General features: G+C 59.0%; 54 protein-coding genes and 1 pseudogene (2 of these 55 cut by a window edge). 41 read left to right on the top strand and 14 right to left on the bottom strand.

Annotated elements, in window-relative coordinates; all coding sequences use genetic code 11:
- The 8 genes in view from K290_RS0119890 to K290_RS0119855 are tightly spaced (at most 54 nt apart) and all read right to left on the bottom strand, a layout consistent with a single transcriptional unit that may run on beyond the window.
- A protein-coding gene (locus K290_RS0119890) for a haloacid dehalogenase type II (RefSeq protein ID WP_004129810.1) crosses the window boundary here: on the bottom strand, positions 1–391 show its 5' portion. The gene continues 320 nt to the left of window position 1, outside the view; the window shows 391 of its 711 coding nt (coding positions 1–391); it begins with the start codon at positions 389–391; its stop codon lies beyond the left edge, outside the window.
- Positions 388–717 (bottom strand): putative quinol monooxygenase, encoded by a 330-nt coding sequence (locus tag K290_RS0119885; RefSeq protein WP_028753516.1) that lies wholly within the window; start codon positions 715–717, stop codon positions 388–390. The genes K290_RS0119890 and K290_RS0119885 overlap by 4 nt, the downstream gene beginning before the upstream one ends.
- A complete protein-coding gene (locus K290_RS0119880; RefSeq protein ID WP_028753515.1) occupies positions 714–1,829 on the bottom strand; it encodes an isocitrate/isopropylmalate dehydrogenase family protein in 1,116 nt (371 codons plus the stop codon). The genes K290_RS0119885 and K290_RS0119880 overlap by 4 nt, the downstream gene beginning before the upstream one ends.
- A 12-nt stretch (positions 1,830–1,841) precedes the next feature.
- Positions 1,842–2,552: a GntR family transcriptional regulator gene (locus K290_RS0119875; protein ID WP_004129802.1), complete on the bottom strand. Its 711-nt coding sequence runs from the start codon at positions 2,550–2,552 to the stop codon at positions 1,842–1,844.
- 28 nt (positions 2,553–2,580) lie between these two features.
- Positions 2,581–3,441: an NAD-dependent epimerase/dehydratase family protein gene (locus tag K290_RS0119870; protein WP_004129798.1), complete on the bottom strand. Its 861-nt coding sequence runs from the start codon at positions 3,439–3,441 to the stop codon at positions 2,581–2,583.
- Positions 3,442–3,470: 29 nt separating this feature from the next.
- On the bottom strand, positions 3,471–4,448 hold the full coding sequence (locus K290_RS0119865) for an ABC transporter permease (RefSeq protein WP_004129795.1): 978 nt from the start codon (positions 4,446–4,448) through the stop codon (positions 3,471–3,473).
- On the bottom strand, positions 4,438–6,021 hold the full coding sequence (locus tag K290_RS0119860) for a sugar ABC transporter ATP-binding protein (protein WP_013984663.1): 1,584 nt from the start codon (positions 6,019–6,021) through the stop codon (positions 4,438–4,440). Before K290_RS0119860 ends, K290_RS0119865 begins: the two co-directional genes overlap by 11 nt.
- 54 nt (positions 6,022–6,075) lie before the next feature.
- Positions 6,076–7,206, bottom strand: a complete 1,131-nt coding sequence (locus K290_RS0119855) for a substrate-binding domain-containing protein (protein ID WP_028753514.1) — start codon at positions 7,204–7,206, stop codon at positions 6,076–6,078.
- 444 nt (positions 7,207–7,650) lie between these two features.
- Between K290_RS0119855 and tkt the strand changes: the two genes are divergently transcribed.
- Genes tkt through derI form a run of 5 tightly spaced genes read left to right on the top strand, consistent with a single transcriptional unit; the run spans position 7,651 to position 13,016 of the window.
- On the top strand, positions 7,651–9,660 hold the full coding sequence (gene tkt / locus K290_RS0119850; protein WP_051264138.1) for a transketolase: 2,010 nt from the start codon (positions 7,651–7,653) through the stop codon (positions 9,658–9,660).
- Positions 9,657–10,679 carry a class 1 fructose-bisphosphatase gene (locus tag K290_RS37380; protein WP_028753512.1) on the top strand — a complete coding sequence of 341 codons (1,023 nt, stop codon included), beginning with the start codon at positions 9,657–9,659 and terminating at the stop codon, positions 10,677–10,679. Before tkt ends, K290_RS37380 begins: the two co-directional genes overlap by 4 nt.
- 6 nt (positions 10,680–10,685) lie before the next feature.
- A complete protein-coding gene (fba, locus tag K290_RS37375) occupies positions 10,686–11,735 on the top strand; it encodes a class II fructose-bisphosphate aldolase (protein ID WP_004129785.1) in 1,050 nt (349 codons plus the stop codon).
- Between the two features lie 42 nt (positions 11,736–11,777).
- Positions 11,778–12,548 carry a triose-phosphate isomerase gene (locus tag K290_RS0119835; RefSeq protein WP_028753511.1) on the top strand — a complete coding sequence of 257 codons (771 nt, stop codon included), beginning with the start codon at positions 11,778–11,780 and terminating at the stop codon, positions 12,546–12,548.
- Positions 12,549–12,560: 12 nt separating this feature from the next.
- Entirely contained in the window at positions 12,561–13,016 is a 456-nt protein-coding gene (derI, locus tag K290_RS0119830) for a D-erythrulose-4-phosphate isomerase (RefSeq protein ID WP_013984669.1), read from the top strand.
- Positions 13,017–13,232: 216 nt separating this feature from the next.
- On the opposite strand, the gene K290_RS0119825 is transcribed toward derI, so the two are convergent.
- Together K290_RS0119825 and K290_RS0119820 are read right to left on the bottom strand one after the other, a co-directional pair.
- Positions 13,233–13,934 (bottom strand): FadR/GntR family transcriptional regulator, encoded by a 702-nt coding sequence (locus K290_RS0119825; protein ID WP_004129783.1) that lies wholly within the window; start codon positions 13,932–13,934, stop codon positions 13,233–13,235.
- Between the two features lie 100 nt (positions 13,935–14,034).
- Entirely contained in the window at positions 14,035–14,829 is a 795-nt protein-coding gene (locus K290_RS0119820; protein WP_004129782.1) for an SDR family NAD(P)-dependent oxidoreductase, read from the bottom strand.
- A gap of 151 nt (positions 14,830–14,980) precedes the next feature.
- On the opposite strand from K290_RS0119820, the gene K290_RS0119815 reads away from it, so the two are divergent.
- The 12 genes from K290_RS0119815 to K290_RS0119755 all read left to right on the top strand — a co-directional run bounded on the left by K290_RS0119815 (position 14,981) and on the right by K290_RS0119755 (position 28,020).
- The gene (locus K290_RS0119815) at positions 14,981–16,333 is read left to right on the top strand and encodes a four-carbon acid sugar kinase family protein (RefSeq protein ID WP_028753510.1); all 1,353 of its coding nucleotides are present in this window, start codon (positions 14,981–14,983) and stop codon (positions 16,331–16,333) included.
- A gap of 10 nt (positions 16,334–16,343) precedes the next feature.
- Complete coding sequence (locus tag K290_RS0119810) at positions 16,344–17,231, top strand: beta-keto acid cleavage family enzyme (protein WP_028753509.1); 888 nt, start codon at positions 16,344–16,346, stop codon at positions 17,229–17,231.
- Positions 17,232–17,300: 69 nt separating this feature from the next.
- Positions 17,301–18,833, top strand: coding sequence for a sugar ABC transporter ATP-binding protein (locus K290_RS0119805; RefSeq protein ID WP_037135825.1), 1,533 nt, complete (start codon positions 17,301–17,303; stop codon positions 18,831–18,833).
- A gap of 38 nt (positions 18,834–18,871) precedes the next feature.
- Complete coding sequence (locus tag K290_RS0119800) at positions 18,872–19,834, top strand: ABC transporter permease (protein WP_004129777.1); 963 nt, start codon at positions 18,872–18,874, stop codon at positions 19,832–19,834.
- 95 nt (positions 19,835–19,929) lie between these two features.
- Entirely contained in the window at positions 19,930–20,928 is a 999-nt protein-coding gene (locus K290_RS0119795) for a substrate-binding domain-containing protein (RefSeq protein WP_051264136.1), read from the top strand.
- Positions 20,929–20,992: 64 nt separating this feature from the next.
- Entirely contained in the window at positions 20,993–22,027 is a 1,035-nt protein-coding gene (locus K290_RS0119790) for an aldo/keto reductase (protein WP_013984674.1), read from the top strand.
- A 5-nt stretch (positions 22,028–22,032) separates the two neighbouring features.
- The gene (gene oiaX, locus K290_RS0119785; protein ID WP_028753506.1) at positions 22,033–23,316 is read left to right on the top strand and encodes a 3-oxo-isoapionate-4-phosphate decarboxylase OiaX; all 1,284 of its coding nucleotides are present in this window, start codon (positions 22,033–22,035) and stop codon (positions 23,314–23,316) included.
- A gap of 3 nt (positions 23,317–23,319) precedes the next feature.
- A complete protein-coding gene (locus K290_RS0119780; protein ID WP_013984676.1) occupies positions 23,320–24,300 on the top strand; it encodes an aldo/keto reductase in 981 nt (326 codons plus the stop codon).
- Positions 24,301–24,421: 121 nt separating this feature from the next.
- Positions 24,422–25,378: an L-threonylcarbamoyladenylate synthase gene (locus tag K290_RS0119775; RefSeq protein WP_013984677.1), complete on the top strand. Its 957-nt coding sequence runs from the start codon at positions 24,422–24,424 to the stop codon at positions 25,376–25,378.
- A 257-nt stretch (positions 25,379–25,635) separates the two neighbouring features.
- Positions 25,636–26,679 (top strand): aldo/keto reductase, encoded by a 1,044-nt coding sequence (locus tag K290_RS0119765; protein WP_013984678.1) that lies wholly within the window; start codon positions 25,636–25,638, stop codon positions 26,677–26,679.
- The gene (locus tag K290_RS0119760) at positions 26,676–27,182 is read left to right on the top strand and encodes a hypothetical protein (protein ID WP_234705240.1); all 507 of its coding nucleotides are present in this window, start codon (positions 26,676–26,678) and stop codon (positions 27,180–27,182) included. The genes K290_RS0119765 and K290_RS0119760 overlap by 4 nt, the downstream gene beginning before the upstream one ends.
- Positions 27,154–28,020 (top strand): N-acyl homoserine lactonase family protein, encoded by an 867-nt coding sequence (locus tag K290_RS0119755; RefSeq protein ID WP_028003125.1) that lies wholly within the window; start codon positions 27,154–27,156, stop codon positions 28,018–28,020. Before K290_RS0119760 ends, K290_RS0119755 begins: the two co-directional genes overlap by 29 nt.
- 105 nt (positions 28,021–28,125) lie before the next feature.
- Here the strand turns inward: K290_RS0119755 and K290_RS37370 are convergent.
- Positions 28,126–28,290: pseudogene (locus K290_RS37370) on the bottom strand (Re/Si-specific NAD(P)(+) transhydrogenase subunit alpha); the annotation flags it as partial.
- 223 nt (positions 28,291–28,513) lie between these two features.
- On the opposite strand from K290_RS37370, the gene K290_RS0119745 reads away from it, so the two are divergent.
- Positions 28,514–29,287, top strand: a complete 774-nt coding sequence (locus K290_RS0119745; RefSeq protein WP_013984680.1) for a DeoR/GlpR family DNA-binding transcription regulator — start codon at positions 28,514–28,516, stop codon at positions 29,285–29,287.
- Positions 29,288–29,399: 112 nt separating this feature from the next.
- Here K290_RS0119745 and K290_RS0119740 read toward each other — a convergent pair whose 3' ends face one another.
- Together K290_RS0119740 and K290_RS0119735 are read right to left on the bottom strand one after the other, a co-directional pair.
- Positions 29,400–30,101, bottom strand: a complete 702-nt coding sequence (locus K290_RS0119740; RefSeq protein ID WP_028003124.1) for a RibD family protein — start codon at positions 30,099–30,101, stop codon at positions 29,400–29,402.
- A gap of 31 nt (positions 30,102–30,132) precedes the next feature.
- Positions 30,133–30,984, bottom strand: a complete 852-nt coding sequence (locus K290_RS0119735; RefSeq protein WP_028003123.1) for an SDR family NAD(P)-dependent oxidoreductase — start codon at positions 30,982–30,984, stop codon at positions 30,133–30,135.
- 449 nt (positions 30,985–31,433) lie between these two features.
- Here K290_RS0119735 and K290_RS0119730 point away from each other — a divergent pair, with 449 nt between their 5' ends.
- The 22 genes from K290_RS0119730 (at position 31,434) to K290_RS0119625 (ending at position 54,243) form a co-directional block, all read left to right on the top strand.
- Positions 31,434–32,216 carry an SDR family NAD(P)-dependent oxidoreductase gene (locus tag K290_RS0119730; RefSeq protein WP_028753504.1) on the top strand — a complete coding sequence of 261 codons (783 nt, stop codon included), beginning with the start codon at positions 31,434–31,436 and terminating at the stop codon, positions 32,214–32,216.
- 11 nt (positions 32,217–32,227) lie between these two features.
- Positions 32,228–32,971: an SDR family oxidoreductase gene (locus K290_RS0119725; protein ID WP_028753503.1), complete on the top strand. Its 744-nt coding sequence runs from the start codon at positions 32,228–32,230 to the stop codon at positions 32,969–32,971.
- A gap of 349 nt (positions 32,972–33,320) precedes the next feature.
- A complete protein-coding gene (locus K290_RS0119720) occupies positions 33,321–34,226 on the top strand; it encodes a LysR family transcriptional regulator (protein WP_028753502.1) in 906 nt (301 codons plus the stop codon).
- A 245-nt stretch (positions 34,227–34,471) separates the two neighbouring features.
- Entirely contained in the window at positions 34,472–36,028 is a 1,557-nt protein-coding gene (locus tag K290_RS0119715) for an aminoacyl-histidine dipeptidase (protein ID WP_245276591.1), read from the top strand.
- 9 nt (positions 36,029–36,037) lie between these two features.
- The gene (locus tag K290_RS0119710; RefSeq protein ID WP_028753500.1) at positions 36,038–36,505 is read left to right on the top strand and encodes a cupin domain-containing protein; all 468 of its coding nucleotides are present in this window, start codon (positions 36,038–36,040) and stop codon (positions 36,503–36,505) included.
- Entirely contained in the window at positions 36,505–36,909 is a 405-nt protein-coding gene (locus K290_RS0119705) for a cupin domain-containing protein (protein WP_028753499.1), read from the top strand. Before K290_RS0119710 ends, K290_RS0119705 begins: the two co-directional genes overlap by 1 nt.
- A gap of 92 nt (positions 36,910–37,001) precedes the next feature.
- Positions 37,002–38,072 carry a sugar ABC transporter substrate-binding protein gene (locus K290_RS0119700; RefSeq protein WP_028753498.1) on the top strand — a complete coding sequence of 357 codons (1,071 nt, stop codon included), beginning with the start codon at positions 37,002–37,004 and terminating at the stop codon, positions 38,070–38,072.
- A 59-nt stretch (positions 38,073–38,131) separates the two neighbouring features.
- Positions 38,132–39,667 (top strand): sugar ABC transporter ATP-binding protein, encoded by a 1,536-nt coding sequence (locus K290_RS0119695; protein WP_028753497.1) that lies wholly within the window; start codon positions 38,132–38,134, stop codon positions 39,665–39,667.
- Complete coding sequence (locus tag K290_RS0119690) at positions 39,660–40,634, top strand: ABC transporter permease (RefSeq protein ID WP_028753496.1); 975 nt, start codon at positions 39,660–39,662, stop codon at positions 40,632–40,634. The genes K290_RS0119695 and K290_RS0119690 overlap by 8 nt, the downstream gene beginning before the upstream one ends.
- Positions 40,635–40,644: 10 nt before the next feature.
- Positions 40,645–41,349 carry an L-ribulose-5-phosphate 4-epimerase AraD gene (gene araD / locus K290_RS0119685; RefSeq protein ID WP_028753495.1) on the top strand — a complete coding sequence of 235 codons (705 nt, stop codon included), beginning with the start codon at positions 40,645–40,647 and terminating at the stop codon, positions 41,347–41,349.
- A 7-nt stretch (positions 41,350–41,356) separates the two neighbouring features.
- Entirely contained in the window at positions 41,357–42,973 is a 1,617-nt protein-coding gene (locus K290_RS0119680) for a ribulokinase (RefSeq protein ID WP_028753494.1), read from the top strand.
- 43 nt (positions 42,974–43,016) lie between these two features.
- On the top strand, positions 43,017–43,934 hold the full coding sequence (locus K290_RS0119675) for a LysR substrate-binding domain-containing protein (protein ID WP_013984691.1): 918 nt from the start codon (positions 43,017–43,019) through the stop codon (positions 43,932–43,934).
- A 423-nt stretch (positions 43,935–44,357) separates the two neighbouring features.
- A complete protein-coding gene (locus K290_RS0119670; RefSeq protein ID WP_015341888.1) occupies positions 44,358–45,041 on the top strand; it encodes a GntR family transcriptional regulator in 684 nt (227 codons plus the stop codon).
- Between the two features lie 88 nt (positions 45,042–45,129).
- Positions 45,130–46,017, top strand: a complete 888-nt coding sequence (locus K290_RS0119665; RefSeq protein ID WP_028753493.1) for an NAD(P)-dependent oxidoreductase — start codon at positions 45,130–45,132, stop codon at positions 46,015–46,017.
- A gap of 91 nt (positions 46,018–46,108) precedes the next feature.
- The gene (locus K290_RS34560; protein WP_004129705.1) at positions 46,109–46,537 is read left to right on the top strand and encodes a carboxymuconolactone decarboxylase family protein; all 429 of its coding nucleotides are present in this window, start codon (positions 46,109–46,111) and stop codon (positions 46,535–46,537) included.
- A gap of 79 nt (positions 46,538–46,616) precedes the next feature.
- A complete protein-coding gene (locus K290_RS0119655) occupies positions 46,617–47,000 on the top strand; it encodes a hypothetical protein (RefSeq protein ID WP_028753492.1) in 384 nt (127 codons plus the stop codon).
- Positions 46,997–47,893, top strand: coding sequence for an alpha/beta fold hydrolase (locus K290_RS0119650; RefSeq protein ID WP_004129697.1), 897 nt, complete (start codon positions 46,997–46,999; stop codon positions 47,891–47,893). Before K290_RS0119655 ends, K290_RS0119650 begins: the two co-directional genes overlap by 4 nt.
- A gap of 25 nt (positions 47,894–47,918) precedes the next feature.
- A complete protein-coding gene (locus tag K290_RS0119645) occupies positions 47,919–49,085 on the top strand; it encodes an ABC transporter substrate-binding protein (protein WP_028753491.1) in 1,167 nt (388 codons plus the stop codon).
- 90 nt (positions 49,086–49,175) lie between these two features.
- A complete protein-coding gene (locus tag K290_RS0119640) occupies positions 49,176–50,729 on the top strand; it encodes a sugar ABC transporter ATP-binding protein (protein ID WP_028753490.1) in 1,554 nt (517 codons plus the stop codon).
- Positions 50,726–51,700 (top strand): ABC transporter permease, encoded by a 975-nt coding sequence (locus tag K290_RS0119635; protein ID WP_015341892.1) that lies wholly within the window; start codon positions 50,726–50,728, stop codon positions 51,698–51,700. Before K290_RS0119640 ends, K290_RS0119635 begins: the two co-directional genes overlap by 4 nt.
- A 12-nt stretch (positions 51,701–51,712) precedes the next feature.
- On the top strand, positions 51,713–52,732 hold the full coding sequence (locus K290_RS0119630; RefSeq protein WP_004129685.1) for an ABC transporter permease: 1,020 nt from the start codon (positions 51,713–51,715) through the stop codon (positions 52,730–52,732).
- Between the two features lie 23 nt (positions 52,733–52,755).
- Positions 52,756–54,243: an NAD-dependent succinate-semialdehyde dehydrogenase gene (locus K290_RS0119625; protein ID WP_015341893.1), complete on the top strand. Its 1,488-nt coding sequence runs from the start codon at positions 52,756–52,758 to the stop codon at positions 54,241–54,243.
- 766 nt (positions 54,244–55,009) lie between these two features.
- On the opposite strand, the gene K290_RS0119615 is transcribed toward K290_RS0119625, so the two are convergent.
- Entirely contained in the window at positions 55,010–56,116 is a 1,107-nt protein-coding gene (locus K290_RS0119615) for an NAD(P)-dependent alcohol dehydrogenase (protein WP_004129670.1), read from the bottom strand.
- Positions 56,117–56,777: 661 nt separating this feature from the next.
- Here K290_RS0119615 and K290_RS0119610 point away from each other — a divergent pair.
- A protein-coding gene (locus K290_RS0119610; RefSeq protein ID WP_004129668.1) for an ABC transporter substrate-binding protein crosses the window boundary here: on the top strand, positions 56,778–57,671 show its 5' portion. Its footprint extends 195 nt past the window's final position; 894 of the gene's 1,089 nt are visible here — the first part of the coding sequence; its start codon is at positions 56,778–56,780; its stop codon lies off the right edge, out of view.

The following is a 57,671-nucleotide window of genomic DNA, read 5'->3' as shown; positions in this document are numbered from 1 at the left end:
CGACATTGGCGTTGGACAGAGGGCCGATGATAAACTTCGACTTCAGCCGGTGTAGCCCGCGCGATGTGTCGGGCCAGCCGTCCAGGCGATGCCAGACCTTGTTGACGTGCATCATCCGGTCGTGGTCTAGTTCGGCCAGCCCCATCTCTGCGAACACTGCCTTCAAGGCATCGAAGTGAAGTTCGTCCAGGTTCGTCCACGGCAACTCGCCGCTGCGCACCCGCGCTTTCTGGGGATTGTAATGGTCTCGCCAGCGGTCGACGAGACCGGTCCAGTCGATCTGCAGGCCCTCCGCCGCGCCCCAGGCGGTGAGATCGCGGATGATCGAACCCCGCCAGTCGACGACAGTGCCGAACGTGTCGAAGACAATCGCCTTGACGCTGCTGGTCATCTCGCGCCCTCCTTCTTGTGGGACGAAATGCGCTCGAACGTTTCCACTCGCTTTTCGGCCACCCAATCTCGAACCATCGCATCAAAGCTCGTGAAGTGCGGCGTCTTCAGGTGGAAGTCGAAATCGGCTCTTGAGCCATAGACTTCATAGAGGTAGATTCGCTCGGGCCGCTCAGGATCGCGGCAGACATCGAACACTTCGCAGTTCGGTTCGTCGCGCAGCGACGTCGCCGCATTCTCGATTATCGCCGCATCGAAATTATCGGCGAACTGGTTTCGAACGACGAACTCTACGACCACGACAAAGCCTGTGGATGCCGAACTCATGCGACCTCCTTGCGGACGGCACCCAGAGCGCCGATCACGCTGCGCGTCATCTCCGCGCAATTGGCGCTTCCGCCATACTCCATTGGAACCGCGATCTTGGTCGACAAGGTGTGCTCGACCGCGGCCTCGATCAGCCCGGCGGCGTCAGCAAGCCGCTGATCCCCGTGCTTCACCGCCAGCCAGTCGAGCATCATCGCTCCCGACAGGAACATTGCGCCCGGATTGGCGACGCCCTTGCCCGCGATATCGGGAGCGGTCCCGTGTGCCGGCTGGAAGAGGCCGTGCGTATCGCCGATGTCCGCCGAAGGGGCCATACCCATGCCGCCGATCAGACCGGCCGCAAGGTCGGAAAGGATGTCGCCAAACATGTTCTCGGTCACCAGCACGTCAAGCGTCCAAGGCTTCTTCACCATGTTGAGCGCCAGCGCGTCGACATAGGCATAGTCCTTCTGCAACTCGGGGTGCTTGGCGGCGATCTCATCGAAAACCTTCCGGAAGAAAGCCATCGAACTGAAGACATTCGCCTTGTCGACGCAGGTCACCGTGCCGGCCTTGCCGCGACGTTTGCGCTGGGCGGCCAGCTGGAAAGCGAATTCGGTAACGCGCTCGGTGCCGGCCCGCGTGATCTGCATCGTGTCGTAGGCCTCTTGGTCGTTTAGCACTTCGCCACGGCCACGCGCATAAAACAGTCCTTCTGTCTGCTCGCGGACCAACACGAAGTCGATTCCTTCGGCGCGAGGATCGGACAGCACTTTCGGAAGGCCGGGAAACCACCGGATCGGACGGACACCTGCAAACAGGCCGAACTCCATGCGCAGGTCGAGCTGCGGAATGATTTCCGTCCCGTCCGGGAAGCGGATGTCGGGCCAGCCCATCGCGCCGAAGAGGATTGCGTCGGATGTCCGGCAGGCCTCGAGCGCGGCGGCGGGCAGGGCCTCGCCGGTCTCCGCGTAGTGCTGGGCACCGGCCTGATGCGTCTCGAACACGAGCGGTGGCGCGCCCGCCTGGCTGACGGCGGCGTCGATCAATTCCAGGCAGGCAGGCATGACTTCCCTGCCGATCCCGTCGCCGGGAAGGACTGCGATCTTGAGAGTGTTGTACAACGATGACATTTGAAACCTGTCCTAGAGGTGGTTGAGGCCGAGGCGCTCGAGAAGGTCGAGCAGTTCCTTGCCTGCCCGCTCGCGGTGCGCCTTGTGAATGTTTCTTGCTTTTTCGCGGTCGCCTTCGCGGATTGCTTGCACGAGTTCTGCATGTTCGCGGGTTGAGTTAACCGGCTTGGGACGCATCTTCAGCGTCACCATCCTGACGCGATGTGCGCGGTCGATGAAATTGAGGACGACCGACTTGAGCATCTGGTTGCCGCCAAGGTCGAGCAGTTGCTCATGAAATCTTGCGTCCGCCTGCGCCCAGCGCTCCAAATTATCTTGTGAAAGCGCATGGTCCATGTCGGCCGTCGCCTTTTCGAGACCCCGGAGTTGATCCTCGGAAAGCTGGCGGCTGGCGGCAAGCTCTGCAGCCGTACTCTCGAGCGACGTCAGGATTTCGTAAATTTCCTTCATGTCAGAAATAGAAATCGGCAGAACCCGCATTCCGTGCCTCGGGATCACCGAGACAAGTCCGTCCTGCTGGAGGCGCATGAGCGCCTCCCTTACGGGCGTCCGGCTCATCCCCAACTGGGACGCGACTTCCTGTTCGGTCGCCTGGTAACCGGGCGCCCACTTGTTATCCAGGATGAGCTGGCGCAACCGAAGGTGCGCTGTCGCGGTCATTGTTTTCGCGAAGGCGTCCTCTTTGATCTCTGAGACCGGTGCTGTCTGTTTCCTGGTCGGCATTTTCTTTCCCTTCAAGCTGGCTGATTTCTCAGGAGCCTACATATTTTCGCCAGCTATGTTCAGGCTGGTATCCGAGAACGCTCTTTGCTTTGTCGATCGACAGCAAGGTTTCGTTGTTCCCGATCTGCTTCTTGAACGGGACCCCCGGATACCACCTCCTGACGAGTTCCTCGTTGGAGGTGGTCATGACCCCATCGTCGTTTGCGATGATGAACACCTCGGCACCTTTGCCGCTCCACTCGAGCGAGCGACGGATCGCCTGTGCCCCGTCGCGGGCGTCGATATAGGTCCAAAGGTTGAAGCGTCTGCTGCCCGGGTTCTGCTCGAAGGCCGGGAAGTCCGCATACTCGCTCTCGTCCATAACGTTGGAGAAGCGTAGGCAAACGATCTTGAGCTCGCTGTCCCAGCGGCAATACTGCTTTGCCATCTCCTCGCCGAGATGCTTCGAGAGGGAATAGGAGGTTTCCGGGCGCGACTGATAATTCTCGTCCGCCGGCAGATAGTCAGGCTTGATCTCGTAAGGAATGCCGAGCAGGGTCTCGCTCGACGCCCACACGATGTTCTTGATGCCGAGCAAGCGGCATGACTCGAAAACATTGAACGTCGAAATGGTGTTGACCCGGAAAACATCCGCAGGAGCAACGCGCCCCGGCATCGGCACAGCGGCCAGATGGACGACGGCTTCAGTGTTGCGATTGTGGTCCCAATCAAAGCCACTGATCGCCTCGATCGTGGCGCGCATATCCTCGAAATCGACCCTGACGAAGGGGCAGAGGTTTTCTGGCGGAGCGATCGTATCCGCGTTGATGACGTCGTGGCCGCTCTCAACCAGATGCTTGATCGTGGCTCTACCCAGTTTGCCGCTGCCGCCTGTGACTAAAACTCTCATATCGTAATACCTCCGTAGAACCTTCCAGGTTAGCGGCTTCGGCCGACCGCCACAGCCAGGATGATGAGCATTCCGCGCGCGATGAGCTGCTGGCTGTAGTCGAGGCCGCCAAGAATAAGACCGTTGTTGATGACACCGATGAGCAGGGCACCGACGATGGAACCGATCACGGTGCCGCGTCCGCCGAATAGGCTGGTACCGCCGAGAACCACGGCTGCAATGACAGACAGCTCATCGCCTTCGCCAAGCTGGAAGCGTCCAGACTGCAGGCGTCCAGCATAGAGCATGCCAGCGATCGCAGCGGCCATCCCCGTCAGTAGCAGCACCTGGAACTTGATTTTCCGGACATCGACGCCGCTGTAGCGAGCTGCGACCGAGTTTCCGCCTGCCGACATGACCTTGCGGCCGAACGGTGTCTTTCGGAGCGCGATATGGGCGATCGTGCCCAGAACGGCGACCCAGACAACGAGGACAGGAACAGGGCCGATGTTACCGGAACCAAAGACGAAAATGAACGTATCGTTGATAATTGGAACAGGCGAAGTGCCGCTTACCCACATTCCGACCCCTCGCGCGATCCCCATCATGCCGAGTGTCACCAAGAACGACGGGATGTTGAGATAGGCAGTCAGGCCGCCGTTTACGGCGCCTACCAGCAGCCCGAGGGTCAAGCCCGCGAGAATGCCGGGGAATAGACCGTACTTGCTCAGCACCAGGCCAGCGACCACCGACGACAGTCCGGCTATGGCTCCGACCGAGAGGTCGATCTCGCCCGCCGAGAGTACGAACGACATTGCCATGGAAACGATGGCGACGATCGCAGTCTGCCGCAGGATGTTGAGCAGGTTGTTTGAAGATAGGAATCCGCGATCCTGCAGCAGGATCGCGAAGACGATGAAGATGACGACGAAGCCGATGTAGACGACGTAGTCGCGCCAGTTGCTGTGCCACGGCCGCATGTGGGTTGCATCCGTCTCTGTGTTCAATGTCTTGGCTTCAGTGGACATTTTGGGTTGCCTTCTGAATCGCGACCTGCAGACCGAGTTCGGTGCGGATCAGCGGAGATTGAGTTTCGTCGCCGGCAATCGTGGCCCAGCTTTCGATTTCGTCGCGCTCGATTTCGCGCGCGAGACGTCCGTTGTTCATGACCAGGATGCGGTCGCTTGTTGCCAGAAGCTCGGCTGGTTCCGACGAGATGACGATGACGGACTTTCCGGAGGAGGCGACGCTCCGAATGAGTTCAACGATCTCGGCCTTTGAACCGATGTCTACGCCTGCTGTTGGTTCGTCGAGAATGACAACCGAAGGATCAATCGCTAGCCATTTGGCAATAACGATCTTCTGCTGGTTGCCGCCGGAAAGGTTCCTGACCTTGTTGTCAGCGGACGGCGTCTTGATCCTCAGTTGCTTGATGAGATCGGAGGTCAGTGTTCCCTCGCGTCGACGGTCGATGAAGGGACCGCGGACGAGCTGACCGATCTGCGGCAGTCCAAGATTGTCGCCGACGCTGTGCTCGACAACCAGACCTTCCTCGTGGCGGCTCTCCGGAACAAGCACAATGCCAGCCTTGATCGCATCCGAAGGTGACTTGAACTCAACGGCAGTGTCGCCGAGTTCTACGGTTCCCGCAGTTTTCTTATCGACGCCGAAAAGAAGGCGGGCAAGCTCGCTCCGGCCAGCGCCCATGAGGCCTGCTATTCCCACAATCTCGCCCCTGTGAACGTCGAAGCTGACATCGCTGGGTTTTCCCGAAGGGCCCGAAAGGCCACGTACGCTCAGCGCGGGTTTGCCGCTGCGATCAATGGCGCGCGCCTGGTATTGGAAACCGGTGACACGCTTGCCGACCATGTGCTGCACGATCGAGTCGAGCGTGAATTCGGATGTCTTCCCGGAGGTCACGTTCTGACCGTCACGCAGAATTGTAATCTCGTCGGCGATCGTCATGATCTCGGTCATGCGATGGGAAACGTAGATCACGGCTGTTCCCGCCGCAGTGAGCTTCTTCAACATGCCGAACAGAGTGTCGGCTTCCTGTGCGCTCAGCGACGAGGTTGGTTCGTCAAGGATAAGGATCCTGGCGTCCTGGTGGATGGCCTTGGCGATCTCGGTCAGCTGGGCCTGGCCGGGGCTGAGTTCAAAAACAGGCGTCCTCGGATCAACCCTGAGGTTGAGTTGGCCGATGATCTCGGCTGCCTGTGCGATTTCCCTGCGCTCGTCGACCAAGATCGACAGGCGGCGGGGCTCCCGGTTGAGGAAAATGTTCTGGGCGACCGTGAGGGTGGGGATCAGGCTGAGGTCCTGGAAGATCATCTCAATGCCGAGCCTGCGGGAATTCTCCGGAGAGCTTGACGACATGTGTTCGCCAAAAACCTCGATGGATCCCTCCGTGGGTGTGACCACGCCCTGCAGGATCTTCAACAGCGTAGACTTGCCGGCGCCATTTTCGCCGACCAGCGCATGGATTGTCCCGGGTTGGATCGTCAGGCTGACACCGCGCAATGCGTGCACGCCGCCAAACGATTTCCTCACGTCGCGCATCCTGACGGCGGCGAGGGTTTCGGTGACTGCTTGAGTGTTCATGGTCGTTGTCCGCCGCTGGGGACGGGGAGCGGCCGGAGCCGCTCCCGCGCACCGTTAGTTCATTGCGTCGGTGAGAATCTTCGGTGCCTGGTCGCCGTTCGACTGCGGCCACGCCTCGATCAGGTTATCGCGGGTCACCGCAAGGGCCGGGAGCACGACGTAGGGAGGTGCGTCCTTTCCGAGTAGGGCGTATCCGGCAAGGATGCCCTCGGCATAACCGGCGCCGTACGGACGCTGGGATCCGGTTGCCTTGACGTAACCCTTCTTAGCCATGTCGATCGAGATGTTGACGCCAAGGTCGCAAGTGGTGATGACGAGGCTCTTGGACGCGCCCGCTGCGCGCGCCGCTGACAGGACGCCTTCTGTTGGAACGTCCCACACGGCCCAGATGCCATTGAGGTTGGGGTGGGCCGTCAGCATTGCGGAGGCGACGCGCTCGGATTCGCTTGAGAAATCAGGGCCTCCGACACCGGTCTCCTGGACGATCTTGATATCCGGATAATCCTTGATCGCTTCCTTGAAGCCGACCACGCGTTCTTTGGTGGCAAAAAGGTCGGACGCATGCGGGATGAGACCGATTTCGCCCTTGCCGTCGAGCGCCTTGGCCATGAGCAGTGCGGCGACCTTTCCCATCCCGCGGTTGTCGGAAGAGACGAGGCTCACATAGTCTTTGCCAGCCTTCATCCCGGCGCCGGTCTGGTCAAGGAAGATGATCTTAATGCCAGCGGCAGCAGCTTTCTTGTATGCTGCGGCCGTGGCTGACTGCTCGGCGGGAACGGTGATCATGACGTCAGGTTTGAGCGCCATGACGCTTTCGATGTCTGAAACTTGCTGCTCCGCGCGATATCCAGCATCAGTCGTCGCAACGATTTCGACGCCGAGCTCTTCCAGGGCCTTCTTTTGCCCGGCCATCTGGGCCTTGGCCCAGTCAGACGCCGTGTAGTGCATCACAATGGCCGCTTTGGCATGCTTCGCCTTGATCTTTTCGATCTCTTCGGCGGATAGCTTCAGGTCGCTCGCGAGGGTCGCTTTTTCGCCGTTGGGCCCGCTTGCCGGGTGACTTTCAATATCCTTGATCTGTTTATCGACATCGATCGCGAAGGCGCTCGGCGCATAGGCAGCGCTGCCGCCGAGGGCAGTGGCAAGGGCGATCATCTGTAGGGACTTGCGCATCGTCATAGGCATTTCGGTTCCTCCCTTTAAGGCCTATTGAGTTCCTCGAATTCAATAACGTATACGTTAATGCATTTGTAAAAGCTGTCAACTGAAGAAATGTCGGGAAACATCGGCGAGCCGAATTGAGCATCCCGCATTTGGGATGGTTTCAACCACCGTGAGTGCCCAACGCGGTATTCATCACGGTGGTCGTCTTGTCCGTTTGCCACCAAACGGATCGAGGCAGACCGCCCCCATGAAATCGACCCGGAACGATCCTTACGGCTCCCGATCGACGCGGTAGTCAAATAAAAGCTATTGCGCAAATAGAGAGGTATAAGGTATGAGGTATGATGTCGATGGGCAGACTTTTTGCAGCGGAATGTGATATTGTTATGTTTGTCGTATATAATACGTTATTTTGTGTTTCGATATTGTGATATCCAGAAAAGTGCGCCACATTAGTCGCGGTTTATGAGGGAGGAAGAATTGACAGCAGCAGTTTCGATCCGCGATCTCGCGAACGCTATCCGTGTCCTGTCGATCGACGCGGTTGAGGCCGCAAAGTCCGGGCACCCCGGAATGCCCATGGGCATGGCTGATGCGGCGGCGGTGCTGTTCGGCCGGCACCTCAAGTTCGATTCAAGCGAACCTGGCTGGCCGGACCGCGATCGTTTCGTCCTGTCGAACGGCCATGGCTCGATGCTGCTCTACAGCCTTCTGCACCTCACCGGGTACGAAGACATGACGATTGAGCAGGTTCGCAACTTCCGCCAATGGGGCTCCAAAACGCCAGGTCATCCCGAATACGGGCACACCGCTGGCGTCGAGACGACCACCGGGCCGCTCGGACAGGGGATCGCGTCGGCTGTCGGAATGGCTATCGCGGAGCGGCGCCTATCAACCGAATTTGGCGCAGCGCTTGTCGATCACCGGACCTACGTTTTCTGTGGAGATGGGTGTCTCATGGAAGGTGTTGGTCAGGAAGCTGCTTCGCTGGCCGGCCACCTGCAGCTCGGCAAGTTGATCGTCCTTTACGACGACAACTCCATCACCATCGACGGCTCGACCGCAATCGCGTTTTCGGAAGATGTGCTCGCGAGGTTCGACGCCTACGGATGGCACACGCAGCGCGTTGACGGTCATGATCCGGATGCGATCGACGCGGCGATCTCGCAGGCGAAGGCGGAAGGATCCAGACCATCCCTCATAGCCCTGAAAACCATCATTGGATACGGCTCTCCGTCAAGGGCAGGAACAAGCTCCGTACATGGTGCACCGCTCGGCGCCAGCGAAGCCGCCGCGACGAAGGCAGTCTATGGCTGGACGGCGGACACTTTCGAGATTCCTGCTCCAATCCTCAAAACTTGGCGCGAAGTCGGCGCGAAGGGCGCCAAGGCGCGCAAGGACTGGCAAGCGCGGCTCGAAGCAGCGGGCGCAGATGTCAGAAGTGAGTTTGAACGCCGCACCGCCGGCTCATTGCCAGCGCGATATGAGGAAGCGGTCAACGCCGCCAAGGCAAAGCTGCTCGACAAGCCGCAATCAGTGGCAACGCGTAAGGCAAGCCAGATCGCACTGGAAGCGCTGACGGAGCTGCTTCCGGAAATGATCGGCGGGTCCGCTGACCTCACCCACTCAAACTTGACCCGGGTTCCGGCCGTCGACAGCGATTTCACCGCCGCTGCAAGCGGGCGGTATGTCAGCTATGGCGTTAGAGAGTTTGCCATGGCCGCCGCGATGAACGGTATGGCGGCTCACGGCGGCGTCATACCCTATGGTGGCACGTTCCTCGTCTTCTCGGATTATTGCCGCAATGCCATTCGTGTGGCGGCTCTGATGGGCGTCCGCTCTATCTTCGTGATGACGCATGACTCGATCGGTCTTGGCGAAGACGGTCCGACGCACCAGCCGGTCGAGCATCTTGCCAGCCTCAGGGCAATGCCGAACTTGCATGTATTCCGGCCGGCCGACACCATCGAGACGCTGGAATGCTGGGATCTTGCAATAACCAGCAAGAACACGCCGTCGGTTTTGGCGCTCTCGCGGCAGAATGTCCCGCAACTGCGCGCCCAGCGTGACGGCATCAATCGCTGCGCACGGGGAGCCTATGTGCTGCGGGAAGCGAGCAGCGAACGTGCCGTCACAATCATCGCCACTGGAACGGAAGTCGCGCTTGCGATCCAGGCTGCCGACGAGCTTGAGGCGAGAAACGTTCCCGCCGCTGTCGTCTCGATGCCGAGCTGGGATCTCTTCGAACAGCAGCCCAAGGATTACCGCAGCTCGGTCCTCGGCAACGCGCCGCGCATTGCCGTGGAAGCGCTCTCGAAGTTCGGCTGGACTAGGTATGTCGACAGCGAAGACGACGTGATTGGGATGTCCGGCTTCGGAGCGTCTGCGCCGGCCGAGACGCTGTACGAGCAATTTGGGATCACGCGTGACGCAATCGTCACGCGCGCCCTAGCAAGGATAAGGGGCAAGCAATGAGCGCGCCGGCGACACCCGGAAATGACGAAGCGGGCGTCCAGTATGGTTCTGTCGATGAGTACCTCTCGACCTGGGCTGCTGAGGATTTGTCCCGTCAGGGGGTGGCGGCTCTAATCAACGGTGTGTTGGATGCCGCCTGTCTTTTATCCGCACGCATCGCAGCCGGTTCCCTGGAGGGCGATCTGGCCCACCTTGTCGGATCAAATACCGACGGTGATGCGCAAAAGGCAATCGACATCGCGTCGCACGAGTTGTTCGTCGAAATACTCGCACGCGCAGGCGCTGCCAGGGTCCTGTCCGAGGAGGCCGACGCGCCAGTTATGCTCAATGGCCAGCATTTTGCGGTCGCAATCGATCCGATCGACGGTTCAGGCAATGTCGGGCTGGGCACGCCCGTCGGCACGATCTTCTCGATCATGCCTTTCTGCGAAGCTGAAGATCCCTTTTTAACCCCTGGAAAGCGCCAGGCCGCGGCCGGTTATGTCTCATTCGGCAACACGGTCGATTTGGGCTTTTCGGTCGGTGAGGGTGTGCTGCTGGCGACGATGCATCCCCAAACCGGCGAGTTCCTGATCGTCAAAAGGCAGGTTCAGATACCTCGCGACACGTCCGAGCTTGCATATAACGCTTCCAACCACCGTCACCTTCACCCTGCCATGAGCCTGTATCTTCAGGATTGTCTGACCGGCAAGGAGGGAACGCGCGGCCGCGATTTCAACATGCGTTGGCTCGGATCGGCAGTCGGAGAGCTCCACCGGATCCTGATCAGGGGCGGTGTGTTCTTCTACGCCGGCGACAAGCGACCCGGCTTTGAAAATGGGCGCCTTCGCCTGGTGTATGAAGCGAATCCGATCGCGTTCCTGATGGAGCAGGCCGGGGGGCGGGCCACCGACGGCACGACCGCCATCCTGGACAAGATCCCGACCTCTCACCATTGCCGCACGCCGCTGGTTTTCGGTTCGGCGACGGAGGTCGACGTGATCGCAAGCTATCTCAATTCCAATCCAACCAGCGAGTAACACGTCATGGCCAGGATTACTCTCCGCCAGCTGCTGGATGATGCCGCCGAACACGGCTACGGCGTACCGGCGTTCAACATTAACAACATGGAACAGGCGCTTGCCATCATGGAAGCGGCCGACGGAACGGATTCGCCTGTGATTCTCCAGGCGAGCCGTGGGGCCCGAGCCTATGTCAACGACATCATGCTCAAGCACATGATGGAGGCTGTGACGGAAATCTATCCGCATATCCCCGTTTGCGTCCATCTTGACCACGGAAACGAACCGAGCACCTGCGTCACCGCGATCCAGCATGGTTTTACGTCCGTCATGATGGACGGATCGATCCTTGCTGACGGGAAAACCGCGGCGGATTGGGACTACAACGTCAAGGTCACGAGAAGCGTCAGCGACACGGCCCATTGGGCAGGGGTTTCGGTGGAAGGGGAGCTTGGCGTTCTGGGCTCGCTTGAGACCGGTACGGGCGAGGCGGAAGACGGTCACGGCGTCGAAGGCAAGCTCGATCCGCATCAGCTTTTGACCGATCCGGAGGAGGCGGCGAAATTTGTCGCGGAGACCAAGGTGGATGCGCTTGCCGTCGCAATGGGCACCAGCCATGGCGCCTACAAGTTCTCACGCCGGCCGGACGGTGACGTGCTGGCAATGGATGTTATCGAGGCGATCCACCGGAAACTTCCGAATACCCATCTCGTCATGCACGGTTCGTCAAGCGTGCCGGAGGAGTTGCAAGAAATTTTCAATCGCTTCGGCGGGCGGATGAAGCCCACCTGGGGCGTGCCGCTCGAGGAAATCCTGCGCGGCATTCGGCATGGTGTGCGAAAGGTCAACATCGACACTGATTGCCGCATGGCAATGACCGGGCAGGTGCGCCGAGTGCTGTCCGAAGATCCGACAGAATTCGACCCTCGCAAATATTTGAAGCCTGCAATGACGGCGCTTTCAAAGCTGTGCCGCGAGAGATTCGAAGCTTTCGGAACGGCAGGACGCGCAAGCTCCATTCATGTTGTGCCGCTCGCGGAAATGGCGAAGCGGTATCGAGCCGGCTCGCTCTAGGTCGGCCAACATCCATTTGAACGCAAACGTGGTGAAGCGGCGATGACCGAGAAGAAAACCCTCTGGATTGGCACCAGCTGGAAGATGAACAAGACGCTTGCCGATGCCGCGCAGTTTGCGCACGGTCTCAGGGCCGCAGACATCACGTCCCATCCGCGCATCCAGCGCTTTGTCATCCCTCCTTTCACTGTTGTCCGGGAAGTGAAGACCACGTTGGCGGGCACGTCGGTGAAGGTCGGCGCGCAGAACATGCATTGGGACGAGGAGGGCGCCTGGACGGGCGAGATTTCACCCTTGATGCTCAAGGACTGCAACCTCGACATCGTCGAGCTTGGTCACTCCGAGAGGCGTGAACATTTCGGTGAGACGGACGTGACGGTAGGACTGAAAGTCGGGGCGGCGGTTCGCCACGGCTTGATCCCGCTCATCTGCATAGGGGAGACACTTTCCGAACGCGAGGCCGGGCGAGCCCGCGACGTCCTCGAGCGCCAGGTTCGCGGCGCGTTGGGATGCCTTTCTACAGACCAGAAGCACAAACCGATACTGCTTGCCTACGAGCCTGTTTGGGCCATTGGCGTCGATGGGATCCCCGCGACAGCGGACTACGCCGACGCCCGCCAGGCCGAGATCATCGCGTTCGCGGAAGCCGTGCTCGGCCGGCGCATTCCCTGCCTCTACGGCGGTTCGGTCAACGCGGACAACTGCGAAGAGCTCATATCCTGCCCCCATGTCGATGGGCTGTTCATCGGCCGCTCGGCCTGGAAGATCGAGGGCTACCTCGACATCCTCGAAAAGTGCGCGGCCAAAATCTGAGGAGTGATGAAGATGAAAATTGCAGTAGCAGGCGACAGCGCGGGCGAAGGCCTCGCCAAGGTCCTCGCCGATTATCTCAAGGACCGTTTCGAGGTGTTCGAGGTCTCCCGGACGGACGCCGGTCTCGACGATTTCTATGCGAACCTCTCCGACAGGGTCGCCAACGGCGTGCTCGACGGCACCTATGACAAGGCCATCCTGGTGTGCGGCACCGGGATCGGCGTCTGCATTTCGGCAAACAAGGTGCCGGGTATTAGGGCAGCCCTCACACACGATACTTATTCCGCCGAGCGGGCGGCGTTGTCGAACAACGCCCAGATCATTACCATGGGCGCCCGCGTCATTGGATCGGAACTTGCGAAGACGATCGTCGACTCCTTCCTCGCCCAGAGGTTCGACGAGAACGGTCGCTCGGCCAGCAATGTTGCCGCCATCGACGAGGTCGATACGAAATACCACACCCGCTAGTTGGAAGGCTGGGCAAGCATTGCTCGCGGTCGACGCGCCAGGCGCAATCAGCCTGGCGCATTATCGTTTTCTGGCAATTTTCAGAACCCGGCGAATAGGCCGGGCGGCATACGGTATCCGGGCTTCGCGTCCGCCTTCAGATGCCGCCGGTGATGATCGCAGTGCGACCTGCGGGAAATGCAAGATGCGCCACGCCTTGACGTGATGCCCTGGCTGTCATTTCAGCAGGGATGTGCGGAAGTGTTCCATGTTTTCCTCGACGCTTTCGCGGCTGAGGTCACCGGTCTTTCTGTCCCGGATCATCTGAAACATGTGTTCGTGGAGATCGACTGCGCGCCATTTGCCACTGACCTCTAGCGATTTTTGCACCCAAGGCGCGACCATCGTCAGCACGAAGTCGGCGATCACGACGATCAACGGGTTTCCGGCAGCTTTGTATATTGCTCGGTGGAAATCGAGATCGGCCTTGAGGAGATCTTCGATCGCGGAGTTCGCATCCTCCGACAGCCTTTTTAGTCGGTCGATGCACTCTCTCATCGTGGCGAGGTCTTCGTCCGTACGCCGCAGCGACGCGAGTTCTGAACAGTTGCGGTCGAAAATGTATCGCAGTTCCATCAGCATCTCAGGCGTCGAGCTCTGAAGATAGAGCTGAAACATCGCGAGCGGCATCGCCGGAAGGCCTTCGTCCTTACGGATGTAATTTCCAAAGCCATGACGCGTCTCGACAAGACCCGAGACCGCGAGCGTTTTGATCGCCTCTCTGATTGGAGTGCGACTGATCCCGAGAAGCTGGGCCAGCTCTTTTTCATTGGGAAGTTTGTCACCAGGCCCGAGGTTGCCTTTGGCAATTTCGCCCGTAATGTAGTCGAGCGCTATGTCCAGCCGGCTTGGGATTTTCTTTGGGTCAACAGACAGCATTCCTGGTCACGCTCCAATCAGAAATCGAAAAGGTACGAGGTCATACCGCGTTTTACCGCTTGCGACAAATGCCGAACGTCGAACTGGCCACTTCTCCAGGTTATTCGCTGATTTGTCCCAGCCGCTTCGAGGCTTTTGGATCGAATGGGAACATGAGGCCAGCGGCCAGGAAGCCGCCGTCGACGTTCAGGGTGTGCCCCGTAATATAGGCAGCATCGTCGCTCGCCAGGAACACCGCGGCATCAGCGATTTCCGATGGTTCGCCATAACGGCGTTGCGGAACTAGCCGATGATAGGCGTCACGCGTTTCGACCGTGTGCATGACTTTCGAGACCTCGGTCAATATCGGGCCCGGTGCGATGTTATTCACGTTGATTCCCGATTCCGCGAGTTCCACCGCCATAACCTTCGTGAGGAGTTCGACGCCGGCCTTTGAGGCTCCATAGGCCGAACGTCCGACACCGCCCTTCTGACCGGACAGCGAAGCGATATTGATGATCCGCCCATAGCCTTTGGCGGCCATGATCCGAGCAAAGGCTTGCGCCACGAGGAATGTTCCGGTCAGATTGATCCGGACGACGCGTTCGAATTCCTCCCTTGAGCTTTCGAGAAACAGAGTGGTTGCGCCCACGCCCGCGTTGTTCACGAGTATGTCGACCGTGCCGAACCGGCCAATCGTTTCCTTAACGATCGTCTCAACGTCTTCGTTGACCGAAATATCGGCGCGGACGGCCAAAGCCCGCTCCCCAAGCCGCTCGGCGGCTTCGTTCGCCACTTCCAGATCGCGGTCGACGATAACGACATTCGCGCCTTCGCGAACATAGGCTTCAGCGATTGCCAGTCCGATGCCCCGGCCAGCGCCCGTCACCACGGCAGTGCGTCCAGAAAGTCTCATCTCGTCGTCCTCCAATTTTCTCGATATGAGGTATAAGGTATAAGGTATGACCTTGACAGAGTTATGAGCTGCTTCTATGAGTATTGTCAAGAGTGAAGCCCGGCTGATGTATGGAGGAAGATATCCTCGGCCGGGATATTGGGAGGATCCGATGACATCAGCTGGCAAGCTCAAGGCCGTGTTTTACGGCGACGACTTCACGGGTTCTTCCGAAAACCTGGCGCAGTTCCATCGCAGTGGTGTGAAGGGAAAACTCTATCTCGCACGCCCTTCAGCACAGACGGCGTCAACAGATGCTCTGTCTTATGATGTGCTTGGCTTCGCCGGTACCGCAAGGGCGTTGTCCGGCGTCGAGCTCGACGAGGAGCTTGACAGCGCGTTTTCGATCATGCGCACCCTCAACAGTCCGCTTATCCAATACAAGATCTGTTCGACGTTCGACTCGTCGCCCACCGTTGGAAGCTATGGTGCTGTTCTGGCGCGCGCTGCGGCTCACTTCGGCAAGAGGGACGTTCCAGTCCTCGCCGCGACCCCGGACTTCGGGCGCTACACCTGTTTCGGAAATCATTTCGCGCGCTTTGCCGACAGGATTGAGCGGCTCGACCGGCACCCGAGCATGTCGCGCCACCCCAGGACGCCGATGCACGAGGCGGATCTGCGCATGCATCTGGCTGGGCAGACAGATAAGGAATTCGTCAACGTCACGCTTCCCGCAATCCGGAACCGCTCGGCAATGGAGGAGCGTGTCTTCAAGGCCTTCCAAGAGGGGGCAGGGGTCATTTTCGATGGGCTCGAAAATGCGGATCTTGCGGCTGTCGCCGATCTGCTCTGGGCGCGGTATCCGACACGTCCGATGTTCGCGCTTGCAGCTCAAGGCTTGGCGCAACAACTCGGCGCTCTTTGGGCCCGCTTGGGCCTGCTATCGTCGGCGGAGCCCGTCAAGACGGAGATTGCCGGCGTCGAAAATCTACTCGTCTTATCAGGTAGTTGCGCCCTGCAAACCGGGCGCCAGATTGCGGTGGCCGAAGCTTCCGGGTGGAACCTTGTCCACTTGGATGTCTCGACAGTCCGGTCCGATGATGATGCTGACGCAGTTGCGCGGGAGGCTGCTTTGAAGGCGATCGAGAGCCTTGTGCGCGGTCGATCTACAATCATCTACACGGCTCGCGGGGAAACCGGCCGCCTGGCCGGCAGCGATGTTCCCGCGGAACGCTTGGGCGCCATCTACTGTGACGTTGCGCGTGCCGTGCGCCGCGCGGTTTCCTTGCCGCGGATCGTGTTTTCGGGCGGTGACAGTTCGAGCTATGCGGTGCGGACAATCGGCGCCGAAGCGCTCGAGATCGCCGTTTTTGACGAAGTTCAAAATTGCCATGTCTGCCGCCTGGATGCGCCGGGCGACGCCGAAGTCGATGGCCTCGAAGTCATGCTGAAGGGCGGGCAGATTGGTGCCGATGACTTCTTCCTGCGGGCAAAGGCGGGCACCTCGGGTTATCTGGCGGCGTAAGGAGCAAAAGATGCAAAAGAAAATCATCCTCGAAGCCAGGGTCAACGAGTACGCGCCGCGCACATCCAACCCTAATATCCCATACACCGCCGACGAGATCGTTGAGGCCGCCGTTGCAGCCCGCAAGGCGGGAGCGGCGATTCTCCACTATCATGCCAGGACAGCCGACGGCGGTGCGACAAACACCGTTGAGGCAAACGCCGAAATCATCCGCGAAGTCAGGCAGGCGACCGATCTACTCATCCTTCCCACGCTCGGCTTTATCTCGAATGATGCCGACGCCATGAAGCGCATCGACACGGTCGCAACCCTGGCATTGGACCCTGCTACGAAGCCCGATATTGCGCCCATCGATACCGGCTCGGCCAATCTCGAGCTTTGGGATGCCGAGACGCGCAGGTTCGAAAATCCAGAACGTTTGTATCTCAACACGACCGAAAGTCTCGCGCACTACGCGCGTACCTTGGCCGAAAAGGGCGTAAAGCCGAAGCTGGTTTCCTGGTCTGTTGGGTTCACGCGCCGCGCGATCGCTCTGATGGACGCGGGCCTTGTGAGGGGGCCGGCCTACTTTCTCCTCCACCTGACGGGAGGGCGATACATTACCGGGCATCCGCCGACCGAGGCGGGTCTCATGGCGCATCTTGCATTTCTGCCCGACGACCGGCCGATCGAATGGACGGTCAATTGCCTTGGGGGCAATCTTTTGAACATTGCTCCTGCGATCTGCCGTCTGGGCGGCCACATGGCTATTGGAATAGGCGACTATCCCTATCGTGAGTTCGGCACACCCACGAACGCGGAAGTCATATCGCGCGCTGTTGAGATTGCCCAAAAGGTCGGACGTGAGCCGGCTACACCTCAGGAGGCACGCGCGATCCTCGAACTGGACGCCGCGTAGAACCAATACGGCATGCGATCCGCACACACGCGGCATAGATTTCGATTTTACGAGGTATGACGTCATATCATGGTCAACGCAACTGAGAAGATAACAGTTCAGAGAACCGCGCAGTCGTCTTCGGCGCGCGTGGTTCTGCGGGCCGAGGGCGTGGAAAAGTCGTTCAACGGCGTCCCAGCGCTCGTTGATGGCCGACTAACTCTAAAGGCCGGGACCGTCCATGCCTTGTGCGGCGGTAATGGCGCCGGCAAGTCGACATTCCTCAACATCACGATGGGACTGCTCCGCCGCGATGGAGGGATAGTGGAGATCGATGGCGAGCAGGTCGACTTCAAAAGCGCCGCTGACGCCTTGCGTCACGGCATCGCGATCATCACGCAGGAGCTTTCCCCCGTCCCCGAGATGACCGTCGCCGAGAACCTTTACCTTGGCCGCGAGCCGAAGCGACTTGGCGTGCTCGTCGATTTTAGCCAGATGCGCAGGGACGCCCAGGCATTCCTCGATGAACTCGGCTTTGAAGTCGACGCTGCCAAGAAGATGGGGGAGCTGAGCCTCGCCCAGATTCAGCTCGTCGAAATTGCGAAGGCTCTCAGCTATCGGGCACATATCGTCATCATGGACGAGCCGACATCTGCTATCGGCGAACACGAAGTCCATGTCTTGTTCAACGCGCTCCGCAAGATCACCGCGCGCGGTTCCGCAATTATCTACGTGTCTCACAAACTCACCGAAATCTTCGAGATCGCGGATGAGTACACAGTCTTCCGCGACGGCCGTTTCATCGAGACTGGAAACATCAAAGACATCGACCGCCGTCATCTTGTGACACAGATCGTCGGCCGTGAAGTCAAGCTGGTCGAGAAGGGCAAGCCTCTCGAAGACGCGCCAATCCTGCTTTCGGTCTCGAACTTGGCGCGCGGGCCTCATTTCCGAGACATCTCGCTAGACGTGGCGTCCGGCGAAGTGGTCGGAATCTACGGGCTGCTTGGGTCCGGACGAACCGAGTTCCTCGAGACAATATTCGGGCTGCACTCACCAACGGGAGGCGAAGTTGTCTTCAACGGCGGTAAGGTCAAGCCAGGCAGTCCTAAGGACGCAATTCAACGTGGAATGGCGATGGTGACCGAGGATCGCAAGGACAGTGGTCTCGTGCTCTCGGCATCGATCGCCCACAACATCACGCTTTCATCGCTGGCCTTGATGGCCATCAGCGGTTTCATCCGCGGGGACAAAGAGCGCAGCGCAGTTCAAGACATGATCGTCTCACAGAGGATCAAGTCGGCGTCGCCAGATGTTGCCGTCGAAACTCTGTCAGGGGGCAACCAACAAAAAGTCGTGCTGGCCCGGTGCCTTCTGACAAATCCAAAGCTTCTCATTTGCGACGAACCGACGCGTGGCATCGACGAAGGTTCCAAGCAGGAGATCTACGCGTTCCTGCGAGACTTCGCGGCAAAGGGCAACGGCGTCCTCGTGGTCTCCTCGGAGGCACCGGAGATCATGCAGCTCAGCGACAGGATCGCGATTTTCAAACAGGGGCAGCTCCTCAGCATCATCGACGGTGCCGAAGCAACGCAACAGACGCTTATGGACATGGCGAGCTGATGAGCGGTCATAGCCCCATTCACGGGAGGACTTGAGTAATGAATACCATCGCTGCGGCGAAGCCCGGAAACTTCCGCGCCGGGGAAATGATCAGGCAGTTCAGCATCGTTCTCGTGTTTTTCCTGATCGTCGCGTTCTTCGCGTTCGCGAACCAGTACTTCATGACATGGTTGAATTGGCTGAATCTCGTTCGCCAGTCGTCGATCAACGGCATTCTGGCGATCGGAGTGACCTTCGTCATCCTTACTAAGGGCATCGACCTATCGGTCGGCTCCGTAATGGCGCTCGCGGGCATGATCGCCGCCAGCCTCGTAACGGAGACCAACGAGCAGTTCGTGCTTTTCGGTATCTTTGCGGGTCTCGCGGCGGGAGCCGGCCTCGGCTTGGTGAATGGCGTGCTTGTTGCCGCGGTCAAGGTCCCGCCGTTCGTAGTGACGCTTGGCATGTTGAGCGTGGCCCGCGGTCTCACCTTGATCTTTTCGGAAGGACGCCCCATCCCGAATCTGTCGGATCCCTTCAAGTGGATCGGCTCCGGGCAGATCATGTATATCCCGGTACCGATCGTCATCCTGTTCGTCGTGTTCCTGATTGGATGGACCGTTTTAAACTATACGACTTTCGGCCGTTATGTGTACGCAGTTGGCGGCAACGAGAAGGCGGCTCGCACGAGCGGCATTTCCACCAAGGTGATCGTCGGTGCGACCTATGTGATCTCGGGCCTCCTGGCTGGTCTTGCGGGGCTTGTCCTGACGGCTCGCACCACCGCTGCGCTGCCGCAAGCGGGCATCGGTTATGAGCTTGACGCGATCGCCGCCGTCGTGATCGGCGGGACGAGCCTTGCGGGCGGCCGCGGATCGCTGCTCGGCACACTGATCGGCGCGCTCATCATCGGCACGATCAACAACGGCATGGACCTCATGGGCGTGTCTTCATACTACCAGCAAGTCCTCAAGGGCACGATCATCGTGGTCGCGGTCATCGCCGACCAAATCCGCAAATAAGACCAATCCCGAAATTGCCGCCGGGGAAGGCCGGCGACAATGTCCGGCCCAGCGTGTCGCGTCCGGACGTATCTTAAACCAGAGGAGAATATGAAATGCAGATGTCTAGGAGGAACCTGCTCAATGCGGGTGTGGGTATGGCAATCGCCGTAGCGACGTTGGCTGGCGGGAACTTCGCCTTCGCGCAGGACAAAATTCGGATCGCGGCTCTCTCGTTCGGTGAGTCCGGCGAGTACATGAAGGCTTGGTCGACGGAAATCCAGAACCATCCCGCCGTCAAATCGGGCGAGGTCGAGATCACCGTTTTCGACGGCAAGTATGATCCACTGACACAGGCGAACCAGATCGACACAGCGATCACCCAACAATTCAACGCGATCATCATGTCACCGTTCGACCTCGAGGCCTCGGCGCCGCCGATCGAAAAGGCCGCCGAAGCGAAAATCCCGCTTATCGTGTCGGCGCTCAAGACCAAGTCGACGAAATACACCGCGTCCATCATCGTTAACGATACCGAAGGCGGCCAGATCATCGCTGAGGAACTCGCCAAGCGCCTTCCGAACGGCGGCAACGTCGTCCTCATGGAGGGTCCGATCGGCCAGTCGGCCCAGATCGAGCGCCGCGCAGGCATCGACGCTGGTCTCGCCAAGTTCCCGAACCTCAAGCTCATCGAAGACAAGACAGGCAACTGGAGCCGCGCCGAGGGTCAGGCGCTCATGGAGAACTGGTTGCTCGCACACCCGGGTGAGATCAACGGCGTCCTTGCGGAAAACGACGAGATGGCGCTTGGCGCGATCGAAGCCATGAAGAGCGCCGGCATCGATCTCAAGACCGTTCCCGTTCTTGCGATCGACGGCATTCCGGACGCAAAGCGCGCCGTGAAGAAGGGCGAGATGGCGGTCAGCCTCTACAAGTACGCCCGCGCCGAAGGCCAGGGCGCGGTCGACCTCGCACTGCGGGCGATCAAGGGCGAGAGCTACAAGCCGCAGTCCGAAATCTGGGGCTCGCTGATGGAATGGAAGGGCGGCACCGAGAAGGACTACGTCGTGCCGTGGCTCGTGCTCGATTCCACCAATGTCGAGAAGTACATGTAATCGGACAACGGCGGACGGCCCATACGGCCGTCCGCCTTACACCAGGGAAATAGGATCGACCATCATGTTGAAGAGAAAAGTTGGAAAGACCGATGTGACGCTGACCTCGCTAGGGCTGGGTACCTCGCCGCTCGGTGGGTGCAATGTCGATGTGAGCTTCCAGACTTTCGAGGCGGTCGTCCTCAAGGCATACGACTTGGGTGTCCGCTATTTCGACACCGCGCCCCTTTACGGCCTTGGAAAGTCCGAGCATTCCCTCGGCCATGTCCTTCGCAACAACGATCTCATCGGCAAGGTCGTGGTCAGCACCAAGGCGGGGCGGATACTCAAGCCGGAAAGCCGCGCAAAGCGCGCCGAGAGCCTTTACGGCATCGACTGGGTGAAGGCGCTGCCATTTGTCGATGACTACGACTATTCCTATGACGGCATCATGCGCGCTTTCGAAGATAGCCAGCAGCGCCTGGGTATGGACCACATTGACATCCTCTATCTCCACGACGTGAGCGGCGAATGGCACCGCGAGGCGTATAGCACCCACCTTTCGGCGCTGAGATCGAGCGGTTACAAGGCGTGTGACGAGCTGCGCAGCACAGGCTCCGTGAAGGCCATCGGCCTCGGCGTCAATGAAACCGCGTCGGTCCTGCAGGTGGCAGAGGAATTTGATCTCGACTGCTCCATGGTCGCCGGGCGCTACACCCTGCTCAACCACGGCGCTCTCGACCATTTCTATCCAGAAATGCAGCGTCGCGGCATCGGTATCATTGCGGCTGGCATCTACAACTCCGGCATCCTCGCCGAGGGTAGCAAGTCGATGACAACCACCCGCACCTACGATTGCCAGCCCGCGCCTGAAGCGATCGTCCGCAAGGTCGAGGCGCTCGAAGCCGTCTGCGAGCGCCATGGCGTCTCGCTTGCGACTGCAGCGACACAATTTGTCTACGCACATCCTGCAGTGACCGCGGTGGTACAGGGAGCGCTGGCGCCCGAACACGTCGCCGCAAACGTCGCCGCGATCTCGACGCCGGTTCCGGCTGCGTTCTGGGCCGACCTGAAGTCGTCCGGCCTCATCCCTGAAGCCGCGCCAGTTCCGGAGGCATGATAGCGATGGATCTGGCTCAGCGCAGGCCCTCGGACATTCTGGTCACCTATCGGATTGAGACCGCCGGGAGCGCTGAGGCCTTGGCGGTCAAGATCGGAAGCGACCAGTCGACGGGTACATTTGTTGACCTGCCCGGAGAGACGCCGCAACTGAAGGCGCGCGCGGCCGCGCGCGTGGTCGCTTTCGAGAAACTGGACTCTGTCGAGGTTCCCTCGCTCCCTGCAGCGGGCGAAGTCTTCAACCGAGCGGAGACAACAATCGCCTATCCCCTGGAGGCCGTCGGAACTGACCTCGCGGCAGTCACCACGGTTGCATTGGGCGGGGTCTGGTCGATCAAGGAATTCACCGGGCTGAGGGTCATCGGCCTGCAGCTGCCTCCAGAGTTTGAAGGCGTCTACCCGGGGCCTCAATTTGGGATCGAAGGCTCCCGGCGTCTGACCGGCGTCTACAATAGGCCAATCATCGGCACGATCATCAAGCCCGCGCTCGGCCTCACCCCGGACGAAACGGCGCAGGTGGTTGCTGAACTCGTCGCGTCCGGTGTCGACTTCATCAAGGACGACGAGAAACTGATGTCGCCACCGTACTCCTCGTTGGAGGCGCGGGTGAAAGCGATCATGCCGATCATCCGGGATCAGGAGCAGCGCACCGGCAAGAAGGTGATGTATGCCTTCGGCATTTCCGACGTCGATCCCGACGAGATGGTTCGCAAGCACGACTTGGTCGTGCGCGAGGGTGGAAACGCCGCTGTCATCAACATCAATTCGATCGGCATGGGCGCTTTTCTGTTCCTGCGTCGGCGGTCGTCCCTTGTCTTGCACGCCCATCGCAACGGCTGGGATCTTCTCACCCGACATCCTGGTCTTGGGTTCGATTTCTCGGTCTACCAACAGCTTTGGCGACTTCTCGGCGTCGACCAATTCCAGATCAACGGCATTGCCGCCAAATACTGGGAGCCGGACGCGTCTTTCGTTCAGTCGTTCCATGATCTCCAGAAACCGATCTTCAGTGATGCCGACCGCCCGTTACCGGTCGTTTGTTCGGGTCAATGGGGTGGACAGGCGCCTGAGACCTATCGAAGGACGGAGCAGACGCTTGACCACCTTTACCTTTGTGGTGGTGGCGTCGTCAGCCATCCCGGCGGGCCGTCGGCAGGTGTCAGAGCGGTTCGTGCGGCCTGGGATGCCGCGGTCGCCGGAATCGATCTCCATGCATATGCCAAATCTCATCCAGAGCTGGCGCAGTCGCTCGCCAAGTTCGGCTCTAAAACCGTATCAGAAGGAAGATGACAGATGGAATATCGTCAGCTTGGCCGGTCAGGTCTCAAAATTTCGCAACTGGTTCTTGGTTGCATGAGTTTCGGCGTCGCCGATCGCGGCAACCATGCTTGGACCTTGTCCGAAGACGACAGTAGGCCATTTATCAAAGAGGCACTCGAACAGGGCATAAACTGCTTCGACACGGCCAATGCCTACTCGGACGGCACCAGCGAGGAGATCATCGGCAAGCTGCTCAGGGAGATGGTGCAGCGTGATGAGGTTGTCATTGCCACCAAGGTCTACGGCAAGATGCGCAACGGAGCGAATGCGGTCGGACTTTCCCGCAAAGCAATCATCGCGGAGGCTGAGGCCAGCCTCAAGCGGCTGGCGACCGACTACATCGACCTCTACCAAATTCATTTCTGGGACAATTCGACCCCGATCGAAGAGACGCTGGAAGCGCTGACCGATCTCGTTCGAAGCGGCAAGGTTCGCTACATCGGAGCCAGCAATTGTTACGCATGGCAATTTGCGCGCGCGCTCTACAAGTCGGACGCTGCCGGATGGTCGCGTTTCGTTTCGATGCAAGCTCAGATGAACCTCCTTTATCGCGAGGAAGAGCGGGAGATGTTGCCGCTCTGTAAAGCTGAAGGGGTGGGGATCATCGCGTTCAGTCCGCTGGCTCGCGGGCGCCTCAGCCGGCCTTGGGAGGAAAGCAGTTTGAGGTCCGAGACCGACAATGTCACCGCTCGGTTCTACGGTCACGCGGACGAGGCGGATCGCCGCGTCGTAGACGTCGTCGCAAAGATTGCAGAGGACAAGAACGTCCCGCGATCCCTCGTTGCGATGGCGTGGCTTAACACAAAGGCGGGCGTGACGGCTCCTATAATCGGCGCAACGAAGCTACAGCATCTGAAGGATGCCGTCGCTTCCTTGGCCGTCAAGCTAAGCGACGACGAGGTCCGCGAACTCGAGGAGCCATACGTGCCGCATAGCGTAGTCGGCTTGAACTGAGTTTGGCTCAGCGGGGACGACGTTGAGGCTGTCAGGAGGCACGCCGAACCGGGCCTCCTGAGCCAATGGCTTTGGTCGTATCGATCTCTGCTCCCTTCCAGAACCAGCGCGAGGAAAAAAGATGGCCACCACCCGTCATTTTGACGTCAGCGACAGCGCGATTGAAGCTGCCGCCCGGCTCATGCGAAATGGCGAAGTTGTCGCGTTTCCGACGGAGACGGTTTACGGGCTCGGCGCGGACGCCAGCAGCCCCGCCGGGATCGAGCGCATCTATGAAGCCAAAGGACGCCCGCGGCATAATCCCCTGATTATCCACGTTTCGGACGTGGAAATGGCGCGCAGGATGGCACATTTCAATCCGGAGGCAGAGTTGGCTGCTGCCAGCTTTTGGCCGGGACCTCTGACATTGCTCCTGCCAAAGCGGGAAGACGCGGGGCTCGCAACCGCAGTTACCGCGGGCATGAAAAATGTCGCAATCCGATTTCCCTCGTCGAGTGTCGCCCAACGGCTGATCCGGGCCGTCGGATTTCCGGTGGCAGCGCCTTCAGCCAATCGTTCCGGGAAGGTCACCTCGACCCGCTTCGTGGAAGTTGTCCGCCAGTTGGACGGACGGATTTCGGGAATCGTGGAAGAAGACATATGCGATCACGGCCTGGAATCGACTATTCTGTCTTTGGTCGGATCTCCGATCATTCTACGCCACGGGTCAGTTCCGCGGGAGGCACTGGAAGCTTTACTCGGCCCGATTGACGAGGACACTGGGCCCCAAAAAGTCTCGGCACCAGGCCAGCTAAAGAGCCATTATGCTCCGGAAGCCGCCGTTCAGATGAATGTCGACCGTCCTGCCGCCAATATGGTCTGGGTCGGTTTCGGACCGGAGTGCGAGGGCTGTCAATTGACGCTGTCTTCTTCCGGTGACCTTCAGGAAGCTGCCCGCAACCTCTACACCGCCATGAGTGAAGCCGACGCCTTGGCCGGCGCGAGTGACGTTATTGCATTCGCCCCTGTGCCTCTGATTGGCCTTGGCAGGGCAATCAACGATCGGCTGAGACGAGCTGCCGCGCCCCGTTGCGCGTAGGCGGCATTTTTAAGCAATTCGCAAAATGCGGATGGCGGCATGCAAAAAACGCTTGCCTCTATAGGTATGACCTTATACCTTACACCTTGCCGATTGAGGAGTCAGGCCACGGAGGTCCATCAAGCATTTCTGGTGTGGTTGGCGGCAGACGCCGGCGACATGACACGCATTTGGGACACGGGCTTTACCCGAACAATGACGGCATGGCGGAAGCTACATCGCTTCGACGCCTCCTATCGACATCTAGGGATGATCACATGACCGAACTTGAAACTAGGCCGCTCGGAAAAAGCAAAGTGCAGGTAACTTCGCTTGGGCTAGGCACAGTGCCGCTCTCTGGCTTCAACGCCGATGTCTCCTACGACGAATTCGAAGCGACGATCCTCGCCGGGTATGCGGCCGGCATCCGCTATTTCGATTGCGCGCCGATGTATGGATTCGGCAAGTCGGAGCATTATCTTGGCCATGCCCTCAGGGCGAACAAGCTGCGCGAAAACGTGGTGGTAAGCACCAAAGTCGGACGCGTATTGAAGCCCGCAAGCAGGACGAAGAAGTTAGAGACCGTCTACGGCATCGAGTGGATCGACCCGCTTCCGTTTCTCGATACCTACGATTACACCTATGACGGCGTGATGCGTGCATTCGAAGACAGCCAACAGCGCCTCGGCCTAGACTATATTGACGTTCTTCTCGTGCATGACGTTGGTCGGGCATGGCACGGCGACCAGAGCGAATTCTATTGGAACCAGTTGCGGGCCTCCGGTTACAAGGCACTGGACGAACTTCGCTCCAGCGGAGCCGTATCGGCCATTGGTCTGGGTGTCAACGAGACCGAGTCTGTCGTGGGTGTCGCCCGTGAATTTCCGATCGACTGCTCGTTGATCGCCGGCCGCTACACCCTTTTGAATCATGCCCCGCTTGAGGCCGCGTTCGACGAGTTGCTCCAGCGGAACGTCTCCGTGATCGCCGGCGGGATCTTCAATTCCGGGATCCTCGCGACCGGCGTAAGCGGTCCCGCGGCCACTTACGATTACGGCAAGGTTCCGGCGGCCGTCGTCGAAAAGGTCAAGGCCATCGAGAGCATTTGCTTAAGATATGCGGTGAGCTTGCCTGCAGCGGCGATGCAATTCGTCTATGCGCATCCGGCAGTGGCCACGCTGGTCATGGGTGCAAAGAGCGCATTGGAAGTCGAGCAGAACGTCAAGGCGATCAACGAGACAATACCCGCTGCATTTTGGGACGCTTTGACTGAGGCGAGCCTTCTTCCGTCAAACGCTCCGCTGCCGACGGCTGTACGATGATGGCCAGCGGAGGCACCGTTTTCGGCGGCTTCCGCTGTGAAGCGCTCGTGGGTTCGGTTCCATCGCCGGAGGCGCGCGCATGCCTCGAGGCGCTCGTCAGGACATATGGCGAGCTCCTCGCGATCTACTCCTTCATGCATATGGCATTGAGGGAGAAGAGCATGCGCCTCTTGATTGGAGAACTCGCCAATCGCGCCACAGAGATAAAGCGATCCGTCCGTTCCTCGCTTGCGGGCTTGCGCGGTCTCGCGGGGCAGGGCCACGCACTCTCCCATCTTGGACGGGCAGATGGCCTGCTTGTCGAGGCGGAGGAGCACCTGCAGCGCGGTGTCCTGGTTTCAGATGCACCCCTGCTGGGGCTGCTTTCAAATGCGGCGATCGAGCTGAAACGATCGGCCGCCATCTTAGGCACGTCGACCTTCGACACGACAGCATGCTGTGGAGGGTCCCTACTTGGACATGGGGAGGAAGACCATGGGAACGCATTCGATCTGGGTGCTTGAATACTCTCGAAGCCCGGTGCACCCGGTCAGCGGGGTTTTTTACGGCGCCCATAATCAGGGCACGATGAACCTGCCGTTCGCATACATACTCATCAAGTCAGGAGATGCAGTCGTTCTGGTCGATGCCGGTCACGACGCCGCCGATTTCGGAGGCCAGATCGCCAACTCAATCGGCGTTACCGGTTGGACGCCTCCGGAAATCGTTCTCGGGGAATGCGGGATCAGGCCCCAAGACGTCACGCATGTCATCCTCACGCACGCGCACTTCGATCACATTGGCGGCCTAAAGTTCTTCCCAAATGCTAAGATTTTCATTCAGAAGAAAGAATTGGAATCCTGGATGTGGATTCTGGCAAAGGGTCGGCGCTTCCGTTCATTGCAGGCCGGACTGAATCCGGCGGATATCCTCTATCTGACCCAGGCAAATATCGAAGGCCGCCTGGAACTGGTGGAGGGAGAGCGGGAAAACCTAGTGCCAGGCGTTCATGTCTATCCGGCATTCGACACCCATACCGCAGGATCGCAATATGTGGTGGTGGAGACGGGCGGTGGAGACGGCAAGTTTGTCCTGTCCGGCGACGTCATCTACACCTACAGCAACCTCACGGGTGAGGACGCCACCGATCCCTGCTTTGTGCCGCCGGGCCTTGCCAATGGCAGCCAGACACGTCTGATCGAGTCCGCCGAGGAGATGCTCAAAATCGTTGGTATGGACGAACGACGAATCGTTCCCATGCACGAGGAGCAGCTGTCAAAAATCTATCCGTCGCGCCTGACGGATCGCCAGCTCATGCTCGTCGAGATTTGTGTGGCCGACGGAGACGTATCAAGAGTTTGATCGATTTGAAGCAGCGCGAACACCAAGCCGCATCGTTCACAATCGTCCTCCCAAGGCGATAAGCAGAGAAAAGGCCGGGTGTCAGTGACACAGGCCTTTACCAAACACCTTGCCCGCTGCGGTGATCTGCCGGTGAAGAAGCCCTATATTCGCGCCCGCTTTGATGACGGCCCGGTAGCCCGCGATGTTGACCATGGAGGACAAGGCCTCCATCTTCCGTGCGCGGCTGACGCGCGGGACCATCTCCATGGCGATGACATTTGCGCTTGAACCCCCAAACCATCCTGTTTCGTTACAAAATGAGCGCCTTCGGCCATGCATGGAGCGGTGCAATCGCGCCATCATGCGTCTTCACGTGTCCCAGTATGCCAGCAGCGTCAGTGGCGTTGTCGAATAGAGCAAGACAAACTAACGAAAAATGATGTTTGCATGTGATTTGTAGCGGCGGATCTTGATGTTAAAGGATCGGATTAGTGCGCCGGAGGACTAAAATATGAAGAGAGATGATCGGAGGCAGGCCATTATGGACCTGTTGGTCGCGCAGAGGGTGGTGGATCTCGACGACCTATCCGATCGGTTCGCTGTATCCAAGATGACCATCCACCGGGATCTAGATGATCTTGAGCGGGCAGGGATGCTTCGCAAGGTCCGTGGCGGGGCAACGATCGAGGCAGGAGGCCATTTCGAAAGCGATTTCCGGTTTCGCCAGCAGCAGGAGGGCGAGGCCAAGCGCCGGATGGCCGAGGCCGCCCTTGAACTCGTCGAGCCCGGCATGACGGTGATGGTCAACGACGGATCTATGGCGTCGGTGCTCGGGGAATTGCTGCCACAGAGGAGGCCGCTGACGGTGATCACCAACAATGCGGCGGTCATCGATCGGCTCAAGACGGAATCAGGGATCAACCTGATTGCGGTCGGTGGACGCTATTCGATGAAGTTCAATGGTTTTTTCGGCGTCGTCGCCGAACAGGCACTGTCGCGTCTCAGCGCCGACATCGCCTTTATCTCAACGCCGGCAGTTTCTGGATTGCGCGTCTACCATATGGATGATGACGTTGTCCGCTCGAAGCGAGCGATGATTGCAAGCGCCGCGCGTCGCTGCCTGCTCTTAAACCATAAGCGCTTCAATCATACCGCTCTTCATGTCCTGGCCACCATTGACGAGTTCGAAGTTATCATCACCGACCAGGAACCGTCAGTCGACGTCCGCGCGGCTTTGGAAGGAGCCAATGTGCCACTTCGAGTGGCATCGCAGGAGAGCAAGTGAATATCGCCAACAATCCTTCGGATAGATGCCGCGCAAGGCGGCACCTGTCCATCTCAAGCTGGGCCCTCCGATTGGGGGGATCCCTTCTACAGTCTTCTCCTATGGACGTCTCCTACGGACGTCCCACGCGATATCTCAGATGGACGGAGCCGAGGCCAGCGGCTTCGGCGCTGATAAACGTGAGCCTCGCCCCGCCGGCAAGCCCATCCTCACCGCCCTCGAATATGGCCGGTGTATTCGACTTGCCTCCGATCGCAGGGAAGATGACTAGGCTGACCTCGTCAACAAGACCCGCATCCAAGAAATTGCCATTAGTTTGCGCCCCGCCTTCCAGCATCAAGCGCTTCACACCGAACTCGGTTCCGAGAACGTCGAGCGCGTTTTTCAGATCGACGCCATCTTTCTCCGATACGATATAGGAAACGCCAGCCTGGGTGAGGCCCGCCAGGTAAGCATCATCCACGTCAGATCCTGTCAGGACGACAAGGTGAGCCCCCTCAATGTCGTTCTTGTCCCAGCGTAGCCGACCGTCCTTATCAACGATAACAGCGAACTCGTCGGCATCCGGGTTGGCGATATGGATCGGTCGCGCGGCCGTGCCGGTTGTTTGATAGGGATGGTCGACGGCGTCCGCGAACTCTTCTCCCGTCGCTCTTCCCGAAAGCCAGGCGTCGGCGCCGATCTTCTCATGCAGGTCGTCATAGATCTTCACGAGCTCATCGACCGAATGGCCGGTTGCCTCGGCCCAATCATTGACGATCAATCGGCCATCCAGCGGCGACATCATGTGACAGATTACATAGGGTCTAGGCATTGGACTACGCTCCTCTACAAACATTCCACCGTCAGTGGCCTACCTTCAACCAGGCTGCAAATTTATCCATCCAGTCGGGGTGCCAGCGTGAAAGGGCCGGCCGGTTCAGGATCATGTCGTCGGCCGCCCAGCGGATCCGTCTGGCATCGATCGCAGACGTGACCGCGTTATCAGGACAAATGATGTAAAAGTCCTCGTCGAGCAGACGGGCCAGGAAGTATTCCACCAGCTGCTCTGCGGTCCATGCCTCATCGGGCCTGGCAGCGCCCTTCGGCTTGAGTGCGATGTTCATGGGTGTCCACGTGTAGCCAGGGACGAGGAGATGAGCCGATACACGACCTCCCGTCTCCTTCAAAAGCTCGTGCGACAGCTGTTCGGTCAGCACCTTGACAGCTGCCTTTGCCACCGAATAGGCGGCATTGCCTGGAGGAGTTGTAATTCCTTCCTTGGAGCCGAGGTTGACGACCGCCGATGGTCGGGCTGCCTTGATCAGGTAGGGCACGAAGACGTGTTGTGCGGCTAAAACACCTCCGAAGTTTACATCGATCTGGCGTCGCCACTTTACAGGATCATCCCAGGGGCCGGCTCCTTGCGTAATGCCCGCGTTGTTTACAAGGATGGCCACGTCGCCAAACCGAGAGAGCGTTTCGTCCTGCAACCTCGTCAGTGTCGATAGATCCGAGACGTCGCCGCTCACAACCAGAGTGTCCGTATCGAGTGTCGAGGTAACATCATCAAGTGCGTGGGTGTCGAGATCCAACAATGCGAGCTTCATGCCGCGGGCCGCGAGAGCCCTCGCGATTGCCAAGCCGATGCCCTTCGCAGCTCCCGTGATGACCGCAACGCGGCCAGGAGCAACGATACTGTTCATTCTCTCGCTCATCTTTGTCTTTCCCGTCATTGGACGTCACCGCTGGAAGGTGTGCCGGACACGCCGTCGCGGTGGATTTTCTCGGCCGAAGGCACCAGCGCAAGAAGCGCACCAGCGCTACGCGGGCGCTTGTGTGGTCGGACCATATCTGCTGGCTGCGAACGACAGCTCATCCTCCTAACAACATAGGCCACTCCGCCGACCACTTGAAGTGAGCTGGATCGCACGCACCGATGAGGGGTGTTCACTCTTGGGTGCCTTCGTGACGTCGGGAATGCCTCGTCAATTTGGCTGCGGACGCGACCAAAAGGTTCCTCACTCCTGGTATCTGCCAGATCGGTGGTTGATTTTTGCTCACCGCCCCGATCGATTTTGCTCATGTAACCAACCGGCTCCACGGGCATTAGGTCACCAGCGCCTCGAGGCGATCGTGGTGCTGATAAAACCAAAGGAGTGAAATCATGACTGGTAATAAACCACTCGCAATGGTCACGGGCGGCTCATCTGGAATAGGCTTCGAGCTTGCCAAACAATTCGCCAAGAATGGATTTGACGTTGCTATTTCAGGCTCAAGCGACAAAGTAAACGAGGCCGCCGATGCACTACGAAGCCTTGACGCCGAAGCGTATCCGTTCAAAGCGGATGCCTCGACATACGATGGCGTTGAGGGGTTCTGGACTTTCACGCAGGGGCTGGGGCGCCCACTGGAAGCCGCGGCTCTGAACGTTGGTATCGGTATCGGCGGCGCCTTCGTCGATAACGATCTCGAGGATGAGTTTCGCCTGCTTGCAATCAATGTCACTGGGACCGTCCATATGGCCAAACGCGTCGTCCAACATATGGTCAAGAACGGCCGCGGCAGGATCCTCATCACATCCTCGGTTTCGGCGACCCTGCCCACGCCGTACGAAACCGTCTACGGCCCGTCGAAGGCATTCGGTTACATGTTCGCGGAATCTCTGCGCGAGGAGTTGCGCTCGACCGGGGTCACGGTGACGGCACTCCTTCCGGGCGCCACCAACAGCGACTTCCACGCGAACGCTGGGATGGGCGATACGAAGCTCGGTGGCCAGCAGAAAAACGACAAGACGCTCGTCGCCAAGCAGGGCTTCGAGGCCCTCATGAACGACATCGACCATGTCGTCGGCGGAGACCAGAAAACCAAGCGGCAGGTGTTGGAAAACCGGACAACCCCAGAGCCTGTTAAAGCCGCCCGGCAAGCCGAACTGACCCAACCGCAGTGAAGGAGCACATCATGGCACATCTGAAAGACAAGGTCGCAATCGTCACGGGAGCTTCCTCGGGCATTGGAGCAGCGACCGCCAGAGGATTGGCGGAAAAAGGTGCGCGCGTTGTCCTTGCCGGCCGCAATGAGGAACGCCTCAGTCAGATTGTCGAAGACATCGCCGGTTCGGGAGGTATTGCCAGCTACAAGGTTGCCGATGTCACGGATTTTGAGAGTACCAAGGCCCTCGTCGCATTCGCCACGACGACGTACGGCCCGGTCGATATATTAGTCAACAATGCGGGCCTCATGCTCTTTTCCTATTGGAAGGATGCCGCGGTCGGCGATTGGAACAAGATGATCGATACCAACCTACGTGGCTATCTGCATGCGATTGCCGCCGTTCTGCCGTCGATGTTGGAGCGCCGGTCCGGCCGCATCCTGAATATGAGCTCTATCGCCGGCGTTCATGTCGGCGAGGCGGCAGGCGTTTACGGAGCCACGAAGTTCTTCATACGCGGTATCACCGAAAGCCTCAGAAAGGAGGTGGGCGTGGGAAGTGGGATCCAGGTGTCGATGATCAGCCCTGGCGTGATCGATACCGGCTGGGCCGATAAGGTTCATGACGAGACGGGCAGAAAGATCGCCGGAGAGCTCAACAAGCAGGGTATTCCGCCGTCGTCGGTGGGTGAAGCCGTGGTCTATGCCCTAGATCAGCCCCCGGAGATCACGATCAACGACATTGTCGTCCATCCAACCCGGCAGGACTGGTAGCCGGCGTTTTCGAAAGCTCAGAACTTGAACCTCCGGGACTGCCAGGCCGCCCGCGCGGAGGTGGTATTCGTTCCGACCGGTGCCGTTTCTCGTGGCTGTGGACAAGAGGATCATTGCATGACCATCTAATCCCGGGGGTTCGCATTATTCAGCGACCCGGCCCATCTCCCGTCGTCGCTCCCAGGATCCAACATGAATCAACTAAGATCAAATTTTTGACTGCTTCCGTGCTCATCACATACCAAAGACAGGGTTAGTTGAATTAAGATTGAAGACGCCAGCCGCCTGAAGCAAGGTCGGCGTCGGCAAGGACGATCTTATTCAGTACAAGTGCGAGTATCCATCACTCATGGTATCGACGCGGGCCGATCTGGCCGACCTTGAAACTTTCGTCGCGATCGCGCGGGCGGGGGGGTTCCGAAAGGCCGCCGCGCTTCGCGGCGTTTCCGGCTCCGCTCTCAGCCACTCGATTAGGGGTTTGGAGGCCCGTCTCGGCGTCCGTCTGTTTCATCGGACAAGCAGGAGCATCAGTCTCACCGCCGCCGGCGAAGTACTGCTTGCCGAACTGGAGCCGCATTTCCTCGGCATCCAAGCTGCGATGGATCTCCTGGATAGTTTCAGGAGCGGGCCTACGGGCAGGGTGAGAGTGACCACGCTGCGTGACGCCGCCGAGCTGTTGATCGCACCTCGACTGCACAGTTTTCGCCGCAACTACCCCGATGTCGAGATCGAAGTCAGCGTCGAGGATCGCTTTATCGATATGGTCGCCGAAGGTTTTGACGCGGGCATCCGTTATGGGGGAACAGTTCCCGAGGGGATGATCGCGTCGCGTCTGACGTCCGAACTTGAATGGGTCGTGGTCGGTTCTCCAACCTATCTCAACGAACGAGGGCGGCCCGAGCGGCCGGAAGATCTCTTGACGCACGAGTGCATCCGGATCCGAACCGGTACGGACCACGTCTGCAAATGGGAACTTGGCGACGGCGATCGCATGGTTGCGCTTGACGTTCCCGGACTGCTCACGCTCGGGGATTCAGAACTATCCATCCGCATGGCGCAGGAGGGGGGCGGTCTCTTTTACTGCCTGCGCGCACGCGTCGAGGACAAACTCGCGGCTGGTCTGCTCGAAGTGGTGCTGCCGGACTGGTCGTCTACTGGGCCGGGTTTTCATGCATACTATGTTTCGCACCGACAGGTGCCGTCAGCGCTCCGGACGTTTCTCGACCACCTTAAGGCGCCGCTTTCGGACGATTGAAGTGACGGCTCAAAGCCAGCCCCAAATCGCTGCAGGTGAGAGTCCATTCTTGCCGGGCCCGCGTCAATGGATACGTTAGCTTATACCATAACAGATTCAGATGAAAAAAGCTCATCTATTTTATGAAATATTGCGTTTGAATTAGGAGCTGAAAGCGGAGATGGTTCGATGCGTGGAGGGCATCTGAACCTGGATCGCCTTAGCGCGTAAGATGATCGCGATACGGTTTACGAGGTCGCCGGACTATGTTCGGCGAGCAAAGAAGTATTGCTCAGATGCTGTATTGGGAGGAGGGCCGAATGAGTTTCCCCGCTGGAAAAACTGTAGATAAACGCGATAATTCTATTCTTGCTGGTCTCGAGCCGGCGACCTTCTTTGGTTTTTTCGAAGAGCTAAGTGCGATCCCGCGCGGTTCTTACAACGAGAAGCAGGTTAGCGATCACATCGCCGATTTTGCCCGGGCGCGCGGCTTCGAGGTTTACCAGGACGAGATTTACAATCTCCTCATTAAGAAGCCGGGAACGCCCGGCTACGAAAACTCTCCGACGGTCATTCTTCACGGGCATACCGACATCGTCTGCGAGAGCGATGAGGGTGTTGACCACGACTTTAAAAACGAAGGCATCAAACTTCAGGTTATCGGCGATTTCATCCATGGTACGGGGACAACCCTTGGGGCGGACAACACCGTTGGTGTGGCCTTCGCAATGTCGTTGCTGGCATCCGACGATATCCCGCATCCGCCGCTCGAAGTCGTCCTGACGGTTCAAGAAGAAGTCGGCAAGGGCGGGGCGCAACACTTCGACGGCACAAAGCTTAGCGGTAAGCGCCTTCTCGACATGAACTGGCACGATCCCAAGTCGCTTTTCGCAGGCTGCGCCGGCGATATTTCAGTGCGCTTCAAGATTCCGGTTCAGTGGGAGCCACGCGTTTCGGGGCAGACCGCCCTTTCGTTGCGGATCTCCGGCCTGAGCAGCGGTCATTCCGAATTCGACATCCATCTTGAACGCGCTAACGCGATCGTCCAGCTCGGACGGCTGCTCCGGATTGCCATCCGGGATGCTGGGGCCAACGTAGCCGAAGTCAAGGGTGGCGTGAACCGTTACGTTATCCCGGGTGAGGCGGAGGCGATCATTTCGATCGATGCCTCGCGGATCGCCGATCTCAGACAGAGAATTGAAGCGGAAGCGGCTTCGATTGCGCTTGAGTACAAAGCAAGCGATCCTAACCTCAAGGTCACAGTCAGCGAGTCCAGGAGACAAATTACAGACGTCTTCTCGGCTCAGTCCGCCCGGGCGCTGGTCGATGCCCTGAACCTGCTTCCCAACGGCGTCCAGAGCAAGAGCCTTCAGGTCGAGGGCCTCGTCGAGAGCTCCAACACCGTGGCGTTGCTTTCAAGCGATGAAGAGGCCATCGAAATCGTCAATACGGTCCCAAGCGCCGTCAGCTCCCGTCGCTACAACATCGTCGACAAAATCCGGCAGCTATCAGAACTCATCGGCAACGGCGCGGGCGTGGAGACATTCGCGGATTGCCCGGAATGGCCATACAATCCTCATTCGCGAATGCTCAACGCCGCCAAAGCCGCTTACGAGCGCGAGTTCGGTGAGCAGCCACATGTGGAAGTCTCTCACTCCAGTCTCGAGCTCGGCCTTTTCCGAAAGAAGGTTCCTGACATTGACATGCTGTCGATCGGGCCGGAAGCGTTCGACGTCCACACCACGCGCGAGCGCCTCAACCACACGACAGTCAATTCGACCTGGCGGCTTCTCAAGTCGCTGCTCCGCGAACTCCGGACCTAAGGTACTAAAATGCCAAAACTGCCAAGCTACTTCGGCAATTTCCCACATCCGCCTAGCGAAAAGAAGCCGGTCCATCTGACGCGCGATAGCTACAAGATGTTCATCTATACGGGGACGAAGCCGTATTCGAGCGACCTCAACTACCTGCTCGCCAGCACGGACCAGCAGACCACTGGCATCTATCAGCTCGCGCCGGGAAGCAACTTCGACCCGGCCGACATTCACGCGGGTGACGAGGTGTACTATGTCCTCGAAGGTGTTGTACATCTCCTAAACCCCGGAACCGGGCAGACCGAAGAGCTCGGACCCGGTGACGCGGTGCTTATCCCCAAGGGCGCTCCGCATCGCGGCTATAACTTTAGCGACAAGGCTGCAGTTATCCTGTTTTGCATCGCACCGCGTATCTGGGACGAGAATGGCCCTCCGACCGGTTATGACGGGCCGACGCGCCTCTATAAGCACGAAGGGAGAGCGTGATGAGCCTTGAGAAACTCGGAACCTATCCGGTAGACGGCGCACAGGCGCGCAAGAGGGGCGACCTGGTGAAGGTCGCTAAAAGCGATCGTCTGAACATGGTCTCCGGCCGCGATCATCCCGTTCTTATCCAGTTCTGCGTCAGCAACGATTACATGCACGTCGGAGAACTGACTATCCCTGTGGGTGGCGTTGGACCGCGCGCGAGCGAGCCCGACAGCCATGAAGGGGACGCAGTCTTCTACGTCCTGCAAGGCCCCGCGACCTTCTATTTGGCGGATACCGACGAAACCTTTCACATCCGTGACGGCGAGTCTTTCTTCCTGCCCGGCGGCATCAGCTACCAGTGCCTAAACTACGGCTCCAACCCAATCCGGATGGTCTTCACGATCGCACCGGGACTGTAAGCCGAAGATTTGAATCTCAGATTGCCAAGCTTCGCCGCGGACCCGTTCCGCGGTTGGGAAAACTTTGTCTTGTCACCACCAGGGAGGATCATGTGACAATTTTCAGACGGACGTTAATCTTCGGCGCTGCTCTCGGGCTCACCGCTTCGCTTTCCTTCAGCCCAGCGCTTGCACAGCAGTTGGATTATTCGAAGGTGTTTCCTGGCATCTTGATGGACAAGGACATCAAGCCCACAGGCCAGGAAGTCAAACCCGCTAAGAAGGATAACCGCCCGCTCAAGGTCGGCTTCCTGCCGACGGCGATGGACACCTACTATCAGCGTGTTCTGGCTGGCGTGAAAGAAGAAATCGACAAGCGCGGTGGCGACGGCACTATCCAGCTTTTCGTGCAAGCTCCGAGCAGCCAGTCTGCCACGGACGACCAGATCAGGACCATGGAAGCCTGGATTAACGACGGTGTGGATGCGATCGCCGTTGCCTTATACAACGAAGGCGCGTTGCTGCCCTCCATCCGGCGCGCCACCGAGGCGGGCATTCCGATCTTCCTCTTCAATTCACCCGTCGCGGATAACCCATATTATGTCAGCGATATCGGCTACGACCAGAGTGACGGTGGTCGTGCGCAGGCGCAATGGCTGGTTGACACCTATGGCGACAAGGAAGTCAAGCTCGGGATCCTGGAGGGCCTGCCCGGTCCGCATACGAGCCAGCGCATGAAGGGTTTCAACGAGGTCATCTCGAAGCACCCCAACTTCAAAATCGTCGCTCAGCAGCCGGCTGGCTGGGTGCGTGCCCAAGGCCTGTCGGTGACTGAAAACATGTTCACCGCCAACCCCGATATCGAAGTCCTCGTCGCGCTCTACGACGAGATGGCCCTTGGCGGTCTGCAGGCTCTCAAGGCTAAGGGGCTGAACGGCAAGGTGGCAATCGTCGGCTACGAAAATATGAAGGAAGCCAACGACGCGATCCTCACCGGCGACTTTGCAGCAACGGTCGACACCGGGGCCAAGGAAGAAGGTCGCAACATCATTCGAGCGGTGGATGAGTTCGTGATGAAGGGCACCGCCCTGCCGAAGAAGATCTTCGTGGCGCCCAAAACCTACGATGCGAAGAACATCAAGACCTTCGATCAGAACGACTACGTCTACGTCCAGCAGAAGTAGATGTGACAGTACGCGGCCCCGCCTCGCGCGGGGCCGCCCACTCAAAAAGGGCGACCTGAATGACAAACGCTCCGCTGCTCGAGATGAAAGGCATTGCCAAACGCTTCGGCAACACGAAGGCGCTTAATGGCATCGAGCTCGTACTCAATCCCGGCGAGGTTCTCGGCCTGGTCGGCGAGAACGGCGCAGGCAAGTCGACGCTCATGAAAATCCTCTCTGGTGCATATGCACGCGACGAAGGCACCATTTCTGTCAGAGGTAAGGTGGTCGATCTGAACAATCCCAAAGACGGGTCCAGGGCCGGCATCGCGATCATCTACCAGGAGCTGAGCCTGTTTCCGGACTTTGACGCCGCCGAAAACATATTCGCGGGCAGGGAGCTGCGCCACGGGCGTGCAAGTGCATCACCGCTTGACCATTCGGCCATGCGGGCAGCCGCCTCGCGTATCCTGAAGGGCGAGTTAGGCGTGGACGTACCTCTCGACAGGCCAGTTCGAGAGCTTAGCCTCTCGCATCGGCAGATGATCGAGATCGCCAAAGCCATTAGCAGCAACGCCGACATCATCATCATGGACGAGCCGACCGAAGCGCTCGAGGAGGTCGAACGCAAACAGCTGTTCGCCATCATCAAGAAGCTTCAGCAGGCCGGTAAAGCTCTCATATATGTATCTCACCGGATCCAGGAACTCCTCGGCATCGTCAGCCGCGCGTTGGTCTTGCGCGATGGCAGCGCGGTCGCAGACCTGCCCGTATCGGAGCTCGACGTAGACAAGGTCGTCAGTGCGATGATCGGCGGCTCTCTCGCAAAACAGTTTCCTCCCCGCGTCCCGGCAAGGTCCGAACCCTCGTTGGACGTTCGCGGTTTGACGAAAAGGGGTGTCTTCGAAGACATCACCTTCTCGGTAGCCCAGGGTGAAATCCTCGGCGTCACGGGTCTCGAAGGATCAGGCAAGAGCGCGCTCCTGCGGGCGATCTTCGGGCAGATCCCGCATGAGACCGGCTCGATTCTGATCGACGGAAAGCAAGCGGCGATTTCGGACCCGACGGACGCTATTCGTCAACACGTCGCCTTCTTGCCCGCCGAACGTAAAACCGAGGGGATTTTTCCACAACACAATGTCGGCTGGAACCTCTCTATCGCCAACCTTCGAACGCTCGGCAAAATCACGTTGATGCCGAAAAAGGAGCGCGAGATTGCCTCCGGCTACATCGCCAAGCTCGGCGTGAAATGCGACGGCCCCGGTGCCGACATCACATCGCTGAGCGGCGGTAACCAGCAAAAAGTCATGCTTGCTCGCTGGCTGCTCACCCAGCCAAAGGTGCTCATGCTTGAGGAGCCAACGCGTGGCGTCGACGTGCGTGCCAAGGCCGAGGTCTACACCCTCATCCAGGCTGCCGCGAAAGACGGCTGTGCTGTCATCGTGGTGTCCGCCGACAACGCGGAACTGCTTGGATTGTGTCACCGGGTCGCGGTCATGTTCGAAGGACGAATCTCGGCGGTCGTCGATGCTGCGACCTCCAAGGAAGAAACACTCGCTCTTCATTCGGTAAGGCCGCCGCAAGGCCATCATCTTCAGGGAGGTACCCATGGCTGATATTGCAGCTACACGCCCGCGCTCGCCCCTTACGCTCGCACTCAACGGCGGCAATGCCGGCGTTTATCTGGCCTTCGTCGTTCTTCTGGTGGCGCTCGGCTTTGCCGCTCCGCGGTTTTTCACCTTTGGCAACTTGACTGACGTTCTTCGTCAGGCGGTCCCCATTGCCGTGATCGCGTTTGGAGCGACCTTTGTGATCGGGATGCGGGGCATCGACCTCTCCGTCGGTTCGACACTCGCGCTGAGCGGTCTTGTGACCGCAAACCTGATTGTGCTTGGCTATCCCGTTCCTCTGGCATGCGCAGGCGGGATTGCGGTCGGTGCGGTGATCGGACTGGTGAACGGAATCCTGATCACCAAGGTCGGGATCACGGACTTTATCGCCACAATGGCCATCATGGTCATCAGCCGCGGTATCGTGATGGTCTACACTCAGGGTATTCCGATCGTCGGAGCCTCCGACCCCGCCTTCCGAATGATCGGCCAGAGCTATGCCGGCGGTGTTCCTGTTCCGGTCATTCTGACCGCCATCGTCTTCGCGATCGCCTTCTACCTTCTCTATTACACGCGTTTCGGCCGTTTCGTTCTCTCGATCGGCAGCAATCCGGACGCTGCCCGGCTGGTCGGCATCCCCACGGACAAGGTCAAGATCGCCGTTTACGTGCTGGTCGGGGTCCTCTCGGCCTTCGCGGGCATTCTGCTCACCTCGCGCCTTGAAGCCGCCATGCCTGAAGCCGGCCAGGGGTACGAGCTGGATGTCATAGCTGCCGTCGTAATCGGCGGAACGGGTTTGTCTGGCGGACGCGCCACTCTGTTTGGAACTGCCGTGGGTGCCGTTTTGATGGCGGTCGTCCGCAACGCGCTCAACCTGCTCAACGTGAACACCTTCTGGCACCAAGTCGTCATCGGCACGATCATACTGATCGCCGTGGCAGCCGATCGTTTCAGTCGCCGTCAAAAGGCCTGAGGAGGCGATAATGAAATATATCGAGCTCCGCAAGTCCGTTCTTGACGCAAATGCCGCGCTCTACGACCGCGGTCTCGTCATCTCGACGTTCGGTAACGTCAGCGCTATCGACCGCGCAAAGGGTGTTGTCGCCATCAAACCGAGTGGCGTTTCCTATAAGGCAATGCAGGTCGCAGATATCGTTGTAACCGACCTCGATGGCAATATCTTAGAGGGCACGCTGCGACCATCGTCTGATCTCGATACGCACCTGGAACTCTACAAAAGCTTCAAGTCTATCGGTGCCGTGGTCCACACGCACTCGTTCTTCGCGACGGTGTGGGCCCAATCCGGCCGGGGTATCCCTGCCATGGGAACGACCCATGCCGACTATTTCAACGGAACGATCCCCGTTACTCGCAAGCTGCGCGACGACGAAATCATAGACGGTTACGTCCGCAACACGGGCAAGGTCATCGTCGAGGCACTCGGAAACAATGCGCCGCTCTCCGTCCCCGCAGCCCTGGTTAACGATCACGGCCCCTTCTCCTGGGGCAAGGACGCAGCCGACGCCGTTCATAACGCGGAGATGCTCGAGGCTGTCGCCAAGATTGCCTTCCACGCCCGGCAACTGAACCAGGACGATCCAGAAATTTCCGACGCTTTGCTGGACCTCCACTATCAACGCAAGCACGGCCAGTCGGCGACCTACGGCCAGCCAGACAGTTCCAAGTAGGATTATCATGTCGATTGTAGCAGGAGTTGATTTCGGAACCTTGAGCGTGCGGGTAACGCTAGCTGATTCCGAGAAGGGTTCCCTTGGAACCTGCGTCGCGGAATATCCTCTCGAGCGGCGTCGTTCCGATCCCGACCTGGCAACGCAGTCCCACGTAGATCATATGGAAGCGCTTGTGCTGGCGATGCATCGAGTGATGGACGAATGCGGCGTAGATTCCAAGGAGATCCGTGCGATTGCGGTCGACACGACGGGGTCCTCGGTGTTGCCTGTCGACAAAAATATGCAGCCTTTGGGGGACTACTACCTCTGGTGTGACCACCGCGCCAAAGCGGAAGCCGAAGAGATAACGGCGATGGCGCACGACATGCACATTGAAGCAATTGAATGGTGCGGCGGAACCTATTCCCACGAGTGGGGCTTTGCCAAGCTTCTCCACTGGATGCGCCACAACCCCGACCAGCGCGAGCGCTTTGGGACCGCCGTGGAACATTGCGACATGGCAGCCGCGGTCCTCACCGGAGTGACCGACACGGCTCGCATGGTGCGCAGCGTCTGCGCCATGGGACACAAGTGGATGTGGAACCCGAAATGGGGTGGCTTGCCCTCGCAGGCTTTCTTGTCCCGCGTCGATCCGCTTTTCGACGGCGTGCGCGAGAAGATTGGCGGAACATATCAGACCTCTGCTTCGATCGCAGGTGGGCTCAGCACATACTGGGGCGAACGACTCGGCCTGACCGCGGGGATACCAGTTCCCACGGGTGCGTTTGATGCCCATTGGGATGCAATTGGCGCTGGCTGCCGTCTGGGGGACGTCGTCAATGTGATCGGTACGTCGACCTGTATCATTGCCGTTAGTGAACGTGTGAAGCTAATCCCCGGTGTTTGCGGCGTCGTCCCAGGGAGTGCACATCCAGACCTTGTGGGAGTTGAGGCAGGCCTGTCTGCGACAGGCGACCTGTTCGACGCAATAGCACGACGTGCCGGCACGACGGTGTCCAGGCTCGCTGAAGGCCTGGAAAGCATCGAAGGCGGAAAGACCGGTCTGATGCGTCTCCCCTGGGACAACGGGGACCGGACGGTTCTCGTCCGCTCCGACCTTGGTGGAATGACGCTTGGCTGGCATCTCGGCCATACAGCGCAGGACGAACTGTATGCCGCGATTGAAGGTACGGCTTTCCACACACGGGTTGTCCTGGAGCGGATGGAGCAGCACGGCGTTCCAGTCAACCGCGTCATTAATGGGGGAGGTATCCCGCAAAGGAACGACATCCTCAACCAGATCTACGCCAATGTTATAGGCAAGCCCATATTGGTCCCCGACGGTATTCCGACCGGTCTCGGTTCGGGAATATTCGCCGCTCTTGCATCCAAAGATCATGGATCAATCGAGAGCGCTCAGGCAGCCATGTGCGTGGGCTACAGAAAGTTTGAGCCTGATCCGAGCACGCGCGGACGTTATGAGACCCTCTATCAGCTGTTCAAGCAGGTCTATATGGGCTTTGGCACCTCGAGCCTCGCAGACTTCTCGCAAGTTCTCGGAGACATCAAGCGGATTGCTGCAGGTGAGAGTATTCGGTCCGAGTTTGGCCACCGTGCCGCGCGCAAGGTAGCATTGCTATGACCCGCTGTGCTCTTAGATCAGATGTCTATGGATCGAGAACGTGATGACGTCACTTCCATCCATTCGTGCAATACAGTCGTTCGTCGCAGCCGGCAGAAAGGGTTCATTTCTCGAGGCTGCTGCCCAGCTGCAGCTTACTCCCTCGGCGATCAGCCACCAAATCAGGCTGATGGAAGACGACCTTGGGGAAAAACTCTTTCACCGCATTGGAAGGAACGTGTCGCTCACCGAGATTGGCGAGCGATACCACCGTGATCTTTCAGAAGCGCTTTCGATGATTGAGCAGGCGACCGATGAGGTGTGCCGGCGCAACAGCGTCGACGTCCTGAGCGTCGGCTGTGCTTCAAGTCTGGCTTCGCTATGGCTTATGCCAAGATTGCCTCGGTTCGAAGAATTGTATCCCTCGATCGAAATCAGGCTTCTGTCTACATCGGATCCTGCAAAATTGTCCGATGGCTCGGTCGATGTCGATATCTGCTACGGCAGCGCTCCTCGACTGGGCTCTATCGCGGCGGAGGAGTTCCCCCTTGAGACAATCGTCGTAGCCTGCTCTCCCGAGGTGGCGAATGGCGAGCGGCCCATACGCAAGCCATCGGATCTGGTGGGCCACACCTTGATCAAGTCGGAGCAGACGCTTTACAGCTGGCAACAATGGGCGAAGGACCACGGCTTGGCGATTGACGTCAATCGCGGCGCTCGATTTCGCGATGCGTTTATGGCGATCGCGACCGCTGTCGAAGGACGCGGCGTGTGCCTGGAGAGCTACCGGCTTCTTGAACGGGATGTGGAAAGAGGTAACCTCGTCCTTCCGTTCGGGATGACAGGCCCCAACCTTCGTTGCCACACGCTCACATATGTCCGCTCGCGGCTCAGATCAGAAAAGGTCAACGCGTTCAAGCAATGGCTGGAAAACGTATGGCTGGAAGACACTGCCTCGGCTGAAATGCGGGCGCGAGGCTGATCGAACCTCTGACGGGCAGCAAGATCGTCCGGCGTTCTTTAAAACGCCGAGACAGCAATATGCGTGATGCCCAACCTTCTCTTAGCCATGCCTCGAGATTTTTTGAAGTTTTTGCGATTGCGAGGCGAGCGGCCACCGAGCACGATATGCGCCGTCTTCTGTCCTTCTCACCAGTCTATGCGCTGACGACTTCAAGGCCATAGCTGTAGGACCGTGTCAGATCGCGCTCCGGGCGGCGCTATCCGCGACTTAAGAGCCCGCAAGTCTATGGCTGTCAGACACGACGAGCAGGCAAAGCTGTCGCGAAGAGATCAATTGAGGCTCGCAGCTCTCAGACAATCTGGATTGATATTAAGAGCGAATGCCTCCATATGTAGAGAATGATTTAGCGCGGCGTGAGCCGATTTCAGGTGTTGGCGGGCGATGCAGACGGACCTACAGATATCCAGACAAAGTGCGACGTTGCGCGTAAAAGTTGAGGAGACTCTCCGTCAGGCGATAGCCAGTGGGCGATTTAAGCCCGGCCAGCGACTGGTAGAGCGAGAACTTTGCGAAATGCTGGGCGTCGGCAGGACCTCGGTTCGCGAGGCAATGCGACAGCTCGAAGCTGAAGGCATTATCACAAGCTATCCCCATAAGGGACCGGTCGTCAGTACGATCACCTACGAGGAAGCGCAGCAACTCTATACCGTTCGGGCTCTTCTTGAAGGATTCGCGGGCCAGCAGTTCGCTGAGCATGGCACTGCCGCCGACATAGCGACACTTCTAGCCGCGGTGGTCGAATTCGAAGCCGCTGCCGAAAGTGGCGTCGGTGCGCGCCTCATAGATGCGAAAAACGCGTTTTACAACTGTTTGATGGACGGCAGCAAAAACGTGTTCGTAAGGCAAATGCTGACAGCTCTGCATAATCGGATAAATCTCCTTCGAATGACAACCATGACGCAACCGGGACGGCTTGCGCACAGCATTGCCGAAATTAGGGATATTGCGAACGCAATCCAGAATCGCAACGGGCCGTTGGCGGCGGCGGCCTGCAAATTCCATATCGACCAGGCTGCCAAGGTCGCACTTGAATACCTCCGGAAGAACGCAGCGCCAGAAACTTAAAATTTCGATTGACAGATTGTCTGATAATCTTTTTAATCCTCTCTGAAGGAAGGCGGGTTTCATTGCTCGCACGCGTCCGGAGGAAAAAATGTCATCGACACTCAACGCAACGCGCGTGGCCTTTATAGGGCTGGGCGCGATGGGCCAACCTATGGCTCAACATCTCATTTCGGCGGGCTTCGATGTCGTCGGTTTCGACCTCTCGAAAGATGCCAGGATAAAGCTCGCTGATGCGGGCGGGCGAGCCGCCGAAACGATTTCTGACGCCATGGTCGGGGCCAGTTTCGTGATCACCATGCTTCCGAACGGCAAGATCGTGCGCGAGGCGCTGCTGGGCGAAAACGCCTGTGGCGGCCTGAAGCAGAATGCCGTCGTCATAGACATGAGTTCGTCTGCTCCAAACGACACAAGGGAACTCGGTCTCGAACTTGCTTCTCGTGGCCTTCGGCTGGTTGACGCCCCGGTCTCCGGAGGCGTCAAGCGCGCCGTTTCTGGCACCTTGACAATCATGGCCGGTGGGGAGGATGCTGATATCGAGGAGGCCGAGCCGCTGCTGAAGGCAGTGGGACAACAGGTGTTCCGGACGGGGCCAGTTGGCTCGGGTCACGCGATGAAAGCGATTAACAACTTCGTATCCGGTGCAGGTGTGCTGGCGGCGATCGAGGGTGTCCTTCTTGGACGCGCCTTCGGCCTGGAGCCGGCGACGATCGTCGATATTCTCAACTCGTCGTCTGGAAAGAACAACGCCACCGAAGTGAAGATGAAGCAGTTCATCCTCTCTGAGACGTTCGGGTCGGGATTTGCCATTGGCCTGATGGCCAAGGATATCCGCATCGCCGCCGATCTCGCCAAGACGCTTGGTCTTCGCCTCGATGCTCTCGCCAGCACGGCAGACGCCTGGGATGCTGCACAGAAGGCGCTAGGCCCATCCGAGGACCACACCCGTATTATCCGATACGTCGAAGATCACAATTAGCCTCGGAAACTCGCGAACTCGGGCGAAACAGACAGATTGTCTGATAATCAGTTGATCTTGTCGTAGACAGTAAAGCTAGGAGCGTTGTCGAATGACCGCCACGAAAGAAACGAAAGTGAAAACACACGGCAAGGAGCGGCCTGTCCCTTCGAAACAGTTCGCTCAAGGGCTGGCGACGCGTCGTGAAGTCATGGGCGATGCCTATGTCGACGCAGCACTCGGTAAGGCGACCGACTTCACCTGGCCTATGCAGCAGCTCGTCACTGAGTATTGCTGGAACGAGATCTGGAATCGACCAGGCCTCGACAGGCGCGCGCGGTCCATTCTGAACCTTGGCATGATCTCTGTCCTCAATCGTCCGCATGAGCTCAAGGGCCACGTGCGCGGCGCGATCAACAACGGCCTCACCAAGGAGGAAATCCAGGAGATTTTCCTGCAGGTCGCGATCTACGCCGGCGTACCGGCGGGCATCGACAGCTTCCGAAACGCCCAGGAGGTCTTCAACGAAATGGGCATCTGAAGCCGCCGCCGCTGGGCGTGGCGGAAAATTTTGAAAGGCGTGGATCGGCCGCGCCGTTTTAACCAGGGAGGAGCCGAACTTGGCCATCGATCTCGAGAAGTTCAAAAAACTGGCGCTGGAGGACTTCGAGTTCAAGCGCGAAACCCGTTATCTCAACGGCATTATCAAATGCGATTTTCCGAGCCGCAGCGTCGCACTCCACTTCGAAGACGGCAAGATGGTGAAGGTCGAAGAAGCCGCCTACGACGACGAGAAGTGCAAGATCGTCATCCGGGGCACGGGTGAACAGTGGGACGCGCTTCTCCAGAAGAAGCCGCGGCCGTTTTATCAGTGCCTGCAGTCGTCAAACATCAAACACGGTCTGTTCCTTAGCAACAATAACGAAACCTTCGCGTATCTCCCTGCGCTCAATCGCATGACGAGCCTGATGCGCGAAGCCCGCCCGGAAGGAGTAGCAGCATGACCAGACATGATCCAATCACGGGCCGTTACGTCTACCTGACGATCGAAGGCATCGAATATCGCGTCTATTACGAGGAAGCCGGAGAGGGCATTCCCTTGCTTGTCGGTCACACGGCGGGCTCCGACGGCCGCCAGTACCGCCACACGCTCTGCGACGAAGACGTGACCAAGAACTTCCGCGTTATCGCGTTCGACTTGCCCTATCACGGGAAGTCTCTTCCTCCACACGGCGTTCGCTGGTGGGAGAAAGAGTACAACATGACCAAGAAGTTCATGATGGATTTCCAACTGGAACTCTCTAAGGCCCTTGGTCTGGACCGCCCCGTTTATATGGGTAGCTCGATGGGCGGACATCTTGCTATCGATCTGGCGTCGAATTACCCCGACAACTTCCGCGCTACTATCTCCGTCGAAGGGGCACTGCGCTCGGCTGCCGAATATGTCGATGTCGGCATGGCAGGCATTAGGAAAGAATTCGACAACCCAAACGTGAACCGCACCTCCATCGGCGCGGCCATGATGCTCAATATCTCGCCCTACTCACCAGAAGCCAATGTCCGCGAAATCCAGTGGGAATATAGCTGCGGCGGTCCGGGCGTCTTCGCAGGTGACCTCTATTACTACTACTACGACCACAATGTCTCACCCGAAGAGGCGAGCAAGATCGATACGTCGAAGTGCATGCTGTACTTCCTGACGGGCGAATACGATCCGAATACCTCCCCGGCCGACACCAAGATCGCCGCCGATCTCGTCAAGGGCAGCAAGTTCTGGACGATGGAGAAGCTCGGTCATTTCCCGGTCACCGAAGACTACACCGAGTTCAGAAAATACCTGCTGCCGATCCTCGAGGAAATCCGGCAGGCATCCGCAACCAGGGCGAAAGTCGCCTGAAACAATCTCTTGGGAGGAGCATCCAATGAGACGGAGTTTAACCGGAACCATGGGGGCGCTGATCGCGGTCAGCGCCCTGACGACCACGGCCTGGGCTGACGGCGTCGACCAGCTCCCCGCCAACGAGAAGAAAATCTACGAGGTCGTCGACCCGCAGGTTCCGCTCGGAGCGAGTGCCTACAAGGACTTCAAACCGAAGAAGGGACCGCCCTGGAAGATCGGCTACGCCAGTAGCTATGCCGGCAATACGTGGCGCGCAGCGGCCCTCGATGCCGTCATGAATGACCTCTTGCCGCGCTCCAAAAAAGCGGGGCTCGTATCTGAAGTCGTGGTCACTCAGTCCGACCTCAAGGACGCCGTCCAGATTCAGCAGATGCGCCAGATGGTTGATGATGGTGTTGATGCCATCATCATCTGCTGCTCGAACGTCACCGCTCTCAATCAGACGATCGAGTACGCCTATAAGGCAGGCGTTCCTGTCTTCTCGTTTTCGGGATACGTGACGTCGCCTTACGCGATCAACGGCGCTGCCAATCACGCGCAGGGCGGCGGCGAGATGGCGATCTGGCTCGCAGACAAGATCGGCAAGAAAGGCAACGTGCTTCTCGTGTCGGGCATCCCTGGCTTCGCCTCATCCGACAGCTTCGACAAGGCCGCCAAAGACGCGCTGGCAAAGTATCCCGACATCAAGATTGTCGGCGAAGTGGCTGGCAAGTGGACCGACCAGGTAGCACAGGTCGAGGTGCAGAAATTTTTGGCGACGAACCCCATCCAGATTGACGGTATTCTGACACAGGGCGCGCAGGAGAACGGCGTGTTGAACGCCATGCTCCAGTCGGGCCGCGACATGGTGCCGATTACGCTGGGCGGCGAGGCTTCGGCGGCATGTTACTGGCGCCAGAATCCGGAATGGATCGATGCCGGCTTCCATATCTGGCCGCCGCGCCGCGAGATGCAGCAGATGTGGGAGATCATGCTTCGCACGCTCGAAGGGCAGGGGCCAAAGGTGCAGTCCTTCCTGCGCCCAGTCCTGCCGTTCACAATCGATGACGTTCGCGCCGCGATCCCCGAGGATTGCGATTTGAACTCGACTGATTTCGTCGAACCGAAGGCGGACGGATGGTTCCCAAGTGCGATTGCCGACCAGTACTTCGAGCGTCCTGCCGATCCCTGGAAGCCGGTAGCCCAGTAAGCCGGATCCGCCCGGTGGCTTAACCGCCGGGCGGGACCTTGGATGATCGTAAAAGCCGCCTTGGCGGACGTTGCGGGTGGGAGGTCTGCGATGGACAGCGAGATAACAGTCAGAATGATAGATGTCGCCAAGGCGTTCGGGGAGACGAGGGCACTCAAGAAGTGCGACTTCGAGGCCCGCGCCGGAGAGGTGCACGCCATCGTCGGCGAGAACGGCAGCGGCAAGAGCACGATGGCCAAGATCATGTCGGGCGTTTTGCACCCGGACGCAGGCAAGGTCACGATCCTGGGTGAAAAGGTTGCCTCGCCCGTCGACGCCAAGCGGGTCGGCCTGACCACCATCTTCCAGGAAGTACTGGTTGCCGACGAGGCCAGCGTGTTCGAGAACCTCTATGTCGGTCGTGACGGTGTCTTTCGTTCGCAGTCGACCGGCGATCGGCGGACAGAAGCGGCTGAAATCGTGGCGCGGCTCGTCGGAAAATCCGTAGACCTCGATCAGCTGGCAGGCAGCCTCCCACTCAGCATCAAACAGTGGATCGTCATCGCCCGGGCTATCCTTCGCAAGCCGCAGGTGCTGATTCTCGACGAATCTTCGGCCGCGCTCGACCTCGACTCGACCCTCCGGCTCCATGCGGAAATCGACCGCCTTCGTGCCGAGGGCGCGACGATCCTCATCGTCACCCACCGGATCGCCGAACTCGTGCGTATCGCCGACCGTGCGACGATCCTGCGTGATGGGATAACTGTCGGTACGCTCGGAAAGGACGAGATCACCGAGGAAAACCTGCTGTCCATGATGACGCCGGCAGATCGGCGCGCCAGCGATGCGACAGAATACGCCTCCCGAAAGAAGCCGCTCTCGGCCCCTCTAATACTAACTGCGACTGGTCTCGCCGCGCACCGGTCGGCGCGCCTGTTCGATTTCGACCTTCCCAAGGGGAGCATCGTCGGCGTGGCCGGGCTTGATGGGCAGGGGCAGGACGCTTTTATCCGCGCCTTGGCGGGCATCATCCAGCCGTTCGGTGGCGAGGTGAAGGTCCGCTCGGTGGATACGGACAAGATGGTCCCGCTGCGATCGCTCGACGATGCTGCAAACCTCGGTGTTTCCTACGTCTCCGGGGACCGCAAGCGCGAGGGTATTTTCCCGCAACAAAGCATCTTCGAAAATCTCGCCATCGGTGTCTACAGGAAGAAGCTCGGCCCCCTGGGTGTGATCCGCAAGCCCACGCTGAAACCGATGTTCAAGCGCGAAGTGGATCGTCTGCGCATCAAGATCGGCAGCCCGTCGAACAGGATCACCTCACTGTCGGGTGGCAACCAACAGAAGGTGCTCATCGGGCGCGCCTTCGCAAACGATCCCCAAGTCATCCTCCTGAATGACCCCGCCCGCGGCGTCGATCTCGGCACCAAGCGCGACCTCTACCGCGAACTCCGCCTGTTTGCTGAAAAAGGCGGCAGTGTCATCTACCTGTCGACTGAGATCGAGGAGTTCATCGGGTTTGCCGATCGCGTCGACGTGTTCTTCGGGGGAACGTTGTTTCGATCCCTGACCGGCGAGGAAATCGCCGAGGCACCAATCCTCGCCGCTATGTTCGGGAAAGCCCGGGACGCTTCCGTTGATTTCGATCTGGAAAGGACCGCATGATGTCTGCAACCGCTTTCCGTCAAGTCACGCAGGACCGCTCGCTGTACGTTCCGGCCGGGCTTTTCCTTGTCCTCCTTTGCGCCGTCGCCTTCCGTGGCCAAGGTCTGTTCACGAACAATGGTCTGGCCGGAGCCATTCTGGTTGCAACGCCGCTGATCCTCACCGCGCTCGCGATAACACCGATCGTCATGGCGGGCCGCGGAGCCGTGGACCTTTCCGTCGGACCGCTGATGGGCTTCGTCAACGTCACGCTCATTACGTGGCTGGTCGGCAACGGCATCACGCACCCTGTGGCCATCATTGCCTGGGCGGTGGGATTGGGAGCGGCGTTCCAGTTGGTGCAAGCGCTCGTGATCATCTACGTGCGCGTCGCGCCCATCATCGTCACGCTCTCCGGTTTCCTCGTTCTGTCGGGCGTCAACCTGATGGTCATGTCGCGTCCCGGCGGTGTCGCTCCAGACTGGATGCTAAGCTGGGGCGCGGGAACGAGCGTATTTTCGCCTGTCCTGTTGCTTCTGCTCGGCGCTTTCGCAATCTGGGGCGTCCTGAGGGGCACGATGTTTTACCGCAACCTGCGGATGACAGGCGCTGACGAGCGGATGGCCTATACCAGTGGTGTGCAGGTCGACGTCGTGCGCATCATCGCCCATATGGTCGGCGGCGTTTTTGCCGGGCTCGCCGCATTGAGCTACACCGCGCTGATCTCATCCGGCGACCCGACCCAGGGCAGCACCTACACGCTGCAAGCGGTCACGGCGCTGGTCCTTGGCGGCGCCAGTCTCTCCGGGGGGCGCGGCGGTGCGCTCGGCTCGACGCTCGGCGCGATCAACATGTTCCTCATCTCGTATCTTCTGTCCACTTTCAACTTCGGTACGGTTTCGGGCTTCGTTACGCAAATGGCCTTTGGCCTGATCCTCGTTGGATCACTTCTCGTGAACGTCTTCGTCATCAGCCGCCGCACTGTCGCGTGAGGGAGTAAGGAAATGATCTCCACTGTCTTGAACACAGAAATCGGCGCGGCCCGTGGCGCCAGCCCTTTGCGCAAGCACAAGAGTATTTCGATCGGCTTTTGTCTCCTTGCATGTCTGCTCATTCTTGGAGCGCTGCTCGTGCCGGGCTTCGTGTCGCCGCAGAACGCGCGATCGATCCTCCTGCTCGCCGCCTTCCTGGGGCTGGCGTCTGTCGGGCAGACGCTCTGCGCGCTCGTTGGAGCGCTGGATCTTTCCATCCCATACATCATCGGTGGCGCCAATATCCTGCTTCCAAGCCTCATGGTGGCGGGTCTTCCGGCGCCCGTCGCCATGATCGTCGTGCTCGTCCTTGGCACTTTGGTCGGGGCTTGCAACGGCGCCCTCAGCTTCCGGCTGCAGGGTCAGGCGCTGATCATGTCGCTCGGCCTGGGTTTCGCGGCCGTCGGGGCGGTCCAGATCTACACCTCGCTCGGATCGCAGTTCGGCGGTACCGTCTTTGCGCCCGTCCCCGGATGGCTTCGCAACCTTTCGGCGTTCAACGGCAAGTTCTTCGGTCTGCCGTTTCCACCGGTTATCGTCATATGGGCTTTCATCGCCGTCGCCCTGGGCTGGATAATGCACAACACCTGGTTTGGCCGGAGCCTCTATGCTGTTGGCGGGAGCCGCACGGCCGCCGCCCGCCTCGGAATCTCGGAATTCAAGATCTGGACAGTGATCCACAGCGTCAGCGGGGCGATGTCGGCACTCACCGGAATGCTGCTCCTCGGTTTCTCCGGCGGCGGTTTCGTCGGGGTCGGTGATCCCTATCTGTTCACCACCGTGGCGGCGGTCGTTATCGGCGGAACATCTCTTCTAGGTGGTGCCGGCGGGTATGGAGCGACCGTCCTCGGCGTCCTCGTGCTTACTGTCCTGACCTCGCTTCTCGTCGGCCTGGGGCTCAGTTTCCCGGCACAACAGGCCGTCGTAGGGCTGCTGATCGTCCCCATGGTCGCGATCTACGCCCGCTCACCACACATCCGTAATCAGATTTGAACGTTGCATCGAAAGGAATATCAATGGCTATCTCCACCGCTCTACTGGATCGCCTGAAAGACCCCTCCCTGGTACGCGAGGAAATGCTGGTAGGAGGCGACTGGCGAAAAGAGGGCGCGAGCGGCAAGACGATCCAGGTCCACAATCCCTCGACTGGGGACGTGATTGCGAGTCTCCCGAGCGCAGGACTCCAGGACGTCCGCGAAGCCATCGACGTCGCCAAACTCGCCCAGAAAAAGTGGGCCGCACGATCGGGCAAGGAACGTGCCGGCGTCATGCGGAAGTTCTTCGACCTCGTCACGGCCAACACCGAGGACCTCGCGATCATCCTGACGTCCGAGATGGGCAAGCCTCTGGCCGAGGCACGCGGCGAGATCGCCTACGGCGCTTCCTACATTGAATGGTTCGGGGAAGAAGCCAAGCGTGTTTACGGGGACACCATTCCGGGGCATCAGGCCGACAAGCGCCTAATAGTCATCAAACAGCCCGTCGGCGTGGTGGCGGCCATCGCGCCCTGGAACTTTCCTTCCGCCATGGTCTGCCGCAAGATCGCCCCGGCGCTGGCATCCGGCTGCGCCATCATCTTCAAGCCGGCCGCCGAAACCCCATTGTCGGCCCTTGCTCTTGCCATCCTCGCTGAGCGTGCGGGAATACCCGGCGGCCTGTTCAGCGTCCTGCCGACAGACAACGCCCGGATGTTCGGTGAAGAAGTCTGCTCGAACCCCGTCGTCAAGAAGCTGACCTTCACAGGGTCTACCGAGGTCGGGCGCATCCTGATGGCGCAGGGCGCACAAAAGATCATGAAGCTCAGCCTCGAACTCGGCGGCAACGCTCCCTTCATCGTCTTCGACGATGCCGACCTCGACGAGGCCGTGGAAGGAGCGATGCTGTCCAAGTTCCGCAATGCCGGCCAGACCTGCGTTTGCGCCAACCGTCTCTACGTCCAGAGCGGGGTTTACGACCGCTTCATAGAAAAACTGGCGGCGCGGGTTTCCGCGCTCAAGGTCCTTGACGGGTTCGAGGATGGAGCCACCATCGGTCCGCTGATCAACGAGGATGCAGTAGCGAAGCTCTACAGCCACATCGATGACGCTGTCGGTAAGGGTGCGAAGGTCGTTGTCGGCGGCGCAAGGGACGAGCGTGGTGGCACCTTCGTCCAGCCGACGCTTCTCTCGGAAGCCACAAAGGAAATGAAGGTCGCACGAGAGGAGACCTTTGCGCCGCTCGCCCCGGTCTTCAGGTTCGAAACGACAGACGAGGTCATTGAACTGGCCAACGACACCGAGTTCGGTCTCGCTGCCTACTTCTACGCCAACGACCTTCGAAATGTCTGGAAGGTTACGGAGGCCCTGGAGTACGGGATGGTCGGCGTCAACACCGGCCTGATCTCGACGGAGGTCGCACCGTTCGGCGGCGTCAAGCAGTCGGGGTTCGGCCGCGAGGGCTCGAAATACGGCATGGATGACTTCCTTTCGATGAAATACGTCTGCATGGGCGGCATACAGTCGTAGTCCAACGGTTGGTGGCGCGTCTTAAGGCTCGCCACCCGCAATGTTTTAGCTGGTCACGGAGGCCCGATGACACATTCTGCAGTAGGCGGGGAAACTCTTGGTCAAGACCGCGCCGACAGCCTTCAAAAAGAGGCGGTCGACCGCGAGCAGGACCCGGCCGATCACGCTGCCCAGGCGAACGTCGAGGGCAGAACGGCAATGGAACGTCGGAACGTGCGGAGAGAGGCAGGCGCTAGACTCACCTTTGTGCTGGGTCTGTCTGCTTAAGGCTCGCGTTGACGCAACGTCTGATGACCCATCTCGATAGTTTCGTAGGTATTTTTCGACGGGACGAGGACAGCGCGCCACCGGCCACTCGCTGGCAAGATCATCACCGGTTGTCTGGCATTTTCCTGGTGGCACGTTGACGCAAGGCGCACGTGTCGGGACGCTCGTGCCTGCCCGCCCCAGTGCTCTTATGACTCAAGGGCAGCATCAGTTGAACCTCACTTCACATTTGCAGATTCTGCAATGGCTTGCGGCCGTCAACTGCCGCAAGGCCCTGATGCGGCGGTCACAGATCGCCGAGAAACTGCGCCGTCGCAGACTAATATTTTGACCTGGAAGAGCTCACTATCGTTACCGCGACTTGGTCGCGTTGCAATGATGAAACGGTGTTGCGCCTCACACCTGCGTTCCAGAGTGTCCGGGCGAGACCGTGACGACCACGGCCCCGCCGGACGTTGCCTTGGGAGGCTGACTTCTGGACAATGTTCGTGACGGGAGCTTAGTGCTTCATGCGCAGGATCGGCTTGATGACCTTGCCGCTCTCGGAATCGGCCATTGCCTCGTTGATCTGGTTGAGATCGTAGAACTGGACGAGCTTGTCGAACGGGAACCGTCCCTGCTGCCAGTATTCGATGAGCTCGGGTATGAATTTGGAGGGAATGCTCTGGCCTTCGACCACACCGACGAGCGTACGGCCGAACAGAAAGTTGCCGATATCGACGATCCCTTCCGTTCCGAGCGCGGACGATCCGACCAGTCCACAGGTTCCTGGGGTGCCGAGGCAATCGACCGCTTGGCGAAACACCTTCGGCGAGCTCGTGCATTCGAGACTGAAGTCTGCGCCTTCGGGAATGATTTCCCTGATTGCCTTGACGCTATCCCCATTGCGGGCGTTTATGATGTGGGTTGCACCCAGTTCAATCGCCAGTTCGAGACGTTCATCGTTAAGGTCGATCACGATGATGGTCGAGCATCCGGCGATCTTCGCCGCCATTACGGCTGCCATGCCGACCGCACCCGCGCCGAACACTGCAATGGAAGATCCCGGTTGGGGCTTGAGGCAGTTGAGAACCGCTCCGGCGCCCGTTTGCAGCCCGCAGCCCAGCGGTCCCATGAGTTCGAGCGGAACATCTTTGGAAACCTTGACCGCATTGCGCTCGCTGGCGATGGCGTAGGTGGCGAAAGAAGACTGCTCGAAGAAGCACCCGCTGATCTGGGTACCGTGTGAATCATGTAGCGGGCAACTGCCATCCGGCCGGGTGCCACGGAAATTTCTGCCGAAAAAGTCTTCACAATAATAAGGCGTGCCTCCCCGGCACTTTTCGCATTTCCCGCAATATGCGTAGCTTAGAGCCACGTGGTCACCGGGCGAAAGCCCTTTTACATCGGCCCCGACCACTTCCACGACGCCGGAGCCTTCATGGCCGAGAACCACGGGCTGCGGTACGTCATATCCTTGGTCGCGAACAACCATGTCGGTGTGGCAGACACCGCTCGCCACGATCCGGACGAGGATTTCGTCGGGGCGAGGTTGATCGATCCCGATGCACTCCAGAACAAGAGGCTTTGCCTTTTCGCGCGAAATTGCAGCGTATGCTTCTTTCATAAAATGACTCCTTAAGTGCGCGCTCGGCCGGTGGGTGACACTTGTAGGCGTTAGCAGACAATCAGTCAATTATCTTCAGTGAACGAAAATGCTCGCTGAGGCCAATGCCAACGCGCTACACGGACATGTAAAGAAACAAAGCGATGTAATATCAATTGCTTCCTCAGGGTATGCGGCCGATCTAGATCTTGGCCCGAATTGTTGGCTGAACTGGAATTTGCTTGACAGATTGACTGAGTCTGACGTGACGTTCATCGAACGCTCCGGCTGACGGTAGCGCCCGTATTTCCTGCGCCTCGCAGCCTCATTTTCCGGGCAATGGTAGCGATAATGGCGCCAAACTTCCTTTTCATGAACCTCGCCGGCGAGGCGCGGTCTGCTGTGTTCCCTGTTGCGCGCTCGTGGGGTGAGGTGACGGACGGTTGCTTTGTCTTATTGCTATATCGAACCGAGCCGCAATAAAAGAACAACTAAATCAGCGTGATAACACAGACGACACGTCGAAAATCCGAAATTCAAGATACTTTATTGACAGATTGTCTGCTTATTCATAATGATGCGATCTGCCGTTTGGGGAGAATTCGGCGATGGCTGGAAGATAACGGCGCTCCAGGTCGCAGACAAAATGGCCGCGTTGGGTGGCAAGAGGAGGAGAATTCTGATGAAAAGACGTACATTCCTGCAGACGGGCAGTGCCTTGATTGCAGCGGGCGCGTTCGGAATACCGGGCATCCTGCGGGCAGACGATACTATCGCCCTGCTGCCCGACACTTGGCCGTCCGAAGGGGAAAACCCCGTCGTCGAAGCTGGTAAGTTCGCCAAGGCAGGTCCCTGGAAGATCGGTCACAGCCACTATGGCCTGGCCGGTTCAACGCACACCTATCAGACCGCGTTCGAAGCCGAATACGAGATTAGCAGGAACAAGGCCCGTGTCGCAGACTATCAATTCCGAAGCGCCGACCTCAACGCCTCAAAACAGGTCGCCGACATCGAAGATCTGATCGCACAAAAAGTCGATGCAATCATCATTGCGCCGCTTACAACAGGCTCGGCCGTGGAAGGCATCAGGAAGGCAAAGGCCGCCGGCATTCCGACGGTCGTCTATCTCGGTCGCGTCGACACCGAGGATTTCACGGTGCAGGTCCAGGGCGACGACTTCTACTTCGGTCGGGTGATGGCTCAGTTCCTGGTCGACAAACTAGGCAACAAGGGAAAAGTGTGGGTGCTGCGCGGCGTCGCCGGGCATCCGATCGATGCTGATCGTTACGCCGGGGCGATGGAAGTCTTCAGCAAGTCCGGTCTCCAAATCACCTCAACCCAGCACGGCAGCTGGTCCTACGAGGACTCAAAGAAGATCGCCGAAAGCCTCTATCTCTCTGATCCCGATGTCGCCGGGGTCTGGACTGACGGCGCAAATATGTCGCTCGGGGTCCTGGACGCGCTGCAGGAAGCCGGGGCTTCCACCATTCCACCGATCACGGGAGAAGCCCTGAACGGATGGATGCGTCGTTGGAATGATGAAAAGCTCTCTTCGATCGGGCCCATTTGCCCTCCG

Origin of the sequence: Rhizobium leucaenae USDA 9039 (assembly GCF_000426285.1) — a bacterium.
GTDB lineage: Bacteria > Pseudomonadota > Alphaproteobacteria > Rhizobiales > Rhizobiaceae > Rhizobium > Rhizobium leucaenae.
Note: the sequence above shows the minus strand (reverse complement) of the source record. Positions and strands in the feature narration are given on the sequence as shown.

Bases quoted from the DNA above. Each gene is read 5' to 3' on its own strand.
- K290_RS0119885 (WP_028753516.1), bottom strand. From the start codon at position 717: ATGAGTTCGGCATCCACAGGCTTTGTCGTGGTCGTAGAGTTCGTCGTT.
- K290_RS0119880 (WP_028753515.1), bottom strand. From the start codon at position 1,829: ATGTCATCGTTGTACAACACTCTCAAGATCGCAGTCCTTCCCGGCGAC.
- K290_RS0119875 (WP_004129802.1), bottom strand. From the start codon at position 2,552: ATGCCGACCAGGAAACAGACAGCACCGGTCTCAGAGATCAAAGAGGAC.
- K290_RS0119870 (WP_004129798.1), bottom strand. From the start codon at position 3,441: ATGAGAGTTTTAGTCACAGGCGGCAGCGGCAAACTGGGTAGAGCCACG.
- K290_RS0119865 (WP_004129795.1), bottom strand. From the start codon at position 4,448: ATGTCCACTGAAGCCAAGACATTGAACACAGAGACGGATGCAACCCAC.
- K290_RS0119860 (WP_013984663.1), bottom strand. From the start codon at position 6,021: ATGAACACTCAAGCAGTCACCGAAACCCTCGCCGCCGTCAGGATGCGC.
- K290_RS0119855 (WP_028753514.1), bottom strand. From the start codon at position 7,206: ATGCCTATGACGATGCGCAAGTCCCTACAGATGATCGCCCTTGCCACT.
- tkt (WP_051264138.1), top strand. From the start codon at position 7,651: ATGAGGGAGGAAGAATTGACAGCAGCAGTTTCGATCCGCGATCTCGCG.
- K290_RS37380 (WP_028753512.1), top strand. From the start codon at position 9,657: ATGAGCGCGCCGGCGACACCCGGAAATGACGAAGCGGGCGTCCAGTAT.
- fba (WP_004129785.1), top strand. From the start codon at position 10,686: ATGGCCAGGATTACTCTCCGCCAGCTGCTGGATGATGCCGCCGAACAC.
- K290_RS0119835 (WP_028753511.1), top strand. From the start codon at position 11,778: ATGACCGAGAAGAAAACCCTCTGGATTGGCACCAGCTGGAAGATGAAC.
- derI (WP_013984669.1), top strand. From the start codon at position 12,561: ATGAAAATTGCAGTAGCAGGCGACAGCGCGGGCGAAGGCCTCGCCAAG.
- K290_RS0119825 (WP_004129783.1), bottom strand. From the start codon at position 13,934: ATGCTGTCTGTTGACCCAAAGAAAATCCCAAGCCGGCTGGACATAGCG.
- K290_RS0119820 (WP_004129782.1), bottom strand. From the start codon at position 14,829: ATGAGACTTTCTGGACGCACTGCCGTGGTGACGGGCGCTGGCCGGGGC.
- K290_RS0119815 (WP_028753510.1), top strand. From the start codon at position 14,981: ATGACATCAGCTGGCAAGCTCAAGGCCGTGTTTTACGGCGACGACTTC.
- K290_RS0119810 (WP_028753509.1), top strand. From the start codon at position 16,344: ATGCAAAAGAAAATCATCCTCGAAGCCAGGGTCAACGAGTACGCGCCG.
- K290_RS0119805 (WP_037135825.1), top strand. From the start codon at position 17,301: ATGGTCAACGCAACTGAGAAGATAACAGTTCAGAGAACCGCGCAGTCG.
- K290_RS0119800 (WP_004129777.1), top strand. From the start codon at position 18,872: ATGAATACCATCGCTGCGGCGAAGCCCGGAAACTTCCGCGCCGGGGAA.
- K290_RS0119795 (WP_051264136.1), top strand. From the start codon at position 19,930: ATGCAGATGTCTAGGAGGAACCTGCTCAATGCGGGTGTGGGTATGGCA.
- K290_RS0119790 (WP_013984674.1), top strand. From the start codon at position 20,993: ATGTTGAAGAGAAAAGTTGGAAAGACCGATGTGACGCTGACCTCGCTA.
- oiaX (WP_028753506.1), top strand. From the start codon at position 22,033: ATGGATCTGGCTCAGCGCAGGCCCTCGGACATTCTGGTCACCTATCGG.
- K290_RS0119780 (WP_013984676.1), top strand. From the start codon at position 23,320: ATGGAATATCGTCAGCTTGGCCGGTCAGGTCTCAAAATTTCGCAACTG.
- K290_RS0119775 (WP_013984677.1), top strand. From the start codon at position 24,422: ATGGCCACCACCCGTCATTTTGACGTCAGCGACAGCGCGATTGAAGCT.
- K290_RS0119765 (WP_013984678.1), top strand. From the start codon at position 25,636: ATGACCGAACTTGAAACTAGGCCGCTCGGAAAAAGCAAAGTGCAGGTA.
- K290_RS0119760 (WP_234705240.1), top strand. From the start codon at position 26,676: ATGATGGCCAGCGGAGGCACCGTTTTCGGCGGCTTCCGCTGTGAAGCG.
- K290_RS0119755 (WP_028003125.1), top strand. From the start codon at position 27,154: ATGGGAACGCATTCGATCTGGGTGCTTGAATACTCTCGAAGCCCGGTG.
- K290_RS0119745 (WP_013984680.1), top strand. From the start codon at position 28,514: ATGAAGAGAGATGATCGGAGGCAGGCCATTATGGACCTGTTGGTCGCG.
- K290_RS0119740 (WP_028003124.1), bottom strand. From the start codon at position 30,101: ATGCCTAGACCCTATGTAATCTGTCACATGATGTCGCCGCTGGATGGC.
- K290_RS0119735 (WP_028003123.1), bottom strand. From the start codon at position 30,984: ATGAGCGAGAGAATGAACAGTATCGTTGCTCCTGGCCGCGTTGCGGTC.
- K290_RS0119730 (WP_028753504.1), top strand. From the start codon at position 31,434: ATGACTGGTAATAAACCACTCGCAATGGTCACGGGCGGCTCATCTGGA.
- K290_RS0119725 (WP_028753503.1), top strand. From the start codon at position 32,228: ATGGCACATCTGAAAGACAAGGTCGCAATCGTCACGGGAGCTTCCTCG.
- K290_RS0119720 (WP_028753502.1), top strand. From the start codon at position 33,321: ATGGTATCGACGCGGGCCGATCTGGCCGACCTTGAAACTTTCGTCGCG.
- K290_RS0119715 (WP_245276591.1), top strand. From the start codon at position 34,472: ATGTTCGGCGAGCAAAGAAGTATTGCTCAGATGCTGTATTGGGAGGAG.
- K290_RS0119710 (WP_028753500.1), top strand. From the start codon at position 36,038: ATGCCAAAACTGCCAAGCTACTTCGGCAATTTCCCACATCCGCCTAGC.
- K290_RS0119705 (WP_028753499.1), top strand. From the start codon at position 36,505: ATGAGCCTTGAGAAACTCGGAACCTATCCGGTAGACGGCGCACAGGCG.
- K290_RS0119695 (WP_028753497.1), top strand. From the start codon at position 38,132: ATGACAAACGCTCCGCTGCTCGAGATGAAAGGCATTGCCAAACGCTTC.
- K290_RS0119690 (WP_028753496.1), top strand. From the start codon at position 39,660: ATGGCTGATATTGCAGCTACACGCCCGCGCTCGCCCCTTACGCTCGCA.
- araD (WP_028753495.1), top strand. From the start codon at position 40,645: ATGAAATATATCGAGCTCCGCAAGTCCGTTCTTGACGCAAATGCCGCG.
- K290_RS0119680 (WP_028753494.1), top strand. From the start codon at position 41,357: ATGTCGATTGTAGCAGGAGTTGATTTCGGAACCTTGAGCGTGCGGGTA.
- K290_RS0119675 (WP_013984691.1), top strand. From the start codon at position 43,017: ATGACGTCACTTCCATCCATTCGTGCAATACAGTCGTTCGTCGCAGCC.
- K290_RS0119670 (WP_015341888.1), top strand. From the start codon at position 44,358: ATGCAGACGGACCTACAGATATCCAGACAAAGTGCGACGTTGCGCGTA.
- K290_RS0119665 (WP_028753493.1), top strand. From the start codon at position 45,130: ATGTCATCGACACTCAACGCAACGCGCGTGGCCTTTATAGGGCTGGGC.
- K290_RS34560 (WP_004129705.1), top strand. From the start codon at position 46,109: ATGACCGCCACGAAAGAAACGAAAGTGAAAACACACGGCAAGGAGCGG.
- K290_RS0119650 (WP_004129697.1), top strand. From the start codon at position 46,997: ATGACCAGACATGATCCAATCACGGGCCGTTACGTCTACCTGACGATC.
- K290_RS0119645 (WP_028753491.1), top strand. From the start codon at position 47,919: ATGAGACGGAGTTTAACCGGAACCATGGGGGCGCTGATCGCGGTCAGC.
- K290_RS0119640 (WP_028753490.1), top strand. From the start codon at position 49,176: ATGGACAGCGAGATAACAGTCAGAATGATAGATGTCGCCAAGGCGTTC.
- K290_RS0119635 (WP_015341892.1), top strand. From the start codon at position 50,726: ATGATGTCTGCAACCGCTTTCCGTCAAGTCACGCAGGACCGCTCGCTG.
- K290_RS0119630 (WP_004129685.1), top strand. From the start codon at position 51,713: ATGATCTCCACTGTCTTGAACACAGAAATCGGCGCGGCCCGTGGCGCC.
- K290_RS0119625 (WP_015341893.1), top strand. From the start codon at position 52,756: ATGGCTATCTCCACCGCTCTACTGGATCGCCTGAAAGACCCCTCCCTG.
- K290_RS0119615 (WP_004129670.1), bottom strand. From the start codon at position 56,116: ATGAAAGAAGCATACGCTGCAATTTCGCGCGAAAAGGCAAAGCCTCTT.